This is a genomic window from Turicimonas sp. TL08, from assembly GCF_054660695.1.
The window spans coordinates 57,672-115,342 of record NZ_BAAGDP010000008.1; the positions used below are offsets into that span (position 1 = coordinate 57,672).

The 57,671-nt window shown below is 45.4% G+C and carries 49 protein-coding genes (2 of these 49 cut by a window edge); 23 read left to right on the top strand and 26 right to left on the bottom strand.

The genetic code is table 11. The features are described 5' to 3' along the window. Positions 1–1,280 carry the 5' portion of a sensor histidine kinase gene (locus ACYQ4O_RS05625; RefSeq protein WP_460175007.1) on the bottom strand. 523 nt of this gene lie to the left of the window's left edge, so 1,280 of the gene's 1,803 nt are visible here — the first part of the coding sequence; the start codon lies at positions 1,278–1,280; its stop codon lies beyond the left edge, outside the window. A gap of 176 nt (positions 1,281–1,456) precedes the next feature. On the opposite strand from ACYQ4O_RS05625, the gene ACYQ4O_RS05630 reads away from it, so the two are divergent. After that, positions 1,457–2,209, top strand: coding sequence for an enoyl-CoA hydratase-related protein (locus ACYQ4O_RS05630; protein WP_308514827.1), 753 nt, complete (start codon positions 1,457–1,459; stop codon positions 2,207–2,209). Between the two features lie 76 nt (positions 2,210–2,285). On the opposite strand, the gene ACYQ4O_RS05635 is transcribed toward ACYQ4O_RS05630, so the two are convergent. After that, the gene (locus tag ACYQ4O_RS05635; protein ID WP_308514829.1) at positions 2,286–2,777 is read right to left on the bottom strand and encodes an acyl-CoA thioesterase; all 492 of its coding nucleotides are present in this window, start codon (positions 2,775–2,777) and stop codon (positions 2,286–2,288) included. A gap of 101 nt (positions 2,778–2,878) precedes the next feature. Here ACYQ4O_RS05635 and ACYQ4O_RS05640 point away from each other — a divergent pair, with 101 nt between their 5' ends. The 10 genes from ACYQ4O_RS05640 (at position 2,879) to rapZ (ending at position 11,458) form a co-directional block, all read left to right on the top strand. Further along, entirely contained in the window at positions 2,879–3,607 is a 729-nt protein-coding gene (locus ACYQ4O_RS05640) for an amino acid ABC transporter ATP-binding protein (RefSeq protein WP_460175008.1), read from the top strand. 172 nt (positions 3,608–3,779) lie between these two features. Then, the gene (locus ACYQ4O_RS05645) at positions 3,780–4,763 is read left to right on the top strand and encodes a KpsF/GutQ family sugar-phosphate isomerase (protein WP_308514832.1); all 984 of its coding nucleotides are present in this window, start codon (positions 3,780–3,782) and stop codon (positions 4,761–4,763) included. Next, a complete protein-coding gene (locus ACYQ4O_RS05650; RefSeq protein WP_308514834.1) occupies positions 4,763–5,293 on the top strand; it encodes a KdsC family phosphatase in 531 nt (176 codons plus the stop codon). The genes ACYQ4O_RS05645 and ACYQ4O_RS05650 overlap by 1 nt, the downstream gene beginning before the upstream one ends. A 3-nt stretch (positions 5,294–5,296) precedes the next feature. Further along, positions 5,297–5,914, top strand: a complete 618-nt coding sequence (gene lptC / locus ACYQ4O_RS05655) for an LPS export ABC transporter periplasmic protein LptC (RefSeq protein ID WP_460175009.1) — start codon at positions 5,297–5,299, stop codon at positions 5,912–5,914. Positions 5,915–6,033: 119 nt separating this feature from the next. Next, positions 6,034–6,633 (top strand): lipopolysaccharide transport periplasmic protein LptA, encoded by a 600-nt coding sequence (gene lptA / locus ACYQ4O_RS05660; RefSeq protein ID WP_460175010.1) that lies wholly within the window; start codon positions 6,034–6,036, stop codon positions 6,631–6,633. Continuing rightward, entirely contained in the window at positions 6,630–7,400 is a 771-nt protein-coding gene (gene lptB, locus ACYQ4O_RS05665; protein WP_281523514.1) for an LPS export ABC transporter ATP-binding protein, read from the top strand. Before lptA ends, lptB begins: the two co-directional genes overlap by 4 nt. A gap of 3 nt (positions 7,401–7,403) precedes the next feature. Next, positions 7,404–8,768, top strand: a complete 1,365-nt coding sequence (gene rpoN / locus ACYQ4O_RS05670) for an RNA polymerase factor sigma-54 (protein WP_308514839.1) — start codon at positions 7,404–7,406, stop codon at positions 8,766–8,768. 35 nt (positions 8,769–8,803) lie between these two features. Beyond that, positions 8,804–9,277, top strand: coding sequence for a PTS sugar transporter subunit IIA (locus ACYQ4O_RS05675; protein ID WP_308514841.1), 474 nt, complete (start codon positions 8,804–8,806; stop codon positions 9,275–9,277). 15 nt (positions 9,278–9,292) lie between these two features. Continuing rightward, positions 9,293–10,225, top strand: a complete 933-nt coding sequence (gene hprK, locus ACYQ4O_RS05680) for an HPr(Ser) kinase/phosphatase (RefSeq protein WP_066594187.1) — start codon at positions 9,293–9,295, stop codon at positions 10,223–10,225. A gap of 369 nt (positions 10,226–10,594) precedes the next feature. Next, on the top strand, positions 10,595–11,458 hold the full coding sequence (gene rapZ, locus ACYQ4O_RS05685; protein WP_308514641.1) for an RNase adapter RapZ: 864 nt from the start codon (positions 10,595–10,597) through the stop codon (positions 11,456–11,458). Here rapZ and mutY read toward each other — a convergent pair. The 3 genes from mutY to ACYQ4O_RS05700 are packed head-to-tail and all read right to left on the bottom strand — an operon-like array spanning position 11,447 to position 14,594. Further along, positions 11,447–12,469, bottom strand: a complete 1,023-nt coding sequence (mutY, locus tag ACYQ4O_RS05690) for an A/G-specific adenine glycosylase (RefSeq protein ID WP_460175011.1) — start codon at positions 12,467–12,469, stop codon at positions 11,447–11,449. The genes rapZ and mutY overlap by 12 nt on opposite strands. Then, a complete protein-coding gene (mutM, locus tag ACYQ4O_RS05695; protein ID WP_460175012.1) occupies positions 12,469–13,290 on the bottom strand; it encodes a bifunctional DNA-formamidopyrimidine glycosylase/DNA-(apurinic or apyrimidinic site) lyase in 822 nt (273 codons plus the stop codon). The genes mutY and mutM overlap by 1 nt, the downstream gene beginning before the upstream one ends. 20 nt (positions 13,291–13,310) lie before the next feature. Continuing rightward, positions 13,311–14,594: a solute carrier family 23 protein gene (locus tag ACYQ4O_RS05700; protein ID WP_460175013.1), complete on the bottom strand. Its 1,284-nt coding sequence runs from the start codon at positions 14,592–14,594 to the stop codon at positions 13,311–13,313. Positions 14,595–14,793: 199 nt separating this feature from the next. Here ACYQ4O_RS05700 and ACYQ4O_RS05705 point away from each other — a divergent pair, with 199 nt between their 5' ends. After that, a complete protein-coding gene (locus tag ACYQ4O_RS05705; RefSeq protein WP_460175014.1) occupies positions 14,794–16,419 on the top strand; it encodes a peptide chain release factor 3 in 1,626 nt (541 codons plus the stop codon). Positions 16,420–16,521: 102 nt separating this feature from the next. Here ACYQ4O_RS05705 and ACYQ4O_RS05710 read toward each other — a convergent pair whose 3' ends face one another. The 10 genes from ACYQ4O_RS05710 to ACYQ4O_RS05755 form a co-directional block, all read right to left on the bottom strand. Further along, positions 16,522–17,529 carry an ABC transporter substrate-binding protein gene (locus ACYQ4O_RS05710; protein WP_460175015.1) on the bottom strand — a complete coding sequence of 336 codons (1,008 nt, stop codon included), beginning with the start codon at positions 17,527–17,529 and terminating at the stop codon, positions 16,522–16,524. Positions 17,530–17,574: 45 nt separating this feature from the next. Then, a complete protein-coding gene (gene hydF / locus ACYQ4O_RS05715) occupies positions 17,575–18,786 on the bottom strand; it encodes a [FeFe] hydrogenase H-cluster maturation GTPase HydF (protein WP_460175016.1) in 1,212 nt (403 codons plus the stop codon). Positions 18,787–18,874: 88 nt separating this feature from the next. After that, positions 18,875–19,564 carry a cytochrome b/b6 domain-containing protein gene (locus ACYQ4O_RS05720; RefSeq protein ID WP_066594201.1) on the bottom strand — a complete coding sequence of 230 codons (690 nt, stop codon included), beginning with the start codon at positions 19,562–19,564 and terminating at the stop codon, positions 18,875–18,877. Then, the gene (locus ACYQ4O_RS05725; protein ID WP_066594202.1) at positions 19,557–19,904 is read right to left on the bottom strand and encodes an iron hydrogenase small subunit; all 348 of its coding nucleotides are present in this window, start codon (positions 19,902–19,904) and stop codon (positions 19,557–19,559) included. The genes ACYQ4O_RS05720 and ACYQ4O_RS05725 overlap by 8 nt, the downstream gene beginning before the upstream one ends. A 12-nt stretch (positions 19,905–19,916) precedes the next feature. Continuing rightward, entirely contained in the window at positions 19,917–21,269 is a 1,353-nt protein-coding gene (locus ACYQ4O_RS05730) for a [Fe-Fe] hydrogenase large subunit C-terminal domain-containing protein (protein ID WP_066594204.1), read from the bottom strand. Between the two features lie 464 nt (positions 21,270–21,733). Then, a complete protein-coding gene (locus ACYQ4O_RS05735) occupies positions 21,734–23,077 on the bottom strand; it encodes a coproporphyrinogen III oxidase family protein (RefSeq protein ID WP_460175017.1) in 1,344 nt (447 codons plus the stop codon). A gap of 146 nt (positions 23,078–23,223) precedes the next feature. After that, a complete protein-coding gene (locus tag ACYQ4O_RS05740) occupies positions 23,224–25,056 on the bottom strand; it encodes an AMP-dependent synthetase/ligase (RefSeq protein ID WP_460175018.1) in 1,833 nt (610 codons plus the stop codon). A 236-nt stretch (positions 25,057–25,292) separates the two neighbouring features. Next, positions 25,293–25,772: a hypothetical protein gene (locus ACYQ4O_RS05745; protein WP_460175019.1), complete on the bottom strand. Its 480-nt coding sequence runs from the start codon at positions 25,770–25,772 to the stop codon at positions 25,293–25,295. A 96-nt stretch (positions 25,773–25,868) separates the two neighbouring features. Further along, the gene (locus ACYQ4O_RS05750) at positions 25,869–27,692 is read right to left on the bottom strand and encodes an ATP-binding cassette domain-containing protein (protein WP_460175020.1); all 1,824 of its coding nucleotides are present in this window, start codon (positions 27,690–27,692) and stop codon (positions 25,869–25,871) included. After that, positions 27,689–28,822 carry a penicillin-binding protein activator gene (locus tag ACYQ4O_RS05755; RefSeq protein WP_460175021.1) on the bottom strand — a complete coding sequence of 378 codons (1,134 nt, stop codon included), beginning with the start codon at positions 28,820–28,822 and terminating at the stop codon, positions 27,689–27,691. The genes ACYQ4O_RS05750 and ACYQ4O_RS05755 overlap by 4 nt, the downstream gene beginning before the upstream one ends. A gap of 1 nt (position 28,823) precedes the next feature. Here ACYQ4O_RS05755 and rsmI point away from each other — a divergent pair, with 1 nt between their 5' ends. The 3 genes from rsmI (at position 28,824) to ACYQ4O_RS05770 (ending at position 31,814) form a co-directional block, all read left to right on the top strand. Continuing rightward, positions 28,824–29,732 carry a 16S rRNA (cytidine(1402)-2'-O)-methyltransferase gene (rsmI, locus tag ACYQ4O_RS05760; protein ID WP_460175022.1) on the top strand — a complete coding sequence of 303 codons (909 nt, stop codon included), beginning with the start codon at positions 28,824–28,826 and terminating at the stop codon, positions 29,730–29,732. A 156-nt stretch (positions 29,733–29,888) separates the two neighbouring features. Then, positions 29,889–31,028 (top strand): polyphosphate kinase 2, encoded by a 1,140-nt coding sequence (gene ppk2, locus ACYQ4O_RS05765; RefSeq protein ID WP_423839278.1) that lies wholly within the window; start codon positions 29,889–29,891, stop codon positions 31,026–31,028. A gap of 168 nt (positions 31,029–31,196) precedes the next feature. Beyond that, on the top strand, positions 31,197–31,814 hold the full coding sequence (locus tag ACYQ4O_RS05770; RefSeq protein ID WP_460175023.1) for a response regulator transcription factor: 618 nt from the start codon (positions 31,197–31,199) through the stop codon (positions 31,812–31,814). A 35-nt stretch (positions 31,815–31,849) separates the two neighbouring features. Here ACYQ4O_RS05770 and ACYQ4O_RS05775 read toward each other — a convergent pair whose 3' ends face one another. Beyond that, the gene (locus ACYQ4O_RS05775; RefSeq protein ID WP_460175024.1) at positions 31,850–33,709 is read right to left on the bottom strand and encodes a sensor histidine kinase; all 1,860 of its coding nucleotides are present in this window, start codon (positions 33,707–33,709) and stop codon (positions 31,850–31,852) included. A gap of 242 nt (positions 33,710–33,951) precedes the next feature. Between ACYQ4O_RS05775 and ACYQ4O_RS05780 the strand changes: the two genes are divergently transcribed. The 7 genes from ACYQ4O_RS05780 to ACYQ4O_RS05810 all read left to right on the top strand — a co-directional run bounded on the left by ACYQ4O_RS05780 (position 33,952) and on the right by ACYQ4O_RS05810 (position 45,062). Further along, complete coding sequence (locus ACYQ4O_RS05780; RefSeq protein ID WP_302943955.1) at positions 33,952–34,971, top strand: amidohydrolase family protein; 1,020 nt, start codon at positions 33,952–33,954, stop codon at positions 34,969–34,971. A gap of 76 nt (positions 34,972–35,047) precedes the next feature. Beyond that, positions 35,048–36,442, top strand: coding sequence for an FAD-dependent oxidoreductase (locus ACYQ4O_RS05785; protein WP_460175025.1), 1,395 nt, complete (start codon positions 35,048–35,050; stop codon positions 36,440–36,442). A 207-nt stretch (positions 36,443–36,649) separates the two neighbouring features. After that, positions 36,650–37,804 (top strand): porin, encoded by a 1,155-nt coding sequence (locus ACYQ4O_RS05790; RefSeq protein ID WP_460175026.1) that lies wholly within the window; start codon positions 36,650–36,652, stop codon positions 37,802–37,804. Between the two features lie 1,412 nt (positions 37,805–39,216). Beyond that, positions 39,217–39,450: a hypothetical protein gene (locus ACYQ4O_RS05795; RefSeq protein WP_460175027.1), complete on the top strand. Its 234-nt coding sequence runs from the start codon at positions 39,217–39,219 to the stop codon at positions 39,448–39,450. A gap of 212 nt (positions 39,451–39,662) precedes the next feature. After that, complete coding sequence (locus ACYQ4O_RS05800; protein ID WP_460175028.1) at positions 39,663–44,105, top strand: autotransporter family protein; 4,443 nt, start codon at positions 39,663–39,665, stop codon at positions 44,103–44,105. Between the two features lie 200 nt (positions 44,106–44,305). Then, positions 44,306–44,575 (top strand): autotransporter outer membrane beta-barrel domain-containing protein, encoded by a 270-nt coding sequence (locus ACYQ4O_RS05805; protein ID WP_460175029.1) that lies wholly within the window; start codon positions 44,306–44,308, stop codon positions 44,573–44,575. Between the two features lie 217 nt (positions 44,576–44,792). Beyond that, positions 44,793–45,062 carry an AbrB/MazE/SpoVT family DNA-binding domain-containing protein gene (locus ACYQ4O_RS05810; RefSeq protein WP_460175030.1) on the top strand — a complete coding sequence of 90 codons (270 nt, stop codon included), beginning with the start codon at positions 44,793–44,795 and terminating at the stop codon, positions 45,060–45,062. 296 nt (positions 45,063–45,358) lie between these two features. Here the strand turns inward: ACYQ4O_RS05810 and nrfD are convergent, their stop codons facing one another. From nrfD to ACYQ4O_RS05845, 7 genes are all read right to left on the bottom strand, one after another. Beyond that, entirely contained in the window at positions 45,359–46,306 is a 948-nt protein-coding gene (gene nrfD / locus ACYQ4O_RS05815) for an NrfD/PsrC family molybdoenzyme membrane anchor subunit (RefSeq protein ID WP_460175031.1), read from the bottom strand. Further along, complete coding sequence (locus ACYQ4O_RS05820) at positions 46,307–47,098, bottom strand: 4Fe-4S dicluster domain-containing protein (RefSeq protein ID WP_460175032.1); 792 nt, start codon at positions 47,096–47,098, stop codon at positions 46,307–46,309. Positions 47,099–47,181: 83 nt separating this feature from the next. After that, complete coding sequence (locus tag ACYQ4O_RS05825; RefSeq protein ID WP_460175033.1) at positions 47,182–48,225, bottom strand: cytochrome c3 family protein; 1,044 nt, start codon at positions 48,223–48,225, stop codon at positions 47,182–47,184. Positions 48,226–48,281: 56 nt separating this feature from the next. After that, the gene (locus tag ACYQ4O_RS05830; protein ID WP_460175034.1) at positions 48,282–49,076 is read right to left on the bottom strand and encodes a hypothetical protein; all 795 of its coding nucleotides are present in this window, start codon (positions 49,074–49,076) and stop codon (positions 48,282–48,284) included. A gap of 9 nt (positions 49,077–49,085) precedes the next feature. Then, on the bottom strand, positions 49,086–51,206 hold the full coding sequence (locus tag ACYQ4O_RS05835) for an aldehyde ferredoxin oxidoreductase N-terminal domain-containing protein (RefSeq protein ID WP_066594246.1): 2,121 nt from the start codon (positions 51,204–51,206) through the stop codon (positions 49,086–49,088). A gap of 19 nt (positions 51,207–51,225) precedes the next feature. Then, a complete protein-coding gene (locus ACYQ4O_RS05840; RefSeq protein ID WP_308514331.1) occupies positions 51,226–51,930 on the bottom strand; it encodes a 4Fe-4S dicluster domain-containing protein in 705 nt (234 codons plus the stop codon). A 118-nt stretch (positions 51,931–52,048) separates the two neighbouring features. Further along, the gene (locus tag ACYQ4O_RS05845) at positions 52,049–52,204 is read right to left on the bottom strand and encodes a hypothetical protein (RefSeq protein WP_460175035.1); all 156 of its coding nucleotides are present in this window, start codon (positions 52,202–52,204) and stop codon (positions 52,049–52,051) included. 828 nt (positions 52,205–53,032) lie between these two features. On the opposite strand from ACYQ4O_RS05845, the gene ACYQ4O_RS05850 reads away from it, so the two are divergent. Continuing rightward, positions 53,033–54,208 carry a molybdopterin-binding protein gene (locus ACYQ4O_RS05850; RefSeq protein ID WP_460175036.1) on the top strand — a complete coding sequence of 392 codons (1,176 nt, stop codon included), beginning with the start codon at positions 53,033–53,035 and terminating at the stop codon, positions 54,206–54,208. A 184-nt stretch (positions 54,209–54,392) separates the two neighbouring features. On the opposite strand, the gene ACYQ4O_RS05855 is transcribed toward ACYQ4O_RS05850, so the two are convergent. The 3 genes from ACYQ4O_RS05855 to ACYQ4O_RS05865 all read right to left on the bottom strand — a co-directional run. Continuing rightward, a complete protein-coding gene (locus tag ACYQ4O_RS05855; protein ID WP_460175037.1) occupies positions 54,393–55,901 on the bottom strand; it encodes an FAD-dependent oxidoreductase in 1,509 nt (502 codons plus the stop codon). Positions 55,902–56,005: 104 nt separating this feature from the next. Beyond that, complete coding sequence (locus ACYQ4O_RS05860) at positions 56,006–56,629, bottom strand: response regulator transcription factor (RefSeq protein ID WP_460175038.1); 624 nt, start codon at positions 56,627–56,629, stop codon at positions 56,006–56,008. A 17-nt stretch (positions 56,630–56,646) separates the two neighbouring features. Continuing rightward, positions 56,647–57,671, bottom strand: the 3' portion of a protein-coding gene (locus ACYQ4O_RS05865; RefSeq protein ID WP_460175039.1) for a porin. Its footprint extends 109 nt past the window's final position; 1,025 of the gene's 1,134 nt are visible here — the last part of the coding sequence; its start codon lies beyond the right edge, outside the window; its stop codon occupies positions 56,647–56,649.

A 57,671-nucleotide genomic window follows, 5' to 3' on the forward strand; every position in this document is an offset into this window, starting at 1 on the left:
GCTATTCGTTTTGTGTTTTTCTCGATGTGTTGTATAGCCTCCGAGCTTACCTTATCCAGCCTTTCCTGTTTATTCATGTACATCTTCAGGCCACTTGTGAAATTACCGATTGCCAACAACGGCTGCTGGAGCTCATGAGCCAACATTCCTGACATTTGAGAAATTACGCCGAATTTTTCCATTTGAGCCAATTGTTTCCCTTTTTCCCTTGCATCTCTTTCAGCTCTGATTTTTTCTTTGAGGGCTGCTTTGAGCTGACGAGTTCTCCAAGCTACGGCAGAACGCAAGTAAATCTCATTGATAATTAAGATGAGAACGATGCCCGCAACAATCAAAATCACATTCTTAAAGCGCTGCCAAAGTGCTGGGAGCGACTGCTCCTTGAGATAAGAATAAGGCCCAATCTTGAGATCCTGATAAAGCTGGTTAACCTTAGAGAACTTCTGGCTGATGGTCCATTCGCTGTTATTAATGCTCGGCATGGAAAGAAGTGCCGAAGTCACTTCCCAAACAAGTTTCGGATCTGTATTTTCTTCCGTAGACAAAACGATTCCGGGGTACAGTTCCGTTGAGTGAGAACACTTCAGAGACTCCTTGCTTTTGGGTGAAATGATTTTGAAATCTTCCGTACTTACCAAACCTTCCTTCTCCAGCTTTTCTAGCAAGCATGCGGAAAAGACCCCGACATCGGCTTTTCCTGCCGCAAGAATTGCCAAAGAATCCGGAAACTGGAAATGAGAAAAAATAACTTTCGAGAAAAAATTATCCGGATCGAATCCCTCTTTGACAATCTCGTGAGTACCGATCAGCCATCCGTCGAATGAATTAGGCTGAGAAGCAACAGCTACCTTTCCTTTCAGAGATGAAATGTCTTTTAAATCGTCGCGAAATTTCCGTGCAACAAAAACGCTGCCGACGGATTCGGAAGGATTATCTGAGAACACGCTTTTTGAGGTAACCACGTGGTTGTAGCCTAAAACTTGATGAAGCTCTTGAAAGGTTCCTGCCGAAGAAAAAACAAAATCTGCTTTTGACTGTTCAACGGAAGCCACGGGTTTCAATGTATTAAGGTGAACTAAACTCCAGCGAATCTGAGGGAATTTTTGCTTAAGATATTCCACTGTCGGCAGGATCAGTTCCCGCTCCACTTCCGGATTAAAAGAGTCCAGCAAACCAATGGAGACAACTGCTCCCGGCTCTTTTTCTGCGTGTGCAGGCACAAAAGAAAGAGCAAGCAGCAACAAGATCGCTGGGATATATCGAATAATTCTTTTCATCATTATTCGAGATTACCACCAAGAAATATTTTTTGAATTGCTGATAACCCAACCAAAAATGAAGTTTCGCGTATATTTTCTTCTCGCAATTGCCGGCTGTTAAAGACCATAATGGTGAGTTTTCAGACTACATCCTTTAAAACACCTTCAGAATAAAAAGAATATTGTGGAGTTAAAAAATGCCTGTTGTTACTACAATTGAAGACAAGACCGCTCGACTCTCTATCCAGCGCCCGGCCAAAAGAAACACTCTCGATATCGAGATGTGCAATGAATTAAAAAAACAGCTCTTGGAATGCAACGAAGACAATGCCGTTCGATCGATTGTCATTTCAGGTGAAACGAATGTGTTCTGCGCCGGTCTAGACATTGATGAGATGCTCAACAAACCCCAAGAAATCCTAAAAGCCTTCCAGGAAGTGATCGATGCATTGGACTATGTCGAGAAACCGATACTAGCGGCTGTGACAGGTCCTGCCGTCGCTGAAGGCGTCGCGCTTCTTTATCACTGCGATTTAGTGTTCTGCGGCGAACACGCCTTATTTGCCCTGCCGAATATTGCTCTCGGTAAAACACCGCTATACGGCATCAGCCTTCTCTCAGTGAAGAGTGCGGGATACAAACTTGCAGCACAGAAGATTCTTCTGTCTGAACCTATCAGTCCTTCCGAGGCGATTGCAATGGGCATCATCAATCATGTCCTCGAAGACGACAAAGTTCTTCCTCAGACTTTCTTGGCAGCAACCCGCTTAGGCAATCTTCCTCCTAAAGCACTGAATGCTACAAAACGTCTTTTGAAAGCAGCGTACTTATCGGGAACAAAGGAACAAAAAGAGCTTGAACAGGAAACTTTTGACCAATTGGTTGACGGCGCAGAAATGAAAGAAGCCTTCAACGCATTTATGGAAAAAAGAAAACCAAATTTTGATTAAGCCGTAGAAGCAGGAAGAAATTAGGCCGTTTTCTCAATCGAGATTACGGCCTATTTGTTGAACTATTTTTTGCTCATTAATTCTTGTCAGGCACCTGCTGACGAACATGAGGAAGAACATCTCTGTTCGGAACCGCAGTATTTTCCTCGTCAGGCCTGTCAACCGGCTGCGGTCTGCCGTCCGGTCCGATAGCTACGTAGACCAGCTGAGCTTCGGTCACTTTCACAATCTTATGATTGTCTTTGTGAAGTCTTTCTGCAAAAACTTCTACGTCAACGGTGACGGAGGTTCGGCCTACTTTCAGGATTCTTCCGTAGAAAGAGACAACGTCACCGACCCATACCGGCTCTTTGAAAACGAAGTTGGTTACCGCAACGGTCGTGCATCTGCAGCGTGCTCTGCGGGCTGCAACGGAAGCTCCGGCCAAGTCAACCTGGCTCATAATCCAGCCGCCGAAAACGTCGCCATACTGATTGGTATCAGGCGGCATCGGCATCACTCTGAAAGTTACATCGCAATCAGGAAGTGACGGAACTTGATTGTCTTTTTTATTTGAATTGTCTGCCATAAGTCCTCCAAAATTTAGCTTTTGGATTTTAGCCTTCATTGATAGTCAAAATGTATACTTTAGACCTAGATTTAAATTAGATGGGAAATGCGACTATGCCTATGATCGAGATAAAAAATGTCAGCAAGTGGTACGGAGACTTTCAGGTTCTCCGCAATTGCTCCACATCGGTCGAAAAAGGCGAAGTTGTCGTTATCTGCGGGCCTTCCGGCTCCGGAAAATCCACTCTGATTAAGACCGTCAACGCCCTTGAGCCGTTCCAAAGCGGCAGCATTTTCGTAAATGGAGTCGATGTCGGTGCTCCTAGTGTTGATCTGCCTAAACTTCGATCTCACGTCGGCATGGTTTTCCAACATTTCGAACTCTTTCCCCATTTGACCATTTGCGACAACCTTACTCTTGCGCAAATGAAGGTTCTGAAAAGAACTCGTGATGAAGCCATTGAAAGAGGATTAAAACTGCTTGATCGGGTCGGTCTCGCCAAGCACGCCTATAAATTTCCAATGCAGCTGTCCGGTGGTCAGCAGCAGCGAGTCGCCATTGCTCGAGCTCTAGCAATGGATCCGATCTGCATGCTCTTTGACGAACCGACTTCCGCTCTCGACCCGGAAATGATTAACGAAGTGTTGGATGTTATGGTTGAACTGGCAAAAGAAGGCATGACCATGATGGTAGTCACCCATGAAATGGGTTTTGCACGTAAAGTTGCAGATAAAGTCGTTTTCATGGATGCGGGTGAAATTGTTGAAGAAGCTCCGAAAGAAGAATTCTTCTCTACTCCACGAAGCGAGAGGGCACAGGCTTTCTTAGCAAAAATTCTCAATCATTGATTGTCTTTTGACACGGCACCGGAACACAGTTTTGACAGGCTTTTTGTTTATGCGCAAGCGCAAAAAGCGAGCTTCAGTTTTCAAGTTTTTTTACCAAGTTAAGAGGCTCCTAAGGAGACTTCTTTTCCTCCCGACTATAATTCATCCTTAACCTATTTTTTGCGAAACAAAAATGAACGGAACCTCTTCAACAAAAGGGATCTTCGAACTCGGCAAAGCAGTTCTTCAAGCTGAAGCTCAAGCCATCTGCCATCTATCCGACACTCTCAATGAAAACTTCATTAAAGCTGTTCAAATCCTCTTAGCCTGTAAGGGGCGCGTCGTTGTCAGCGGGGTCGGCAAGAGCGGCCATATTGCCCGCAAGATTGCTGCGACTCTAGCCTCCACCGGTACACCGGCATTTTTTGTTCATGCCGCTGAAGCCGCCCACGGCGACTTGGGAATGATCACCAAAGAAGATGTTGTCATTGCTATTTCGTACTCAGGTTCGAGTTCGGAACTTTTGGCGATTGTTCCGACGATTGTTCGAGAGGGCACTCCAATCATCGCCATTACCGGTTCCGATTCAAATCCGTTAGCCAATCATGCCACGGTTAACCTGAATATTCATGTTGAACGTGAAGCCTGTCCTCTGAATTTAGCACCTACCTCCTCCACTACCGTAACCTTGGCTCTCGGGGATGCCTTAGCCGTTGCCTGCTTAGACGCTAAAGGCTTCGGACCGGAAGATTTTGCAAGATCTCATCCGGGCGGAGCTTTGGGACGCCGATTACTCACACACGTCAAGGATGTGATGAGAACGGGAGACGATCTTCCGGTAGTTAAAGACAGTGCCTCCGTCCTCGATGCGGTAAAAGAAATTACGCGCAAGAAGATTGGCATGACTGCCATCACCAATGATGCCAATGAAGTCGTCGGAATCTTCACTGAAGGCGACTTAAGAAGACTCATTGAAAAAGTCGGCGATATTCGTCCAATCTCTATCGCCTCAGTGATGACTAAACATCCGTCTACAACAACCGCAGATGCTTTGGCAATGGAAGCAGCCAAAGTCCTTGAAACAACCCTGCGCAACCAACTTCTGGTTGTAGATAAAGACAACAAGCTTATCGGCGCCCTCCATATTCACGATCTCATGACTGCAAAGGTGATCTAATGGAAATCCAAGAAATTGCTAAACAGGTAAAGCTAGTTATTCTTGATGTCGACGGCGTCTTGAGCGACGGCTGCATCAATATCAGCGGAGACGGAGAGCTTTTTAAATCTTTCTTTGTACGTGACGGATTGGGAATTAAATTTCTTCAAGACGCCGGCATTGCGGTGGCTATTTGTACCGGCCGCACTTCCGATATCGTCGAAGAAAGAGCAAGAGAGCTCGGCATCAAGCTCGTCATGCAGGGCGAGAAAGACAAACGGGTCGGGTTTACCAACATTTGCATCCAAGCCAATGTTGAACCGCAAAATGTTGCCTACATGGGCGACGATATTCCGGACCTTTGCTTGTTCCCGTTAGTCGGTTTAGCATGCGCTCCGTGTGATGCCGCTCCAATCGCGTTATCGAAAGCGACTTGGGTCTCCAAATATCCGGGCGGCAGAGGGGCAGTTCGCGAATTAGCCGAATTTATTCTAAACTCACAGGATAAGTTTGCTTCCGTTGTTCAAAAACGCTTTGGGATTGAAATCTAGTTAATGAGAGATCGTCTTACTTCCATCATCGCTGTCGCACTCCTGCTTACCTTGGTAGGCATGAGCTATTGGTATTCCGTTAAAGCAGAAATGGAAGGCCAAGGGCATCTCTCCGATCTAAATTCTCCGGACTTTATCGCTCACGATATTACGGTGACCAAATTTGATAAATCCGGGGGAGCTTCTTATAAAGTATTTGCTAAAAGAATAGATCACTATTCTGACGGCCATGCCACAGCTGAATTTCCCGAGTACTACTCCCTCAACCCAAACGAGCCTCAGGTAACGGCCCGTTCTGATTCCGGGGAAATGGTCTCCGGCGGAGAAACACTTCATTTCTATAACAATGTTGACATCCGTCAGCAGGCACACGGCGACAAGCCTGCGAGCCGATTAGAAACAAGCCAGCTTGACGCCTACCCGGATGAAGATGTTTACTCTTCTGACAAACCGGTCACTCTGACCAGAGGAAGCGACGTCTCCAGAGGCATCGGAATGGACTTTGACAATGTTGAACGTACTTTCAAACTGCGTTCCAGGGTTCAAAGTGAATTTATGCCCCGCTCTATTCAATCCGGTCTGAATAAGAACGAAACCCAAACTTCGGGAAACGCTCAGTAACTCTTGCCGGTTCATATCTGCAACAACAAATCGAGAGAAGTCTTTTCTACCAACTTTTCAAAAAGAAATTACAATAGACAAGATTTACGAGAATTGGACAACTATATAAAGCCACTAAAATGAACTTCCAGCGTATTAGTTTTGCCGTAGCCCTAACTCTAATGCTCCCGATGATATCTTTTGCAGAATCGGGAGACTCTGACAAACCCGTACAGATATTCTCTGACAAGTTCGATGGGGACGATGTTAAGCAAGTGGCTATCTACACAGGCAACGTGGCAGTTCACCAAGGCACTTTAGAGATTCATGGTGCTAAGCTTGTCTTGTCCGTTGACCCTCAAGGCTTCCGTCATGCTGTTATGACCCCGGAAAAAGGGAAGCTGGTCCGGTTTAAACAAAGACGCGATCAGCAGACGCCCGGGGTAGAAGAATGGATGCACGGAGAGGGAGATAAGCTTACTTATAACGAAAAATCTAATCAGTTGATTCTCACCAACAACGCCGAAGTCTTCAGAACAGAAAACGGAGTACTCAAAGATCGCAGCCGCGGTGTCCGCATTGTCTACAACATGACAAACTCCACCGCAGATATTACCGGCGACAAGTCCCGCGGTTCTGCCGGCCGTGTAAGCACGGTCATTACTCCGAGAGACTCTTCTGCCAGCCCAGCTCGCTCCAAAGGCGTTGAACTTGAACGTAACACGAGAATTACTCAATGACGGAAGAACGTAAAGATGACGACACCCGCAGTGTCCTAGAAGCTGTCAATTTAAAAAAGATTTACGGCAACCGTACTGTTGTTAAAGACGTCTCCATCAGCGTTAAGAGCGGTGAAGTCGTAGGACTTTTGGGCCCGAACGGCGCAGGCAAAACCACCACCTTTTACATGATTGTCGGTCTTGTCTCTACCAATGGCGGTTCTATCCTCTTAAACGGCAAGTCTATTCAGCATTTGCCGATTTATAAGAGATCCAGACTCGGGGTGACATATCTTCCTCAGGAAAACAGCGTATTCCGTTCACTAACTGTGGAAGAAAACATCCAGGCTATTTTGGAACTTCAAGTCAATCCGGACGGTTCCAAGCTGAGTTCTAAGGAAATTAAAGAAGAATTAGAAAAGCTTCTCAATGAACTTCAGATTGTTAACATCCGCAAGAGTATTGCTTCCACTGTTTCCGGAGGTGAAAGAAGAAGAACGGAAATTGCCCGTGCTTTGGCAGCTAGACCGCGCTTTATTCTGCTGGATGAACCTTTTGCCGGTGTCGACCCAATTGCCGTTATTGAAATTCAGAGAATCGTCCACTTCCTCAAAGAAAGAGGCATTGGCGTTCTTATCACTGACCATAACGTCCGTGAAACTTTGGGCATATGCGATCACGCTTACATTATCAGCGACGGCACCGTCTTAGCCTCCGGCAAACCTGAAGCCATTATCGAAAACGAACTTGTCCGTAAAGCTTACTTAGGCAAGAATTTCCGTATGTAAATCATGCAGATCGGTCTATCTTTAAAGCAGACTCAAAAACTTGCGCTAACTCCGCAGTTGCAGCAGGCTTTAAAGATTCTTCAGCTGCCTACGCAGGAACTTATCCAGGAGATTTCCACTCAGCTCCAAGAAAATCCTTTTCTTACGGCAGAAGAAAGTTCCTCCGAGGAACAAGAAGCAGAAAGGGAAGACAAAGGAGAACTGCTTTGGGAGTCCGGATTTCGAGCCGAGGTTGAAGAGGAAGATTGGGATTGGGAAGAGGCTCCTCAGTCTCTGACCTCCTATCTTCTGGAACAGCTGTCCTGCTTAAAAATCACTCTTGAGGAAAGTCTGAGAGTTCAATGGATTATCGGCGCCTTAGATTCCCGAGGACTGCTGACAGAAAGTATTGAAGGAATCAAAGACTCTTTTCCGGCAGAGAACAATTTTTCGCTCGAAGATTGGAAAAATTCTCTCCATCTTCTTCAGACCTTTGATCCTGCCGGTATAGGAGCAAAAGATTGCCTGGAAGTACTTTCTCTTCAAATCAACGGCCTTCTGCTTCGCAAAGAGATTGAAAAAAACACGGCTGATTTAGCTCTTCGCATCATTGAAAGCCATCTTGAACAGGTCGCAAAACGTCAGCTAGAGAAGCTAAAGAAGACCTTAGACTGCAATGAACAGGAGCTCGAAGAAGCTTTGTATGTTATTTCGCATCTTGACCCTCGGCCAACTTCTCGATTTTCTAACCCTGAGATCAATTTTGTTCTCCCCGAAATCAAAGTTGAAAAGGTCAAAGGGGAGTGGAAACCGAAACTAATTCGAAATGCTCCAAAAATTTCTCTGAACCGAATGTATGCAGATGCTTTTTCCAGCACGCAAACTGAAAGAGACACCAAAATTTGGCAAGGGCGTTTAGAAGAAGCCCGTCAATTTATTAAAAGCGTTGAGCAAAGACAAACCACATTGCTTAACGTTTCCGAACTCATTGTTAATCGGCAGAGAGATTTCTTTGAAACCGGCCCGGAAAAACTCAAACCTTTGGTGCTTCGAGAAATCGCCGATGAGTTAGGAATTCACGAATCAACCGTCTCCCGTATTACAACAGGGAAATATTTAATTTGTTCCCGCGGAACTTTTGAACTGAAATACTTTTTTTCTTCATCGCACTTTACCGCGGGAAAATCTGATGAAGAAGTTTCGGCTTCGGCTATTAAAGCTGAGCTGAAGAAGATAATTCTCGGGGAAAACCCACTAAAGCCCTTGTCTGATGCCAAACTTTCTCAGCTCCTAGAGCAGAAGGGGTTTACAGTGGCCCGCAGAACCGTTGCGAAATATAGAGAAGCACTCGGTTTGCCCCCTGCGTCGCTAAGAAAACGATGCCAATGAATTAGAATAAAGTTCGACCATATTGAGTCCGTAAAATGATTAAACTTTGTGCCCTTTTAAAACCCGAAAATATTCTTCTGGGTATATCTGCCTCAAGTAAAAAAAGAATTCTTGAGTTAGGAGCCCAGACTTTAAGCCTGCTCTACAACCTGGACAAAAAAGCAATTTTTGACGGTTTAAATGCACGTGAACGTTTAGGTTCCACTTATTTAGGTTATGGACTAGCGGTACCTCACTGCCGGATGAAAGACCTGGATCAGCCACGGGCTCTGTTTATTCGATTAAATGATCGTCTCGAAAACAGTCCCGAATCCGAACCAATCGAAGCCTTCTTTTTTCTGCTCGTTCCCGAAGAAGCAACGGACGAACATCTTCAGATCCTTGCTCAAATCTCAGAAATTTTCTCTGACGAAAAAGAAAGAGAGAAACTGAAGGAAGCATCCACCGTTGCTGAATTTGCGGAAGAAATCGATAAATGGTGTGCTCAGCATCCCGACCAAGAACAATAGGAGCGTAAGCAGGCTATGGCTACATATGAAGAACTAATCAAACTTTGCAGCAAAAAATTCAAGCTCCAATGGCTTTACGGTAAGAATCAAAACGGAAGAAACTTTCTTTCAGACGCCCAAAGCTCTCATTATCCTTCTTTGTATGTCGGGTTCCTTAACATCATCCACCCAGAGCGTCTTCACATTATCGGCGCGCCCGAGGTCGCCTTCCTACAAGGCCTTTCAGTTCCGGACAGACTAGGCATCGTTCAGCAATTCAGAAAAAACAATAGCCTCGGTTTTGTTATCTGTAAGGATTTAGAGCTCCCTGAAGACTTTGTACGAGCTGTCATTGAAGAAAACATTCCTTTCTTCACTTCTGATGCATGTGCAGAGGACACCTTAACGAATATCCGCCACAACATGGTTCGTTTGGCGGCTCCTTCGTGCTCTATGCATGGCGTGTTCATGGATGTGTTCGGGATAGGCGTTCTAATGACCGGACAGAGCGGCATCGGTAAAAGCGAATTGGGTTTGGAACTAGTCACTCGAGGCCACGGTCTCGTGGCAGATGATGTTGTGGACTTTATTCAAAGAGGACCCAATCAAATTGAAGGTTCTGCTCCTGCTCTGCTGGCCAACTTGTTAGAAGTTCGCGGAATCGGTCTTCTCGATGTCAAAACCATCTTCGGAGAAACCTCCGTCAGAAGAAAGATGAAGCTTGATCTGGTGGCTGAATTAAAACAGTTCGAGCAAGGTGAACTAATGGATCGTCTGCCGGAAACCGAGCTATATACAGAAATTCTTGGCCAGCAGGTGCGTACCATGATTATTCCGGTCGGCGGCGGCAGAAACTTAGCCGTCTTGGTTGAAGCGGCGGTAAGAAGCGCTATTCTTCAGAAACGGGGCATCAATACCATTCAAGAATTCTTCAATCGTCAGCGAGAGTTGATGGAAAAAGAAGATTAAGGTTGAGACACAGCACATAAATTTAGAGGGACCGTCCGAAAGGCGGTCCCCCTTTTTCTTGGGATTAGGTTATTGTTCTTTCCTAAATTGTTTTTCTTAGAGGATTGATTCACTCTTGAAATGAATTTCAACCACTTACAATTATTTAATCATTTGGAACTTTCTCTTAGCTATAAACCCTTATATTTTCTTTCCATCTCGTTGCTTCAATCCTCTTTCTTCTCGTTAATACCCAGATTTTTGGCAGTTTGACTGATCCGGGAAGAGTAAATTGGAGTAAGAAAGATATTGCAAATTCTCAGAACCTTCTCCTTTCACACTAATATATTCCTGGTTCTGTTTCGTACGGCGTTTTCATTCGGAGACTCTATGCAGCTTATCGTGGTTACCGGCTTATCAGGAAGCGGAAAATCCATTGCTCTTAATCAGCTCGAAGACAGCGGCTTTTATTGCATTGATAATCTTCCCGCACCCTTTTTAGAACAAGTCGTTACGCATCTTCAGGCCATCGGCCGAGACAGAATTGCCGTCGCCCTGGACTCCCGCAGCGATCTTTCCATGGAAGACCTACAGAAGTGCTTTACGACATTGGCCCAACGCGGCGTGGATATGAGAGCTTTATGTCTTACAGCATCTAATGATGCTTTGGTGCAGCGATATTCGGAGACACGCCGTCAGCATCCGCTTTCTCAAAAACCGGACTCCGCACCCGGTACTCTTGTTGAGGCAATTGAGAAAGAAAGAGAAATGCTCGATCCTTTCCTCCCCTTCTGTCACCTCATTGACACCACGGGACTGCTTCCGAACACTCTTCGCTACTGGGTAAGAAAGTTTGCAGACGCTAAAGAAGATTCTCTGATTCTGACTTTCGAATCTTTCGGATTTAAACGAGGAATCCCCTTAGCAAGCGATCTGGTTTTTGATGTCCGTTGTCTTCCGAATCCTTACTGGGAAGAAGAGCTCCGTCCCTACACAGGCAAAGATAAGCCAATCATTGAGTATTTGCAGAAGTTTCCGGACGTCGAAGAAATGGTCAACGATATTGATGCATTCGTCACTAAATGGCTGCCGAAATACCGCGCTCAGAACCGTCACTATCTCACGGTTTCTATCGGCTGCACCGGAGGCCAGCATCGCTCCGTATATATTGCAGAAACCTTAGCAAAAAGGTTTAAAGAAAGGTACGATGGGATTGTCCTGCGTCATCGAACTCTCGATGCACTAGGCAAGTAAGATTTTTCCAAAAACTTCTTCCAACAGCAGCTTCTTTACCGGAGAAGGAATGCCTATTTGCTCTATGTCTTCTCTGGTGAACCATCCGCCATGATCGCTTTCATTTAGTTCAGCGTCTAAAACATGAATGGGACTAGCCGTTAACTTGTAATGCGTAAACTCATGAAAGACTGCAGGCAGAGGAGTGCCTTTACAGGTCAAATCATCTCCTTCCGGAAGGCTCCACAGATGCTTCCAAACGCCTTTGCCGGTGCGTTTCTCCAACCATACGGCTTCTCCCCGTGTACAGACATACCAAAACTTATGGCGTTCAGGTTTGGCTTTTTTCTTGGCTTTAATAGGATATTCAGCAGGACATCCTTCTTTGCCTGCACGGCAGAACTCTGAGACAGGGCACAGCAAACACTTTGGAGTGGAGCGTGTGCAAATCATCGAACCTAAATCCATTAGTCCTTGGGAAAAAGCTCGTCCCTCTTCTTGCGGAAGATTATTTTCCGTTAAATCCCATAAGACTTTTTCAAATCCTGCCGTTCCGTAAACTTCGTTGATCTTAAAGAACCTTGCAAAAACTCTTTTGACATTACCATCGAGCATTGGAACTGGCTTATCGGTAACTGCACTGATAATGGCACCGGCAGTGCTTCTTCCAATACCGGGAAGTTCCAGAAGTGTATTAAGTTCAAGAGGAAAGCGGCCGGAGAATTTTTCCACAACAGCTTTTGCACAAGCATGCAGATTGCGCGCTCTACTGTAATAGCCCAAACCAGCCCAGTTGGCCATGACCTCATCCTCGCTTGCAGAAGCAAGATGTTCAACCGTAGGAAACCTTTCTACGAACTTTTGAAAATAAGGAATGACCGCTGTTACCTGAGTCTGCTGAAGCATAATTTCTGCAAGCCAGCGTTGGTAAGGGTCATACGTCTTCTGCCAAGGCAAAGAATTTCTGCCTTCTTGCTTTTGCCAAGATATTAAGGCTTTGCAAGGAAATTTAATACAGTCAGAGCTATTCATTAATGCTGGCAATGAGGACAGTAAAAAGTAGAACGGCCGTCAATCTGAACTTTTTTAATTAAAGTTCCGCATTTCTTACAGGGCTGCCCCTCGCGTCCATAGACGTTATTATTCAGCGTGTAATAGCCGCTCTGCCCTTCCGCTGAAACGAAGTCTCTCAGGGTTGAACCCCCCAATTCGATGGAAGATTGAAGAACTTCTTTGACTGCGTCCGTTAATGCTGAAACTCTTTTTTTAGAGATTCGGTTCGATTTTGTTTTAGGATGAATACCCGCCAAGAATAAAGATTCGGAACAATAAATATTCCCCACCCCTACTACAATGTCTCCTCTTATAAGGGAGGTCTTAATAGGCAGAGACGTCTGTCTCAGAGCTTCATAAAAGAAGTTGGAATTAAATTCTTCACTTAGAGGTTCGACTCCTAGTCTCTGAAGTTCCGGCATAGCAAAAGCCGACTCTTTATCGGGGAAATAAGCCACGAACCCAAATCTTCGAGGATCGTGATAACGCATTATCATGTCCCCGAAAATTAAATCGAGGTGCTCATGCTTTTGAACCTCAACATCTGCTTGCAGGTAGACTCGCATAGAACCGGACATCCCTAGATGAGTCACCAGAGCTGAACGGTCAAAAAGCCAGATGAGATATTTTCCCCGGCGCTTAATATCATGAAGCGTCTGGTTGAAAAGAAGCTCTTCTAGGTCTGCTCTGAGAGGCTTCCGAAAGCGCGTTTCTCTGACAACGGCTCCGGTACATTTTTTATTTTTTAACTTTCTCAGTAAACCCAAACGGGTAACTTCAACCTCTGGCAACTCTGGCATTTGACCGCTCTAAGTATCGATTAGTAGTTCTCTTTGAGGGCAAAGAGAAGGTTAAGACCGATAGCCGCTAACGTAGCGGTACCGATACCGCCTAAGTTGAAACCGGCAATAGTCAAGGAAAAATCTCCGGTGCCCACAATCAAAGTAATTGCTACGACAATCAAGTTACGGGTGGTGGATAAATCAACCTTGCTTTCAACCCAGATTCTGGCTCCGGCAGCAGCGATAAAGCCGAATACGACCACTGAAACTGCTCCCAGCAAAGGTCCCGGAATACTTTGAATTACAGCTCCGAATTTAGGAGAGAAGCCCAGAAGAATGGCAAAGCAAGCAGCAACCGGGAAAATAAGAGTGGAATACACTCTTGTAGCTGCCATCACACCGATGTTTTCACCGTAAGTTGTCACACCGGGACCGCCGGCAAAACCGGCCAAAATGGTAGCAATACCGTCACCGAAGAATGCACGGCCGATATAGGGGTCCAAATTGCGGTGAGTCATTACGTTGACGGCTTTAATATGACCAAGGTTTTCTGCTACCAGGATGACAACGACCGGAACGATAAGAACAATTGCGTCAATGTCAAAGACAGGAGCCGTGAATTCCGGAACGCCCAGCCATGCGGCATTCTGGATGGCAGAGAAGTCAATCGGCTTTCCGAATCCAAGAACATTGGTCAGCATCCAATAAACGACATAGGAGATAAGAATTCCGACGATCATAAGAAGCTTCTGGAGGAATCCCCTCAGATAGACAGCTGCAAAACCAATAATTAACAAAGCGGCTGTTGCATACCAATGTTCGAAAGAGGTGGTACCCATTCCTTTAACGGCAACAGGGGCCAAGTTCAGACCAATGACCATCACTACAGCACCCGTGACAACAGGCGGCATAAGCTTTTCAATCCATTTGACGCCTGTCTTCATGACAATAAGGCCAGTAAGAGCATAGACCACACCGCATGCCACCACGCCGCTCATCGCTATTCCAATATTCGGATTAGGTCCCGAGCCCGAATATCCCGTCGCCGCAATCACGACGCCGATAAAAGCGAAGCTGGAGCCGAGGTAACTGGGCACCTGTCCGCCGACAATGAAGAAGAAAACCAGGGTACCAATACCGCTCATTAAGACGGCAATATTTGGATTTAAGCCCATAAGCAGCGGAGCCAACACGGTTGAACCGAACATAATGACTACGTGCTGAAGTCCCATAGCAATTGTTTGAGACAGAGGGAGGCGTTCGTCAGGCGCGATTACACCTTCTTGCTTTAGTTTCCAAGCGGGGAAATAGTTTTTTAGCATGATGGAAGTTAGAGAATGGCAATAATGGAGCTAATTCTAGTAGTTTTGACTTTTTATTTCCTTCGTTTTTAGAGGATTCTTTCTTCTATAAACAAACTTGTTTTTCTTTTTGAAACTTGTTGTTAGCAACAAATCCGTCTGAAGCAGGCGCTTGTTCTAAAATGCTTATCTTTGTAATTTCTTTACATACAGGAACGAAATGGCTCAAACGAGTCCTCAATTAAGAAAAGAGGTAGAGACTAGACGCACGTTTGCGATCATCTCTCACCCTGACGCCGGTAAAACCACATTAACTGAGAAGCTGCTTCTTTTTGGCGGGGCTATTCAGATGGCCGGAGCCGTTAAAGGCAGGAAAGCCGCTAAGCACGCCACCAGTGACTGGATGGAAGTTGAAAAGCAGCGCGGCATTTCCGTTACCAGCTCAGTTATGCAGTTCCAATATCAGGATCATGTGATTAATTTGTTGGACACCCCGGGCCACGAGGACTTTTCCGAAGATACCTACCGCGTTCTCACGGCAGTGGACTGCGCAGTGATGGTTATTGATGCTGCAAAAGGTGTTGAAGCCCAGACCATCAAACTGCTGGAAGTATGCCGTCTTAGAAAGACTCCGATTATTACTTTCATCAACAAGCTTGACCGTGAAGTCAAAGACCCAATCGAACTTTTAGGCGAAATTGAAAGCGTCTTAAAAATTGATTGTGCGCCAATCACTTGGCCGATTGGAATGGGTAAAACTTTCCGCGGCGTTTTCTCCCTTTTAGGCAACAAGCTTAACCGCTTTACTCCCGGTGGAGAGAAACTTACCAAAGATGTCGAAGTCATCGAAGGACTCGACAATCCACGCTTGGACGAGCTGTTCCCTCTTGAAATGCCTTATGTCAGAGAAAGTGTGGAACTTATTGAAGGTGCTAGCGAGCCTTTCTCTCTTGAGAAATTCTTGAGCGGCGAGCAGACTCCTGTTTTCTTCGGTTCCGGTGTCAATAATTTCGGTGTGGAAGACGTACTGCAAGCCCTTGTAAACTGGGCTCCGATTCCGCAACCTAGAGATGGCGGTTCCCGAGAAGTTGAACCGGCCGAGTCTAAATTCACGGGGTTCGTATTCAAGATCCAAGCAAATATGGATCCGAAGCACCGCGACAGAATTGCTTTCTTCCGAGTCTGCTCCGGCTGCTATGAACCCGGAATGAAGGTTTACCATGTTCGTGACGGTAAAGACATGAAGATTCCGAATGCTCTGACATTTATGGCCAATGACAGAGTTAAGATGGAAAAAGCCGTTGCAGGCGATATTATCGGTATTTACAACCATGGACAGCTTCACATCGGCGATACACTCACCGAAGGTGAGAGACTTGGATTTACCGGAATTCCATACTTTGCTCCGGAACTTTTCAGAGCTGCACGTTCAAAAGATCCATTCAAAGCTAAACAGCTACACAAAGGACTCAAAGAACTTGGTGAGGAAGGTGCCATTCAGGTGTTCGAAGACGAACTTGGCAACCTTTATCTTGGCGCTGTCGGCCCTCTGCAATTCGAAATTGTGGCTCAGCGTTTGGCAACCGAATACAAGGTTGACGCTATTTATGAAAATACACCGGTTTCCACAGCTCGCTGGCTGACCTATCCGGACGAAAAAACAAAGAAAGAGTTTGAGACTGAGCAAACTCTTCGTCTGGCTAAGGATGCTGACGGCAACCCAGTCTACCTGGCAACCAGCATTTATAACCTTCAGACCACACAAAAACACTGGCCTGAAGTTGGTTTCCACACCACTCGAGAACACGGTCAGAAGCTAAAACACAGCGACACTGACATTCTCTAGCGTGAAATGAGAAAGAGCGTTCGTAAAACAACCTATCGAACGCTCTTTTTTCTTCTCCACACCTAAACCTCTGTGCCTCAAACTAGCAGGATTTCTCAAGAATTATTTTGTAGGCAAGACTTGATTTATCCATTCGTCTGTTAACTCTTTTCTTTTTTCGCCCTTCCAACTTAAGGGAACGTCCAGCGCCTTGATGTTTTTAAGATTTAAAACAGGATCCGTAATCACGGCATCCGTCCTCGTTGGAACGTACTTAATGTTATTTTTCAAAATAAAGTCAGCAAACTTAGGACTTGAGGCCCACTCAATAAACTTCTTCGCTTCCTCCGGATGTTTTGCGCCCCTTACCAGTCCTACGGCCTCTATACCAAAAGTTACGCCTTCCTTCGGATAAGTAATTTCAACTCGATGACCCAACTGTTTGATATCAAGAGCGTCAGGGAGATAGACGATAGCAACCGCCGCTAAGTCTTGTCCAACTCTAAGAGCAGGCCAAGCTCCGCTTTTGGTGTACATCTGAACATTCTTATGGAGCTTCTTCTGATATTCAATACCGCCCTCTTTACCGAAAGCCCCGCGAATAGAAAATAGGCGTTCGGTTGCCGTACCGGATGTTCTGGCATCAGCAAGAATAAGCGAGTTTTTATATTTCGGATCTAGCAAATCCATCCAAGATTGAGGTGCCTTCAAACCGTTTCTCTTTAAGAAATCAGAATTAGAAATAAAGGCCAGAGGCATGATGCCGATGCCAATCCAGGCGTGGTCAGGATCAATAAACTGAGACGGAATTGCCGATGCGTTTTTTGGCAAGAAGGGCTCTACGAGATTTTCTTTTTTGGCCGCCTCATAAATATCGGCAGGTCCTCCCAGGATTGCATCCACCTGAGGATTATTTTTCTCGGCTTGAACTCTGGCAAGAACTTCTCCGGCCGAAAGACGCAAGTAGTTTACCTTAATGCCTGTATCTTTTGAGAATTGAGCTAAAACCTCACTTGCATATTTATCCGGCATAGTGGCATACAGATTCAGTTCCGCAGCTAATACCGAGGATGCGAGACAAAGAGAAAACATGCTTGCGGCAAATCCCGAAAGCTTCCTTGGAATTTTCATATTGTGGACTCCGTGTTCACATAGAGAAAGTTATATATACGGATTCTACCTATGAAATGGTGACAAAACGCGTCCTAAAATACCGTGTAAATATGCGATCGCCACCCCGTAATTCACCATTGGTACGGAATATTCCTTACTAACTTTTTGTCTGTAGAGCATTGCTCTGCGGTTTATCATGCAGGCACCGCAGTGGATAACCAACTTATATCCGCTTAGGTCTGACGGGAAAGAGTCTCCCGTATACCATTCGATATCTAAGTCTCCCCCGACCTTTTGTTTCAGCCAACGCGGAATCTTTACGCGGCCGATATCATCGGCCTGGCATTGATGAGTACAGGCTTCGGCAATCAACACCTTATCGCCCGGTCTCAAACTCTCGATTGCCTCTGCACCACGCACCAATTCATCCAAATTTCCTTTTTGACGGGCCATGAGAATGGAAAAAGAAGTCAAACGAATAGAATCAGGAACGATTGCATTAACCTCTTTGAAGACTTGACTGTCTGTGACTACTAAAGCAGGAGGTGTTTTCAGATTGTCCAACTGTTTTTGGATTTCATCAACCTTGGCAACCATCGCTACTACTCCGGCATCCAGACAATCTCTTATAGCTTGAACCTGAGGAAGAATCAAACGACCTTTAGGAGCCGCAGTATCAATCGGCACACAGAACAAAACAACATCCCCGGGGTTGACTAAGTCTCTCAAGAACGGGATATCTTCAAACGCTCTCGGTGCAACTTTAATGAGTTCTTCTCTTAGCTCATTGAAACCCTCTCCTGTTTTTGCACTGATGGGAAATACAGGAAGGCCGATTTCCTCCGAAATCCGATTAATTTGTTGGAGGTCTGGAGCCTTTTCATCGACTTTATTGACGGCAAAAATAACTTGAGTTCCAAGCTCTTTAAAATCCTTCAACAAGGAGCGCTCAAAATCAGAAACGGGTTGTCCTGCCTCTAAAAGGATTACTGCCACATCGGTTTTTGACATGACTTCCTTAGTCTTGCCGATTCTCAGTTTCCCAAGGTCTCCTACGTCATCGATACCTGCAGTATCGATAATCATCACAGGCCCCAAAGGAAGGATTTCCATAGCCTTGTAAACCGGGTCTGTAGTCGTTCCGGCTATATTGCTCACCAAAGCGATATCTTGTTTTGTCAGACGATTGATGAAACTGGATTTTCCTGCATTTCTTTTGCCGAAGATTCCAATAAAAATTCGGTTTCCCTTCGGGGTTTGATTAAGGCCGGCCATAGACACTCCTTGATTTTGAATACCTGTAATTGTCTATGAAAAAAGGAGCCGAAGCTCCCTTTTTCATTGTTAATCTCGTATGTTCAGATTACTTTTCAACAACCTTAACAACGTCTCTCTTCAACCATGTTGGAGAATGGTGTTCAGCGGCTTCATAAGAAATGTCGCCGGGGCCGACTCTCCAAATGCCCTTGAAGTGTTCCATAGAAAGAAGGGCTAATGGGATGTGAGCGCAAGTAACCATTGCTGTCACAACGATGCTGCCCCAAACGTGGGTAATGAACAACCAGTAGAAGAGTGTCTTACCGAGTAAAGGAGCACCTGCCCAAAGCAACCAGCCGGTAACGATCAAGTAAGCGATGGCTGCGATGAAAATGAGATAGCTCATCTTCTGACCGCCGTTGTATCTGCCCTGAGGAGGAACTTCTTCCGGGCCGAACGGGATCTTGAAGAAACGGCGTGGATAGCCACCGAAGTTTCTGAACCACATAATTGTGTTCTTGTCCCATTCCATGAGGTTCTTCATGGTAACGGCGAAACGATCAGGGGCAAACAAGATGTAGCCGACAAAGTTAAGAGTGAAAAGAGCACCGAGCCAAATATGCCAAACCATCAAAAGGTTAGCTGTTTCGTCGGAGATAGCACCCATCATATTGCCGAAATAAACGATAACGCCTGTAAAGAAGAGTGCGTACCAGCAAATAGCGTTGATGGAGTGGAAAACCTTGTCGGAAGTATGGAAGCGCAGAATACGAGCACCGCTTGCAGCATTAGACATGTTTGGTCTCCTTCATAGCTAACTGAGAACGTGGGAAGTAGTGTGTATGGTTCAACTCATACATTTCACCTTCAACTGGTTTGCCCTTCATGTCTTCATAGACTTTCCAGCAAACATCGTTTTCGTGAGAAGATGTGAGTTTAACTTTCTGCAATCGCTTGTCGTCTGCATACAAGCCTTCTTGACGATCAAGAATGACTTTATTGCGGCCTGTGACAATCTTAGTGATAACGGCACCGGCAGCAGCTACTACAACAGCGCAAAGGCCTACTACCTTCAAGAAGCCGCGTCTGCCCAACAGTGCATCTGTATCTCTTTCTGTATATTGATATTTACTCATTTTTCCAACCTTTTAGAGTTTGACTGGAAGCGGAAGTGTCGGTGCGAGCCATGCGGAGCCGGAGCCTTGGAGAGGCTGACCGCCGCCGTTGACGCAACCGCCAGGACAGTTCATAACTTCAATGAAGTGCCAACGATCTTTATCTTCGTTGATGATCTTCATCACTTTCTTAAGATCTTGGAGTGCACCGTTAACAACAGCAACGCGAAGTTCGAAGATCTCTCCATTCTTAGCCTTCAAAGGAATTGGAATAGTGGCTTCAACGAGTGAAGAATCGTAACCACGAACACTGATGATGTCCGGGTTAGTCAATTCTTTACCGGAAAGAATGAAGTAAGCTGTACGAAGAGCAGCTTCCATAACACCGCCGGATGCACCGAAGATAGTACCGGCACCCGTGTATTTTTCCATCTGCTTAACTTCGTGAGTTGTCGGCATTGTCAATGGATTGATGCCTTTGCGACGGAGAACTTCAGCGATATCACGGGTGGTCAAGCTGTAGTCGATGTCCGGGAAAGCAGGAGTATCTTTTGGAATTTCGCCGTGAGCGACATTCCACTTCCATGCGTCAACGAATTCAGGACGGCTGGCTTCGTAAATCTTAGCTGTGCAAGGAGTGATAGAAACCAAGACCATATCTCTCGGATCTTTCTTCCAAATATGCTTAGCACCCCAGCTCTTAGCCAAAGCACCGCCCATTTGAATCGGGCTCTTTGTTGTAGAGACGTGAGGAATAGCGCTGGCGAAATTGATTTCCATATTTCTGACCCAGCCAGGGCAGCAGCTTGTGAAGTGAGGAAGCGGATGGTGAGCCATCATATCAACTTCCGGACCTCTTTCTCCCAGAGCCCAGTATCTTACTTTCTTGATGAACTCTGTACCTTCTTCAAGAATTGTTTGGTCAGCAGTTTGGTTAACGTCATAGTTAACGAAGCCGGCCTTTTCAAGGGCGTTAAGCATCTGATCTGTGCAGAGATCGCCCGGTTGGCCTCCGAATTCTTCCGCTAAAGCGACGCGAACTGCAGGAGAGGGATGTGCAACAACGAACTTCTTCGGATCATCCAAAGCTTTGATCACATCATCAACGAAGCTCATTTGCTCGATAGCGCCGAACGGGCAGGCTACTAAGCATTGTCCGCAGCTTACACAAGCATTATCACGAATCTTATGAATGGAACCAAGACCACCGTCGATAGCATCGACCGGGCAGAATTTTCTGCAGGTATCGCAACCTACACAGGTTTCTGAATTGATCTTGATGATTCCTCTTAATTCACCTTTGCGGAAATTCCCCTGATAGTCGGGACCATCTTCTCCACGGCAACCCTGAGGCGGCCGGAAAGTGACTACTTCCATAGTTGTCATTGTTTGCTCCATAGGCTTGAAATGGGTGAGAAGAAAATAGCCGACATCGCTGGGATGTTATGTTAAAAGTTTTCCCTAGTAGGTTACAGTCGGCAACATCTCAGACAGGATTGTAAAAAAAGATTCGTTTTGAAACAACGGAACTAAAACGAATATCCTAAGGGTATACGCCTAATTTCCCACCCCTTTTTAGGAAATATTCGTGAAATCCCGCCTGAGTTTTGGCTTAGGTGGGTAATCTCAAATGTTACATAACCTTTTTCTCAGATAGAAAAAAGTTGCGAGATTTCTGCCAGAAGTTTTGGTGCTTTCTGTGCTTCTGAAAAATCTTTCTATTATGAAAGCTCATTCATGACCTTACTGTTGCACCATGTAAAAGGCCGACTTTTGTGCACAAAAGCGCGTCGTCGGCCAATAAAAACTTAGATTAAAGATCGACTTCTTTTTCGACAAAGAAATGCCGATTACGTATCTTCTTCTTTCAGCGGCTTTCTCAATTCTGCACGGACATTATCCATTGCCGTGTAGAAGTCTTTCATCATTACCAGACCGAGGAGTTTACCTCTGTCAGTGATAATGAATTGATCCTTGTCTTCCGGATTTTCTTTTATAGCGCCTGCAAGCTTAAGGGCCAGTACCTCCTTCATTAAAGCCGTATCTAAACGGACGTTATGAACTTCTCGGAAGTATTTTCTGGAGAGACGCCCTGCAAACAAACCCAATAAGAGGCGATATTGAAGGATTTCGTGTTTAGAAAAAGTTCTCTTACGCTCTACTCCGTCTCGACCGGAACCGATACGCTCGTTGTATCTTCTCAAAGAGAATGTATTAACGTACAAGGAATCACCTAAGAAGCTGAATGCGCCTGAACCAATTCCTAAGTACTCATCGTTGTCGATAACGTACTCGTCAAAACCTTCGTTATTGGCCTTACCAAAAGCCCAAGATGAAAGCTGGTTGTAGTGAGGAGCAACCGTATCCAAAATGATTCGGTATTGCTGAGCCATCACTTCCGGAGGAGAAGCTAAAGAATCTTTGACGCTGCGTTTGGTTTGGCTTGTGACCATCAAAGGATAAGTCGTAATCTGTCTGGGAGACAGAGCTACTACTTTTTCCATATCGGAGCGAACGATCTCATCCGTTTGACCGCGGAAGCCGAAAATCATATCTACGTTGCAGATAGGGAAAATTTCTTTGGCTTTCAGAATGTTCTCATAAACCTCTTCTCCTGTTCCGAACTTATCCCTTTCAATCATCTTTAGGATATTGTCATCGAAGCTCTGTACCCCTACAGACATACGATCGACAAGCCCTTTGAGATGAATGATATCCGGATTGGCCATAACCTGAGGATCGGTTTCACAAGAGACTTCGCCCATTGACGGGAAAAGCTTGCGGGCCAACTCAATAGTCTTGATCAGTTCGTCCATCAGAATAGTGGTGGTGCCACCTCCGACATACATGGACGTAAAGTTGTAGCCCAAGTCATGAACCATCTGCATTTCTTTGCGAAGGTTCACAAAGTACTCACGTGCTTTGTATTCTTTGAATAAGAACCGGTGGAAAGTACAGTAAGTGCACAACGTATTGCAGAACGGAACATGTGCATAAAGCATGTACTTGTGTCCGGGCTGCGGTTTCGGAAACTCCTTCAGAATGCAAGGATCCAAAACCAAATTTTTGTCCAATTGGTACTGCATTACTTTTTCCGTACCATAGATCATCCATTGCGGTGCCATGGCCTCGGGATGTAATTTCTTTTCACTGCCTTTGTAGGCAGATTTAATTGTGTCAGTTGATGCTTTCATAAATAACTTTTAGATTTTGGACAAAATTATACTTTTTCCGTATCGCCCACAGAATTTCAACAAAAAGATTAGCTCTTCCGAAAAAAAGAGCGCAAAGGCTGCCTTAATCGAGCTCCCAAAATCACGAAATTTCCTCTGCTTTACGATTAACGGCGTGCACCTTTATACATGCTTTCAATAACTGTTCCGTATTTGGCCATCATGTTCTTGCGCTTAAGCTTCAATGTTGGTGTCAGCAACTCCTTATCGATTGTCCATGGTTCTAAAGTGAGTGCGATATTCTTCGGAACAGCGTATGCCGGAAAAGCCTTACATAGCTTCTTAACCTGTTTAAGGATGTATCCCTTAACTTCATGAGACTGAAGCGATTCATTGTTTGTAGGATCTACGCCGAGCTTTTCGGCTAACTCTACCCACTTATCCTTGTCTAAAGACAGAAGTGTTGCAATGTAAGGGCGTCCGTCTCCGACTGCAAAACATTGGCTAATCAAAGGATCACATTCAATGGCGCTTTCAATGTCAACCGGAGAAATCTTCTCTCCCGTCGAAGTAACAAGAATCTCTTTGATTCGGCCCTTGATCTTCAGCCTTCCTTCGGAATCAAATTCTCCTTGGTCACCGGTATGAAGCCAACCGTCTTCGGTTAATGCTATTTTGGTGTCTTTTGCGCGATTCCAATAACCTTGCATCACAAGGTCGCCCTTCACAAGAATTTCGTCTTTTTCGCCGATCTTGACCTGAACATCTTTGAGAAGTCTTCCCACTGTATTCGGATCATTATCTTCGACTTTATTACCGCAGATAATTGGACTGGTTTCAGTCATTCCATAACCTTGAATAACCGGTAGACCAAGACCGCAAAATACCTTAGCTACCTTTTCATTGAGGGAGGCGCCGCCGCTGATAGCAACTTTTAATTGTCCGCCGAATTGATCCTGTAATGTCTTTGAAATTTTCTTCTGGAATACTTTGCCCAAGTTTTTATCAAAGATGGCGGAGAAACCTCCTTCGTATGGAATCTTGTTCTTTCTGCAGAAATCTCTCCAGCCGACATTAACACCCCAGCTGAATAATTTCTGAGCGATGGGGCCTTTCTTCTTCAAAGCCTCTTGAAGTTTGCCGTAAATCCTTTCGTAGACTCTTGGAACCGAAATCAAAACATCCGGTTTAGCAATCTTGAAGTCATCTGCCAAATATTGAAGAGAACGATTGAAAATAATGGTGCTTCCAGTCGCTAGAGCCAGGTAATAACCGGCTGTCCTTTCAAACATGTGAGATAACGGAAGGAAGGACAAAAATTTTGCGCCGATTTCCGGTCTGACATGAGCAAGAGTAGAACGAACGTTGCTGGTAATATTTTTATGGGAGAGCATTACTCCTTTTGGCTTTCCGGTAGTGCCGGAGGTATAAACAATGCAGGCCAAATCGTGCTCCGTAGGCGCCGGAGGCAGAATCTCTTTCCCTGTTACGCTGCTAAGCCAATCTTTCAAGCTTTGAGCAATAGCGGCCGTTGAAAGATTGTCTTCCTGCGTAATAATAACTTTCTTTAATTTACTTAAATCGAAGCCCGCTTTTTGGATTTGCTCCCACTTCTCCAATCTGTTGGTGATTAAGAAAGAAGCCTCGCTATCTTGCAGGATGTAAGCACTCGATGCCGGAGTATCGATGGCATGAAGAGGAACAGGAATCAGTCCGTTAGCCATAGCGGCTTGGTCAAAGCAAACTGCATCCACTCCATTGGGCAGAAGCATAGCTACTCTGGATCCCGAGTTAATTTGGCTGGCTGCAAAAGCTCGCTGCCATTCTTTAACTTTATTCGCGACTTCTTGATAAGTATAAGAAATCCATTTTTTTGTGGATTTATCAAACTCACGGAGAGCCTCGTCTTGCGGTCCTTTTTCTACTCGATTTTGAAAAAAATCACATAATGTATGTAACGAATCTAACGCACGGGCACGTTCTTCTTTAGTGTCTGTCAAGACCTTCTCCTACACTTCTCCTATTTTCTCTCGTAGCTTAAGAGAAATTTTGCTTTTACAACGGGCGAAATTTTAAGGGTATTTACTTATATTTTCGTTATGTCGAAATAAAGATAAGAATCCGTATCTCTCCAATCCCAATCCTCCGGAAGCATTAAAACTTCGGCCATGAAAAATGACCGCTTTACCAAAAGACAGAGCGGTCATATTTTTCGACAATCAATATTACACTGGTTTTACGGCACGGTTGTTGCCTGCCATCCTGACGGACATTCCGTCACATAAGGGTAGAAGTTCTTAGATGCTTGGCACCAATACATAACATTACCTGAGCCGACTGACGGAGTGACGGCAACCGGAGGAGCCACTACTACGGGAGGTGCGACTACTGCAGGAGGCGAGACAACTACCGGAGCAGAAGGCACAATATAGTTAGGAGGCACATAAGTCGGTGTAGGCGGCACATAAACCGTTGTCGGAGGGGGCGTACTGACGGAATTGGCAATCGCACCTGCGACTCCAAGTCCTAACCCTATCGCCAGAGCACCTCCTAAAACATCGGCACCCCAATGATGTCTTGGTGGTCTGGGTCCAGGACCGGGTCTGAAACCGGGTCCTCCGGGAGGAGGTCCGGGCGGTCTTGCTAAACCGTCTGTACAGAGCGTAAAGGCGCAGCAAGCAACAAATGCAAGCTGAACTGCTGTTTTAGTTTTCATCCTTGCACCCCTGACAAGTTAAATAATTACTTCCAATTGTGCACTTGTTTGAAAGACTTGAACAGCCTTAGCGTCCAAATTAAACAATCTTTACGATTAATTTTTAGAGAAAGAGGCCTTCTTCTGATCCAGCTCTTCCCATCGAGCGTATTTCTTTTCCAACAGATCCGAGATTTCCGCCATTCTCTTATTGGTATTGGCAAAAAACTCAGGCGTTTTCTTTTCCGAGCTCTCCCCGCTCATCGATGCTATTAGTTGTTCTTGTTCCGCTTCCAGACTTTCAATTTCGGACGGAAGCTTCTCCAACTCCATATTCTCCTTATAGGAGAGTTTTGTAGGCTTACCTTTTTCCCTTACTTGAGCAGGTTTGGATGCCGGCTTCTTTTCCTCAGCACATTTCTCTAGTACTTCCCGATGACGAAGCCATTCTTCATAACCTCCGACATAAGAAGTCCAGACTCCTTTACTGTCAGGAGCAATTACAAAGGAGGCGACATTGTCCATGAAGGTCTGGTCATGAGACACAAGAATAATTGTTCCTTGATAATTGCTCAAAGTATCTTCGAGCATTTCTAAGGATTCAATATCCAGGTCGTTGGTCGGCTCGTCCATGACCAGCAAATTTGCCGGTTTTGCAAAGAGCTTAGCTAAGAGCAAACGATTCTTTTCCCCGCCGGACAAACTTGAAACTTTGACATTGGCACGATGAGGAGGGAACAAAAAGTCGCCGAGGTAACCGATAACATGCTTCCTTTGGCCGTTGACTTCAACCCAATCAGAACCCGGAGATACAGTCTCAACCAAAGTTTTCTCCGGATTAAGCTCAGCGCGAAGTTGATCAAAATAAGCCACTTCCAAGTTTGTTCCCAGACGGACCTTACCGCTTGTCGGCTCAAGCTTGCCAAGAATGACCTTAATTAAAGAGCTCTTACCAACACCGTTCGGACCAATCAATCCGAGCTTATCTCCCCTCATTAAACGGAGATTCAGATTTTTAATAAGAGTTCTTTCTCCGAAACTCAGGCAAACATCTTCGAGTTCGGCCACCATCTTTCCGCTTTTTTCACCTGCATCTAAAGCAAGCTTGGCGGTACCTATGCGATCCCTTCTGGCTTCGCGTTCCCGACGAATCTGCTCCAGTCTCCGTACTCGACCTTCATTTCTGGTTCTGCGGGCTTCGATACCCTTGCGAATCCAGACCTCTTCCTGAGCCCAAAACTTATCAAACTGGCTGCGGGCCTTTTCTTCAGCCTCAAGCTCTTCATTTTTTCTTTTTTCGTAAGCTTCGAAGTTGCCCGGATAAGTTCTCAGGTCTCCGCGATCGAGCTCAAGGATTTGCTGAGCAACTTTATTCAAAAACGAGCGGTCGTGAGTAATAGTCACGAGTGTGCGGTTCTTTCGAAAATTACTAAGAATAAGCTCTTCAAGTTTGAAAATTGCATCAATATCCAGGTGGTTGGTAGGTTCGTCCAACAAAAGAAGCTGCGGTTCCAGTGCAAAAGCCAGAGCTAAGGCTCCTTTTTTCTTCTCGCCTCCGGAAATACTTTCAGGAGACGCATCTGCATTCAGTCCAAACAAATGGATATATTCATTGAGCTTTGAAATGACCTCCCAACGGTGCACTTCATCACCTATCTCATCAATCTTTCCTCTCTTGAGCAGAGCATCGTAGACGGTGGCCGCTTCCGGATAAACCGGGTCTTGCTCGACGTAAATAGCTCTTAAACCCTTAGCAACGTTTCTCTTGCCCGCATCTAATTTTTCGACTCCGGCCAGAACCTTCAGCAAAGAACTTTTCCCGGTTCCGTTGCGGCCGATAAGTCCAAAGCGCTGGCCTTCCTCAATAGTCAAATTAACCTTGTCGAGCAGAGGAGCGTCTCCCCACGCGAGATGAGCATCTTGTAAAGTTTGAAGAATCATAGGCCGGCCTCTTCCGCGCTTTCTTCAAAGGCTACATCATCAGCCAAGTCGCGCTTTGGAGTAACAACCGTTTTGTCCAGAGTCCTTTTTGCGCTGCTGCTGGTCTTCTTATCGAAATGAATCTTTCCGCTCAGGCCATCTTCAAGATCGATTTGATCTTGCCACTCAAGCCAACTCTTTCCGAGAGCCCAAGCATCCACACCAACTGCAAAAAGATGTCGGTCGTCGCTGTTGAGCTTAAGAAGGATTGGTCTGTACTTCAAATAATTTTGATGACTCAGCTGAGTAATCGCCGGTATTTCCAATGTCACCATACCGGTTAAATCATTAGCTTGTGTCTGAGAGGTCATCACGTCATTGGTTCGATACGGATTAGTGTAGCTGGTGCCGAATACCGGCAGCTCAGGAGGAAGATACGGCCGGATGAGGCTAGCCTGCTGAGGATTCATAGCGAAAAAAGCTCCTCTAAAGCTTTTTCCTCTCATCTCAGTCCTCAAATAAGAAATTTGTTCCGTACTTACATGGCGTATTTCCCCAACAGAGCCATTTTTACTTAACTCCTGCACAATAGCTCTTGCAACTCTCTCGTCATAGCTATTGGGAGTAGCCAACACTACGAAATCTCCTATTGGGTTCTTAGCTGTATTTTCAAGAGCCACTTTAACTAATTGCTCAACTTCGCTTTCGATAGCTACGTCGATGCTCATAAAAAGCTCAGGCTGAACGGCAGAATCAGTTTTGTTGATGGCCACAACCGGAAGCGGAAGATAAGGGAGGCTTGCGATTTTATCTACTGAAGTCTTTAAAACCGGTCCAATCATCAGCATTGCTTTCGTATCAGCCGCATGATTAAGAACCTCCAGGACATTGCCTGATTCGCTTATTTCATATTTGACAAGCTCATAGCGGTCCTCGTCTTCTTTGAATGCTGCTTCCACTCCGTGGATTAAAGGAGCAGTAGCGGCCGCAAGGCTGCTGTTTTGAGGAGGCACCATCAACCCGACCTTTATTTTCCCCGTCGGTTCTGAGGTTGAAACTGCCGCTTCTTGAGCGTTAACCAAGTTCTGACCCATTAATGAGAGTAGGCTTAATGTAACGAAACAAACTTTGTTCAAAAGTGTAGAGGACACAATGGACTCCGTACCCAACCAATTCGAAAACAATATTTTATTTACTGAGACACGATTAGCAAGTCAAGATTTTCCGGCTCCTGCACTTTATGTCATCGGCCTTCCGATCGGCAACTTTGCTGATATCACGCTGCGTGCCCTTTGGACCTTAAGCTTGTGCGACAAAGTCGCTGCCGAAGATACAAGAGAGACTAGTAAACTGCTTCAAAAGTTTAGTCTATCTAAAGAATTATTCGCCGTTCATCAGCATAATGAGCAGAATGGGGCTTCTAAAATCCTTGGCTTCCTTGAGGAAGGCCTGAGGATTGCGCTAGTAACCGACGCTGGAACTCCCGCCATTTCTGATCCCGGGTGCAAGGTCGTCGATACAGTTCAAAAGGCAGGATTTCCGGTGATTCCTATTCCCGGCTCCAGTGCGGTAGTGACCGCCTTATCGGCTGCCGGCATGGCTCCAGAAGGTTTTATTTTCCACGGGTTCTTAGACAGCGGTTCTAAAGAAAGATTAAAGACAATAAAAGAGCTTGTTGACACGGGAAGAACCTTTGTCCTCTATGAAGCCCCTCACCGAATGGAGAAATTAGCTAAGGAATTGGCTCAAACGGTTCCTCCGGAAAGAAAGATTGTCGTTGCAAGAGAGCTTACAAAGAAATTTGAGGAAATTAAAAGTTTCACCTCTGAAACCATCGTGGAATGGTTTGCCTCAAAAAAACCGGCAGGGGAATTTGTGGTAATCATCAATGCGGATACCTCTAAGAAGGAGCAGTCTCTGGATGAGAGCACGCTAAAATGGCTTAAACGCCTCTCCTCCTTGCTTCCGACAGGCGAGCTGAGTGCGATGGCTCACGACATCACAGGCATCCCAAAAAAACAAATCTATGATGTCCTTCTGCAACTTAAAAAGCAGGATTAACAATTACTAAAGAGCATTGCAGTTGACGGGAGAATTTAGTTTTATTATTTTCACGGGTCCAAATTTTCAATTAAGGAGATGAACTTGTCTTCGAACGATAAAAATAAAGCCAAGGCTAACGAAGCTGAAGTCCTCAATAAAGAAACAACTGCAGAAATGGAGAAGATTGCGGCCGAAGGTCCTTCCGAAAGTGAAAAAATCGGAACAACTATCGAAAGCATTTCATCCTCTCCGGTAACTTCCGAAACCGAGGCAGAAGAGTATGTCACAGAGCAGACTTTCTCTGCTGCAACAGAACATGAGCTGCAAGCTTTAATTGCCATTCTGGACGGAGAATCACCGACAGATCGCAAATCCATTTTGAAAGCTCTCGTCCGCAGAGAAAAACTCAAAGAAGCTCCGGCCAACTTAAAAGATAAAAAAGACGCTTCTGAAGATGAATTAAACGAAGATTGGAGAAAAGGCGGCTATCCTTACAAGAACCGTATGAGCCGCAAGCTCTACGAAAAAGAAAAGTATCTTTTGCAGGTTGAGCTGCTCAAACTCCAGTCTTGGGTTAAAGAAACCGGTCAAAAACTCGTCATTCTTTTTGAAGGACGCGACGCAGCCGGCAAAGGCGGCACCATCCGCCGTTTCATGGAGCACTTGAATCCCCGCGGCGCCCGTGTGGTTGCTCTTGAAAAACCGACTGACCGTGAACTCGGCCAATGGTATTTCCAACGCTATATTCCGCATCTTCCGACCAAAGGCGAAATCGTTCTCTTTGACCGTTCTTGGTACAACCGTGCCGGCGTCGAAAGAGTCATGGGTTTCTGCACTAACGAGCAGTACATTGAATTCATGCAGGAGTGCCCGGAATTTGAAAGATTCCTTACCCGTAGCGGCATCTATCTGATTAAGTTCTGGTTCTCAGTGAGCCGCAAAGAACAGCGCCGCCGTTTCAAAGAACGTCAAGTCCATCCTTTAAAGAGATGGAAACTCTCTCCGGTTGATATGGCTTCTTTGGATAAATGGGATGACTACACCCGCGCTAAAGAAGATATGTTCTTAAGCACCGATACCGTTGCAGCGCCATGGACCGTCATTAAGAGCGACGACAAGAAGAGAGCCCGTTTAAACGCGATGAGATATGTGCTTCACTCCTTACCGTATACCGGCAAGGATGCAGCCGCCATCGGCCCGATCGATCCTTTAATCTTAGGCCGTGCCAACACTATTTATGAAAAAGGCGAGCACAGCGACATTCTCCTGCAACTGAGCAGCAACATCGGAAGCGTCAGCAAAAAAGGCAAATAAGCTTTGTTGATACGCAGAGAGGTCTCACTTAAGAGGCCTCTTTTCGTTTCCTACCCTCGCATCCTTACTATCAACCTCAGGTTTACGATACTCAGTATCGCGAATATTATCTCTTCATCTTAGAATTATTTAACACGTCTTAGATCCAACACCTCAGGAGTAACCGCCATGACTCAGCCGGATGTTCACGAAATTATGGTTGTCCGAATTGTTGATGACGATGAAGAGCTTCTGACTTCTTTCCGATTCTTGCTCGAAGGAGAAGGCTGGTTCGTACGCACATACAACAGTGCGGAAAGTTTTCTAGAGAAGGACAACTTTAATGTTCCAGGCTGCGCCATTGTTGATATCCGAATGAACGGCATGAACGGATTGGAGCTGCAAGATACGTTAAATGCCCGAGGAATCAAACTTCCTTTGATTTTTCTGAGCGGCCATGGAACCGTCGAAAACGTAGTAGACACGCTCCAAAGCGGTGCCGTCACATTTTTATCAAAACCGGCATCTTTAGACAAACTTCGAGAAGCAATCAGCAAAGCAATGGAGTGTGCTTCTGAAATTAATGAGCAAAAAAGCGATATTCGCAATTGGCACAGCCTTACAGGAAAAGAAAAAGAAGTAGCCAAGCTCGTCAGCCAAGGACTTCTCAACAAGCAAATTGCCGGAGAATTAGGAATTGCTGAGCGAACCGTTCAAACTCACCGCACCATGGTGTACCGCAAGCTCGATGCTAAAAACAATATTGAGGTCTACAAGATTCTCAATCGGCTGAATCTCATCGAATAACTGAAGATTAACTTTCTAAGCTTTCATCCAAAAAGTCAACCTTTCTCTTGTGATTTCTCTACCGACCTGCCGAGTTGGATCACAATGGATAAGCCGCACGGTTCACCGGCTTCTATTCTGACTGAGCCTCTATGTCTTTCGGCTATAGCGCGGATAATGGATAAGCCGAGGCCAAGCCCATCTTTTTTTGATGTCTGAAGCGGATGCCGTAAGTTCTCAATCTGCTCTTGAGTCAATCCGTGACCATTATCAGTGAAGGTCACTTTGACTACACCTTCAGAATTCTTTTCTGCTGAAATTTTTATCTCGGGATTCGACTGAGACTCCATCGCCTGAAGCGAATTTTTTAGGATATTTAAAAAGCAAATAGAAAGCTCGAACTCATCTCCGTCGATTTTTAAATCCGGAGAAATCGTTTTGATCAATTTAACCTTGGGATGCTTTAGCTGAAAGTCTCCTACCACCTTATTTAACAGAGCCGATACGTTAGTCGGCACTCGCTTCAACGGCCTATTCTTCGAAAAGCTCTGTACATGTTCAATGATATCTATCGCCTTCAAGACGCTGCCTTCAATCTTCTGCATCACAAAAATCAGCGTTTCCTGTGGAATCGGCGCAGATCCATGTTTTTGACGCGATAAAAGACTCTGCGCATAGTTCTCAATAGCGGTTAAAGGCTGTTTCAGTTCGTGAGCCACCATTGAAGACATAATTGAAACGATGCTTGCTCGTTCCCAAGCTTCAACTTTGCGTTCCATTGCCCACTGTTTTTTTAGACTTTCTTTGACTAAGGATGTCTGTTTTTCAACCTCACGGACGACTAACCTGTCATGAACAAAGAGCGCAAGCAATAACAAGAGGACGATTAAAGCCGGGTAACGAGCTTTCCAAATTACATCTGTCCAACTCTCCGGCTCGAAATAGTCAATAAGATCATCATGAGATCTTTTCAAAAGTGCGTAGACGTCTCTTAAGGACGCCGGATCCGTCCATTCTCCAAAGGTACTCAAAGAACGATCGTTCTTCAAGGTTGCGATCACTTTCCGATTTAATTCTTTAGGAACGCCAGAGGCTGCCATAAGACTCCACGCCGGATACAGTTCCGATGTAGATGAGCATTGAGTTTCGGAGAATGTTCTTGGCTCTAAAGGCCTAAGGAGCGCACGTAATTTCTCAGGAAGTCTTTCGTAATGGCATCCCTGCAGAATGGCTGCGGAAAGCTCTCCTTTAGTCAGAGCCTGAATCATCTCTATATCGTTATCGAACGATTGAATTCTCTTGAAGAAGTCTTGCGGTGAATATCCGAGAGCGGTAACCTCACCTACCGCGGTCTTCCATCCGGCCATACTAGAGGAAGAGAGACGTCCGATTCTTTTACCCGCCAACATGTCAAGCTTCCGGATATCACTATCTTTATTAACCACAATCAAACTACCCGACAGCTTTCCTGCATCGCTGCTGACATTATTCTTGAAAGAAAGCAGATGGTCATACTGCAGATACCGTTCAAGAACCGACGCCATATCACTATTAGTAAAGACAAAATCCGGCGGATTGCGTTTAATGGCTTTCTCGAGCTCAGAACGGCTAAAGCTGAGAACCTCCCAAGGACGCGTACCTAATGCACTAACCAAGCGATTAACAGATTCCGGAATATAAAACTGTGAGTTGCCGGCTTCAGCCTTCTCTAAGTAAATCTCAACCGGCAGTTCTTCTTGTTTCTTTCCTCCTTCGAGTCCTCTTGACGCCGCTTCCGATGCATAAGCAAATTGCACTATACAAACAGAAAAAACAAAGCAGACGGCAACTCCCAAAAGAGGAATCTTTTTAGAAAGCCAAAGCAACGCAGCTTTCTTTTTACTCAGACTGCCGACAACATTGTCAAGAAATTTCAAACAACGGTTCATACGGGATGGATAAGGACAAAAGCCAAGTGTATGAGCCTCTTATAGAGCCAAATCCTTTGAAACGGAAGCTCTTTTAGTAAAAACCCTCTGACGTATTTACGCTGCCTAAGCTCACGATGTGCAGTTTCAGGCTCCTTTTTAAACTTTCTCTCAAGTTTTGAGAAACGCTTCTTGGATTCAGCAAAAAGAAAACGCTCTCTCGCATTCAGCAATATTCTTAGGAGACTCAAATGAAACGTCGTACATTCTTTGCATCAACAGTTGCCGCAGCTTTCGGAACCGCTTCCGCTCTTGCCCAAACACCAACACCAAAGTTCCAATTTCCTGAAAACGTTGACGAAAACGCCATTAATCCTCCTCCGGGACAGGTTCCTTATCGTTCCAACATTCCGGTTTTCGATTTCCGCATTCGTCCTCCTTACAAAGGCTATATGAACCTCGGCATCATCAAGGCCTGGAGAAACATCCCGACCGGGCCTCGCCAGATGAGACCAACAGGCTTTGAAAGACGTCATGTCGAAAGCATTGCGAAAGCTGACGTCAACCTGATGGTTAAAGAAATGGAAGAAGCCAACGTTATCGGCGGTGTTTTGATGGGACGCGAGACTCTCAATCCAGTGTACGGCGGCGTACCTAACGAAGATTTGCATGAACTGTGCGAGAAATTCCCCGGCAAATTCGTTGCTTTCGCCGGTATTTGCCCGCACGATCCGAAAGCTCTTGAAAAAATGGAATATGCCATTAAGACATTAGGCATGAAAGGCGTCTCCTTAGATCCGGGCTGGTGCGATCCGGCTATTCAAGCTTACGACAAGAAGATTTATCCAATCGTTGATTTAGCTGCTCAGCTGAACGTTCCGGTTGCTTATGCGATGAGTGCTTACACCGGACCAGATTTGACCTATACGGATCCTTCCAAGATGATGCCTCTGATGCAGCAATACAAGAACGTTAATTTCGTTTTATGTCACGGCGCATGGCCTCATGTTCAGGAAGTACTTGGGTTGGCGGCCGTATGTCCGAATCTCTATATCGTTCCGGATGCTTATTTCTATGTCCGCAACATGCCATTTGCCGAGGAATTCGTAAAAGCAGCTAACTCTTATATGAAGTACCGCATGCTCTTCGGTACAGGCTATCCAATCCGCGGATTCGAACAATGCGTTGAAAACTGGAGCAACCGCGGTTTGACTCCGGAATCTTTACGACTCAGCTTGTTTGAAAACGCCAAGTATCTGCTCAATCTCTAATTTTCGCTGAACTCCTTGGGGGCCGGAGCGAGACCTACCGCTCCGGCCGCAACCCTACACTTACAGAGAATTCATCATGACAAACTTAAAGAAATTAACAGTTTCCGTTCTCTTGGCAACAGTTCCTCTCTTCGGAGCCTCTGCAGCTGATATTGAAAAAATAAACACAGACGTCGTGGTGGTTGGTGGCGGCGGTACGGGGCTTTCAGCTGCTGCTTCTGCCCATCAGCACGGTGCCAAAGTTATCCTTCTTGAAAAATTAGCCTTTGTCGGCGGGAGCTCTGCTTTATCCGGCGGAGCGTTGGCCGCCGGAGAGTCAAATCCTCAAAAAAGAGCCGAGACAAAAGATGTCTCCAACGAAGGATTTGCCAAAATCTGGCTTACCGATCAAGACCGTTCATTTCCCGGCGGGGATGAATCAATGCCTAATATTGATCGCATAAATAAACTGACAAAAGAATTCAACACCACCGTCAATTGGATGGAAAAGGATATTGGTCATAAATTCGCAGTTCCTCGTCCTTTCGGCTACGGAGGTCCGAATTACGCCCATGCCCCGGCAGAAGCTCCGATCCCCGCCTCAGGCCGCGGTTCCTCTCATGCCGGCGGAAGATTTGTCGTTAAGGCATTTAAGAATTATTTAGACCGGGAAGGCGTGCCAATCATGACCGGCACTAGAGCTCAAGAACTTATTACTGACGATAAGGGAAATGTTATCGGTCTCAAGGCTCTTAAAGGCAAACAACCGATCGAAATTCGTGCGAAAGCCGTGGTTCTTGGGACCGGCGGTTTTGCCAGAAACAAGGACCTCTTAGAAAAGTTTGTTCCTTCTTATGCACCTTACACCAACGTTTCTAACGCCACACCCGGTGCGACCGGCGACGGCATTCTTATGGCTCAAAAGATTGGGGCTGCCGGCTTCAAAGACGGCTGGGTCATGGGAATTAGTCCCGTTTCCACAAAACGTGAGTTAAATGACACATTAAAGACTAAAAACGTCTTCAAAGATGATGTTTTCGTCAATCAGGACGGCAAACGTTTCGTAAAGGAAGATTTACCGTACATTGTTGATCCTATTGCTGCTCAGAAAGCTGCTTGGGCTATTCTAGACAGTAAAGATCCAGCCAAAAATGAACTTCTTTCTAAATTCAATGACCCGGCAATAGTAGTTCATGCAGATACATGGGAAGACTTGGCAAAAGCAATGGGAGTTCCTCCGCAATCTCTTAAGGCAACCATGGAACAGTACAACCAGGCTTGCACGAATAAAAAAGACTCTCTCTTAAACAAAGAGCCGGAATTCTTGGTTCCCGTTGACAAGGCTCCTTACTACGCCGTTCGTGTTATTCCGTCGACAATGGGCACTATCGGCGGCCTTCAAACCAACGACAAGTTCCAAGTTTTAAGAGCTGACGGCTCGGTTATCAAAGGACTCTACGCCGGCGGCGAAACCGCGAACCGTCCTTTCTAGCGCAGAGTGTACACATCCGGGACAGGACTAGGCCTAGCCTACACCTCAGGCCGTATCGCAGGTGAAAATGCAGCCAAAGAAAAATAAGCACTTCCTATAGTCCAATCAAAACCCGTCCTAAAGTTCACTCATTGAATCTGAGGCGGGTTTTCTTTTATTCAAAGTTTTTCCAGATCCTCTAAACACTGCTTTATCAAAGGATGAACCATGTCCTCCAAAATTTATATCCTTATCTCGGCTTTATTACCGATGTTGCTTTCCTCGGCCAATGCTCAAGATAAAAGTCAAATCACACTGTTTGGAGTGGTCGACGACGGCTTGGTCCATACATATCAAAAAAAGAGCCTCAACGGTAAAAAGACGGTGCAAAACAGAACTGAGCTGCGTTCCGGAATTTATCGCGGCGCCCGATGGGGTGTAAGAGGTGTTGAGGACTTAGGAAACGGTTACTCCGTTGGATTTGTCTTGGACGCCGGATTTAAGGATGATAACGGACAACAAACGATGGGACGCCTATTCGGACGCGAATCCAGTTTGAATGTCAAAGGACCTTTCGGTGAACTTTACTTCGGACGCATTGGAGCCATTACTAGCGGCGCCGGTCCAATGGCAATAGCCGCGTGGTATTCGCCGTTCGGCACATCCTGCGGCCAATTTGCCGTGACTTCCTACAACTACATGTTCAATTTCCAGCGTGTAGACAACTCAGTGTCATACCGTTCTCCTGCGTTTCAAAATACCAGACTTCTTTTACAGTATTCACGCGATGTTGACGGACTGGAAGACCTCGATCCCAACACAGCAGGAATCCAGCATGGCGAAGAAGGTAAAAGTTCCACCGGCCAATACTATGCAATTGGATTCCAATACAAAAATAAAAAGGTTGATTTCAACCTCGGGACAGACCATCTGACATATTCGAAAAATGCAGCCGGTGTAAAACCTAAAGGAGCTTACACGGTAACTTTCGGCGGATCCGTTAAGTACTCCAAATTAAAAATTTACTCCGGAGCGCAAGTTTTTTGGCATGCAAACAGCAAATGGATAACCACCTACAACCTTCTTTGGAATCAACAAGCGTACTTGAACGGTTATGCTGTTTTGGGAGGCATTGAATATGTCATCGGGGGCGGCCAAGCCATGGCCGCCGTTGGATATAGCAAAACCCGTTCAGCGACACTTGATCAAGGACGGCGCGGTCATATGACAGGAACTTCTCTCGGATATGCTTATCCTCTCAGCAAAAGAACTAATCTTTACTTCCTATTCAACGCCAATTATGCAAGACAAAGTTCCGGAAGCTCTCCGGCAATTAAGACAACTACCTTTGAAGAAGCAATCGGTCTGACACATTTCTTCTAGAACCAAGATTAGAGAGAATCTAGTCGGGAAGGTTCGGTCTACACAACATCAGAGTCTCCACAGATTACGGGGAGGCTCTATTTTTTTGACTGTTATAAGAAGAAAGCAGCCTTGGTACCCCTCCAATAAGCAGCGAAAGACTCATAAAAATTGAGCCTGAAACCGTAAGATTTCAAGCTCCGACCAACATAGAAAAGCTGAGATAAATTAAAAATTATTTGGCCTAATTACTACAAATACAACAACCTGTTCAAAGTGCAGCCATCCCTTTTATTGAGCGTCCCTACCTACTTATACGATGTTCGTTTCTGCCTCAGATGTAATTTTTTCTTCCCTTGAAAACTTGTTTCTCATGAGGGCTTCAGCATTTGCAATTAGTTCCTATGGATTCAAACTGCCTCGTCTTTCCAGATCTCCAAGAAGCAGAAACTAATTGGCTTTCTAGCCCTCCAACCTAAAAACCACTAACGGACGGTTTTTAACAACTTAGTGGGTCATAAAATCTGTCGGTTATGGGAGCTTCAGAGTTGCCGCTTGACAGTGCTCCACCTAATCGATAATGAGTTAGTAAACGTGTAGTAAGCAGCCGACAAACCGATTGGTCAATCCTTTGCCGTGCAGAAAATAATTTCGTAGTTAAATCCTTCTCTGCGAAGAATGGAAATGCGAACTCAGAAGCCGCACGAAAATATCTAGCCATGGCCTTTTGGCAATAGCTGAAATAAGAACAAATGAAACTATTTGGAAGTATCTGCGAGCTGTTGAAGTCAGATCGAGACAGATTCAGTCGTAAAAATCTTTTTGCGATAAAAATTAATCCGAAATTTTTTCGGACTCCACTACCCCAACAGGGGGGGTAAGTAGATAATTTTGATGAAATTTTTTTCATACCGTCGTATCCCTCGTTTCGAGAAGTCTATTACAACTCTCTCTATATGTGCTTCTTTTCCATCTCGGTTTTTCCCTTACCCATCCAAACAAAATTCTTAGAAACTAAACAAAGAATATGCAATAACCCATTGATAATTAAAATTTTTATGCATCTAGGCCTTGTCTATCATTAATCTATGAACAACACCTGTTGCAAAAAATACACAAATAAGAAAAATTACCGGAAAGTACCAGAAAAATCTTTGGAGTTCTTTCTCTTCTTAAAGGCCTCTCCATTGACAACAGACCAAAACCTTGGCTCTTTCCTTCTTGCATCGCCCTATCGAAAGCCAGAGAGGAAAGGAGCCCATAAAAACACAGAACTAAGCACCAAATGAATAATTAGCGCATCTTTAAGAAATCCAAAAAGCAGAGGTAAAGCCATTTGATGATAAACTTTACTCTGAGATAAAATGAAAAAATAATTAAAAGATATACAGAGAAAAGCTGAAACCACGTGATAAAAGGAACCTATATCACCCATGAAGAAGCTTTCTGTTTGTTTATCTTATTCACAGAGAACCGCATCTCTTCTCCATCGGCTTGACAACAGTGCACAACGCCTGATGCCGATGCATCTCTTGACATCCAAAGCCGTGGAACGTTGCAGGAAGACCAGCAAAAGACTCTTCTTTTATGCATTCCTGTCTAAAGGAAATGAAGGGCTGGCTTCTCCAGGTTGCCGCGTCGATTTTCAAGGTAATTCTTTGATTTAGAAGTTGACTCCAAACAAGAATTTTTCAACCAGTTTTTTGTGATTTTTCTCCATTTCTTTCGATCTCCAGAAAGTTCAACCGCTCTTAATAAGAACTCGGGACGGGGGAAGGAACAGCGCCGAAAACTAAACAATTTTTCATGCAATAAGAAGACGCAGAGCTTCATTTGAAAACATAACAAAAGAATAGAAAAGCTGAGGCACGAGGAAAAAATGAAAACATCACAGACTTTCTCAGCCCAAAGAAAACTAAGTTTGATCACCCTAGCTTGCAGCGCCTGTTTAGGGGGGGGGTATATAGCTGCAGAACCTCTCACACAAGACTACACTTCCAATCAGAGTATAACTGCTCAATCTGAAAGTTCATCAATCGGAACAGAATATTTATTCGGATTTGGGCCGGCAAATTCAACTTGTGCTCAACTATCGGAATCCTCTCTAGAGGTTTCTTCACTTACCGCCCTTCTCAACTCGCCAAGCGGGAATATTATTGGTGATGGCACTCCGGTCAAGGTCAATGCACAGACTCCGAACATTACCTCCTCTACTAAAGTCGTTGGTGCGAAGGAGTGGACCACCCAAGATCCTCCTACTTCTAACTTCACGATAGATTCCTCTCAAGTGGATGTTTCGGAAGTGACACTGGATGAAGTCATTGGAGGCTTCCACACAAGAGTGTTGCCAGCTAATGAAAAAGAAGTTCTTCTTGTTTTAGGTACAGCTGATACGACAGTAAACAACACAGAGGCGGACTATATTGTTGGAGGAAGTAAAGCTTCCAACGCTAACCTAGTTGCTTTTAACTCAGGCACGCTTAAAACTACCATCCAAGAAGGAACCCTCGTTAAGAAAGCGTTTATAGGCGGAAATTACATTAAGGCCACAGGGCATCCTGGAGGTGGTCCCGCTTCCTCATCATCTACCTCTGATTCCATCACAAACATTATCGACTCAGGTAGTTTTAACGGAAAGTTTATTGGAGGAAGCTACGCCGAAAACTACGGTAATAATGACAAGCCTCTAACCGTTGCCGACAACAAAATTTCTACCGAAATTTCGAACGGTGATTTTACTAATGTGGAAACAATTTATGGAGGAAGTGTTGCTGACGGAAAAGATACATCTGCTTCTGCCGGATTTGTCGAATTGGTTCTTACCGGAGGCAACTTAAATTTCTACGATGCAAAAGGAGACTCTGTCCGCAAGTCCATATATGCCGGTAGCGCGGCTTTAAACGGGGGCAACGCACAGGCAGAACAAACAAAGCTAGTAATCGATGGAAGTTCGAAGAACTTTGTTGGTAACAAAAACGCTAACGACGCTTCAGCCGTTAACGGAAACCAAATGGTCTATTTGAATGCATTTGGAGGAGGACTGAATTCTACCGTTGCAGTAAGTTCTTCAGTTTTAATTAGAGACGTGTTTGCTGGCTTTATAGATACACAAAACGAGATGAAAAAATCTCAGTTCTACGCTGGCTCACACATTAAGTCCCAAGGTAACTACCGCGATGGAGATACTCGAATTGAAGTCCACGACTCTATTCTTCAAGCAGACGTTTTGGGAGCCGGCTTTATTTATGAAACTGACAACACTCAATTCGAATCAGGAAATGCTGTTTCCATCGTAAAAAATTCGGCTCTTAATGGATGGACTTCCAAGACCAATAGATACAGCGGACGCATTTTCGGAGCCGGAAGAATGGAAGCTACCACCAATTCGACCATGCTAGTAGCTTCGTCAAATGTTTTAGTCAACAATGTTGCTGGAAAAGATATTGAGAATCTGGATGGTTCAGTTACTCACAACCCCGCGCCTCAAGTATTTGGGGCAATGCAATCCTTTAGAAATAGGAACTCTCTTTCCTATGTCGGAGTTACTAATGTTCGTATTGAAGGAGAAAATACCTCTCTTGCGGAAGCTTTTGGAGGAGGAATTATCGGCGGGACTGTAAAACGTGACCAGAACAGCACGCTAGCTGTAGGAAACAGCTTTATAGAAGTGGATGGAGGGAATATAGAAGGTTTTCTAGTTGGAGGAAATAACTCTAACTGGTTCGGAAGCAGTGTCGTAGGCAAACTAGATGAATCAGGAGCCTTTGAACTAAATGGACATCATTTCTCGGAAGGAAGTTCCACGGCTGTTTTAAAAAACGGGGGAAATGCAAAAAGCCTTCTCGTTATTGGCGGTAGTCTGACAGATTATGGCTACTACACTGCTGAACAAGGGAAACGAGAGTCTTACGTTCTTGGCACATCTAGTGCCGTTATTTCCGGAGGTGAGGCTTATGTTGCAGTAGGCGGCGGATATTCTACTTTCTATATGGAAAAGCCAATCGCTGGAGAAGTTAACGATGATGCACCTGTCAGCAATGTTAAAGGAGAAACTCGAGTTGTCATCTCCGGAGGCAAGATCTCTGAAGCTGTCATTGGCGGTGGCTTTGCGGAGACTTCCAAAGCAGAAATGGCATCGAAAGCTTTGGTCGATGGAGATTCCTACGTCTTGGTCACAGGAGGTTCGATTAAGGATGTAATCGGAGGCGGACTCGCTTCCGGCCCGACTGCTGTAGCTGACGTTTCTGGAGACAGCAACATCGTTATTGCAGGCGGTTCCATCTCAGGGAATATTTATGCCGGGGGCGTAGTTCTGGACGGAACAGAAGCCGCTTCTGCAAAAGTTCAAGGCAACGCAAAAGTAACTTTTCTTTCGGATATCGGATTCAAGGGCCATATCGATGGAAGCAATGTAGAAAAAAATTCGACCCTTGCTTTTGGTGATGAAGAAAATAGATTTAATGGCAAATTTGCCGGATCATTCTCTGAATTTAATGAGCTGAGTGTCTCTGCTGGCTCTAAAGTAGAACTCGATGAGCTAAACATCAAGGACGCAGGAAAACAAGGTGTGTTAAAACTGACGGGCAAGGGAGAAATTTACTCAGAAAGCCTAAGTCTTACTGATGGTTCACGCCTAGAAGTTCTTAAAGGAACTCTTGTTGCTTCTTCAGCAGAATTAAGAGGTGGCATGCTTTATCTCGATCCTAATTGGGACGAGGCACCGAGCCTTGTAGCGATTGAAAATCCTTCAGAAATTAATTCTAAGATTGTGGTAGGACAGAACTCTGCTTTAACTCTCGGAAGCCAGGATCCTCAGATGGCGCTAACAGCTATTGAACGCGGAGGTCATTCTTTAAGTTCCAACGATATTAAAGCTGCCGCTTACATTGCGAAACCCGTGACCGTGACTAATTCTCTGCTAATTGATGGAACTGCAGAAAATAACGCTGCAACTATCCAACCGGAAAATGGAGTGGTAGTAAAGAAAAACAGCGCATTAATTATCGACGGTTCTAATGACAAGCCGATGGTCAACGGACAAAAGGCTATGACATTTAAAACAGAAGCCGGTTCCACGGTTCTTGTTAATAATGCGCAAACTGGCAAGAATATTCACTTAGCTGCTGGCTTTGATGGCATGTCTATTGACGAAGGAACTGTCATCAAGGCATCCAATCGAGTTATTGATCTCAAGAAGATTTCCTTAGATGAGAACGGAGAGTTTGTTGTTGCCACCGAAGCAAACTTGAACCCAATCTCGAATGTTTTAATTCCAAACACAGTTCTTGCAGTAGCTGAAGGCAAAAAAGGACTTGGTGCTGAGCGTGTTAATGGGATTCTAAATTCACTGAACAATCTTAGCGATCAGGAAGCCGAAAAAGCACTTAACTCAATTGCCTTAATGGGAGTTGGTTCAGGAGCTCAGACTGCTGCTCTGACAACTTCGGATTTTATTCAAGATTCTCTGAATCTCCATGGCTCAACCCTCGCCGCTTATTCGCACCAACCTTCCGGAGCTGATCTCTGGATAGATGTAAACGGGATGTTCAGCAAAGCAAACCGTTACAAGGCAGGAACTGAAACCTTTGGATATAAGAGCGACTTAGGCGGCGTGACCTTAGGAGGCGACTATTCATTTGAAAACGGTTATACCCTAGGCCTGGCAGGAAGTTTTGGCAAAGGCTCTGTCAGAGGTCAGGGTGCGGCCTCCGGAATAAAGAACGATATTTCCTATTATGGTCTCAATCTCTACGGTGTCGTGCCAGCCCAATACGCAAACTTTGTTGGTACTCTTGGCTTTCTTCAAACCAAAAATGAAATCAAACAGAACGGGTACAAAGGAAAACCGGACGTCACCTCATTCAGTTTAAGTCTTCTTGCAGAAAAACCTCTGGCGTTAAATGAAGCGGTGACGCTCACACCTCATGTGGGCGTACGTTACACCCATTTGAAACTCAACAGTTTCAATGCAGGAGGAATGACTTACAAGGCGGATAACGTCAATCTTGTTTCTGTTCCCATTGGTGCAGCATTAAATGCGAACTTAAGTACACAAGGAGGCGTCAAGGTAAAACCCTTCATGGACGTTACTGTTGCTCCAACTTTCGGGGATAGAAAAGTTAAAAACAAGGTCGGTCTGCAAGAAACCGGTACTCTCGATTCTTTTGATGTCCGAATTGCTAGTAACGCAATGTTCCGCGGAAAACTTGGAATCGAAGCCTCGAAGGGCAAGCATGCCTTAGGAGTCAACTACGGAGTTGGAGCAGGAAACATGGGACGCGTAGATCAAACAGTCCAAGTTAAATATCGTTTCCAGTTCTGATTTTTCATAAACCTCTAAACGAAGCTTGATCCCAGGATCTATCGTTGCAGTAGATGAGACTCAAAAGAGCCTTGTCTACTGCAGATTTCTTACTAAGGCTCCTATCCGTTTTATTGATATTTTGATTGAGCTACCACGATAGAAATTTTGCACCCATTTTTATAGAGATCCCTTCCAATTTCTGAGAATGATATAAGCTATTGTGCATTCAGCGATTTACTCCTTATATCGATGTCCAAATTTTGCCGACATTTGGAAGCCAAAAGGCAACGAACAAGTTTGCCGTAAAAGGAGGTTCCGTCACGGATGCTTTCGATTCCAAAGTTGCCAACAATGCTATGTACTCAGCTAAGTTAGGAGCTGAAGTGGCCCGAGGAAATCATAGTTTTGGACTGAACTATGAATTAGGCTCGGGCGATTATGGCAGAGTAGATCAAGTCCTTCAGGCAAAATACAGATATAGCTTTTAGACAATAAGCATCCGAGAATAACAGGAGTGCAGCTGTTTAGTGCCCCTGTTATTGAATGCCTTCCAGCTCGAATCTTCTTGACAAAGATACAAAAAATCACCTTCCCCCTCCTGTTTTTCCAGCAAACAGAGAGTGTCCCTCTTCGCTGCTTTTCTTAAAATGACCATAGTTCTTAACTTGAGTTATCCTTTTGGATAACCTATTAAGGAAATTAGTCATGCGAACAACAACGACAGTGAGAAAATCCGGGGGATCTGCAATTACGACCCTTCCTCCTTTCATAAGTAATTTTTTGAAAGTAGAAATTGGAGACGAACTTTCCTGGGAAATTAGGGCTGGTGAGGTCATCCTTACAGCATCAAAGACAAGAAGAAAGAGAACAAAGTTGAATGACTTGTTAGACAAATTTGAAGCAACCCAAAACACACAAAGCCTGGAAGACGAACAATGGCTTAACTCCGCTCCTCAGGGAAGAGAACTAGTGTGAAAATTTCTGCTGAGAAGATCTTCGTACGATCCTCCTCTTTGTGAACAAACAAGACCCCTACCGCTACTACCAAAGCCGTAGCTTGTTATCGGAGAAGGTTCCGATCGGTTCCTGCTGACAACGGCCTTACTGCACCGTTCATTTTGCAGGCTAATCGAGGGCATCGTGTACTTAATGCATTTACAGTTCCCAAAACATCGACATTTTGGAGCCAAAAATCAAACTCTCCGCCTGTTTTTCCAGCAAACGGAGAGTTTTTCTTTATTTTCAGAACCTTTAAGTTCTGGTTTTTGCCTCTATACCAATGTATTCATCTGTCCTGCGTAAAGAATAAACAAACGCAGGCACATCATTCCGCCGATAGCGCAAAGACCGGCAAAATAGAATGACATCTTGGATTCCGGTTTTGATCCGGCCACAATGGAAGCCAGTAAGGGCACTCCAAAGCCGACACACACTGCACCGACCCAGAATACAACAGCCCAGACTCCCTCAGTAAAGGCGCTGAAAGCCAACTTGGCAGATTCATTGCCGCTAAGAAGAGCAATCGCAATCATGAACAAGCAGAAAGCTTCTGTTGCCATGACTGGCCACTCCGCCTGATGCATTGCGTGCATGTCAGGATCAGTCTCTTTGGCTCCGAAGAACCATGCCGCCAAAATCTTCGTCGCAGCCATCCCGGCGGAAATACCGGAGGCAACGAACAAGGCGGGCAGCACGGCTGTATTGATAAGAGGAAAGCGAATAAGTGCGGAAATCAGGAAACCTGTATAGGCGCAGATCGCAAGGGCTAAAACCATAACAATAGCGTTAATCCAAGTTTTCCAAGCTTCCAGCTTTTCGCACACTGGCTTGATCCAGCCCAACAGCGGCCAGGTGCTGAATGTATCTGCAAAGCACATAACAAACAACACCGCAACCAGAGGTATGTAGAAGAGCAGGAGCATGACGCCGATACTCATAACGCTTGTAGGGTTGTAATAGACCAAAATTCTCCAGAAGTACAGAGGATTTGTCAGGTCAAGGACCAAACAAAGCATTCCTAAAAGAATGGTAGCCAAACCAATGATGCTGGCTGACTTCAGGATCGGAGTGACGTCGCTCTTATGCTTAAAGAAGTTAAGCATCAAAGCAACTGCCACGGCTCCCCCGGAAATGCCTGCTAGGAACAGATAAACCGCGATTGGCCAAGGCCAAGCAATCCCCTCGGATAAACCGGTCGTAAAAGTAATAGTACCGTCCATTTAGATGCTCTCCTTTGTAACGGGGATGTATCTCACGCTTGGGTTTGTTCCGAGATGAGGTTTCACACGGACAGTGTCCTTGACGTTAAGGAGCTTGCTGACATAAGAATTCGGATCATTAACGTCACCGAATGCCAGAGCGCCGTAACGGCATTTAGAAACACAGGCCGGATCTTCACCGTTAGCCAATTTAGTTTGAAGACAGAAGTCACAGTTCTCAGCGACTTTCGTCGTCGGGTTAATGAAGCGGACGTTGTAGGGGCAAGCCGCAATACAGTATTTGCAGCCCACACATCTGTCCGGATCCATCGTGACGATATTCGTGACTTCATCCCTATGTGCCGCCTGTGTCGGACAAACACGCACGCAAGGTGCATCCAGACACTGCTGGCAAGAAACGCGGACGTAAACGCGTTCACAATCACACGGCTCAATCTTTCCGCAATACGGACAGGCCGTTCCGGGAACTCTCGTATTTTGTCTTTCAAGAACCATACGATGAACACCCGGAGGCAGTTTATTAACTTCGCTACACGCTTCTACACATTCACCGCACCCAACGCACTTGTTCTGGTTGAACACCAAAACATAATGAGGATTGGAAGCTGCGGTTTTTTGTGCAGAGCCGGCTGCAGGTTGTCCCTTCGTCTTATCAGCCTCAGCAGCCTTTTGAGATTTATCTCCGGACTGCTGAGGTGTTTCTGATTTTGGAGAACAACCGGCAAGCGTGAGAACGAACAGAGAACCGGCGCCAGCGCCTCTCAAAATTGTTCTTCTGTTTAAAGTACTCACAATGTATCTCCTTGGCGGTCTTAACCGCTTAATCTTCATAAGGGAGAGTTGGTTCGGAAATATATTCCGAACCGTCCTTAACCTTACTTGGCTACGACTTTGGTGTAACCGCCCTTGTCGATGATTTGCTGTGCCTTGGCAATGTAAGCTTTGGCAGTCTGAACGCGGTCAAGCAGATAATTCTGTGCATGAACGCCCCAAGATCCGTCTTTCTGAATCATTGCTGCAATATCATCAGCCTTGTCCAGCAGCAAACGTGCTTCGGTCTGATCAGCCGGACTTAAGCGGGTAACTTCAAGAAGTTTTCTGATGCGCGGAATGGCGCCTGCAACTTCTTCGTAACCTTCTTTGATCGGAGTCTGCCACTTCATCACTTCGCCGTAGACTTCTTTCTGATCTTGGTAAACGAGACCCTGATCAAGTTTAGAAGTGGCTTCGTTGTGGCATCCCTTCCCTTCGAAGACCGTGTAGTCGGCAGGAGAATTTCTTGCGCAGCTCCACATCAAATCCACAAAGGCGTTGCCGTCTTCATTCTTAGCAAGAACGTAGGCCTTGACTTTGCCTTTTGGTGTGTCGACTTCTTCCTGAACCATTGTGGAAGCGGCCGGATCAACATTGATCTTGTATGTATGCAGGCGTTTGAGAGCCTTTGGACCAGCAGCCTTTTGATCGGTTGAATAGTCATCGGCAGAGGCCATATTCGGCATATGACATGCAATGCAGTCAATCTTGTCATGAGTGTCGGTATGAGCAAAGACCTCGGCTTGAACGGTATGGCAGTCTTGGCAACTCTGACGGATCGTCGGCTTAGAAACAACGGCCATCCAAGCAACGCCTTGTTTGCCCTTCGGATCGTGACAAGAAACACAGCTGACGCCTTTCTGAGAGTGCACTGTCATGAAGTGCTGATCGGCTTTTTCTTGATAAGCCTGCTGAGTCAGCAATGTCTTTTCTTTCTTAGTCAGTTTAGGCTGTGCATCTTTAGCAATTCCTAAGGACTGCATGAATTCCGGTTTTTCAGGAATATTAATCTGTTCAACTTTGTAGCCGCCTTCCTGGGCAAATACGGCAGAAACTCCAAACGCTGCCAAACAAGAAAGAGCTATAGTGGTTAATTTCGTAAGCATGGTATTTTCGCACCTATGTTGCGGAGCTTGAAATCTCAAGGCTCCGGCATTCTTTACTAGAGCATTTCTGCTTCGCCCTGATCCATTTCCTCGGCCAAGAAGTCCGCGTAGGCATCTTCCAAGTAATCGGAAGAATAGAGATACAGAGAGCCGGCTGATGTTTCGGCAACTCGAATATCTTTTGCCTTCGGGTCCTTAGCGACCTTATCCAAAACATCTTGGATAACTTTCGGGTCGAGGTTGAACGGAGCAAACTCAAAGGAAAAAATTCCAACCGGCCTCGGATACAGCTGTGAGCTTTCACGAACCGTATTCAATATCAGCTGATAAGGATTGTTCTGAGCAGACATGAGTCTTGCGAAAGAACTAGAAAGAAGCGGCAGGAAATGTACGTACCGTTTTCCGTCCCAGCTTTCGAATTCCTCAATGTTGTTCGGACCTTTCAGAGCTTCAGCGTATACCTCGTCGAAATATTCCGGAGTGACTTCTCTAAGTTCTGCGGGTTCGCCCTCTTGTTTTTCCAGATCTCTTACGCTCAGCTCTCCGTTAAACAGAGAATGAAGCATTCTTCTTCTGGAAATCAGTCTGCGGCGTTCCTTTCCTTCCGGACTGTCGTCAGCAGAATTGCGCAGTTCTTTTTCCTTATAAGGAATAGCGTCAATTTCAGTCTTCGCTTCCTCTTCGGTCAGCATTTTCTGATTCGGAGCCCGTTCGAGGAATTCTGCCCGGAGCTCTTCAACAGTGACAAGTTGAACCTTGGAACTGTGTTCTGTGACTAAATCAACAAGAAATACGATGTCAGATTTGAACTGGCTGGTATTTGTTGAGAGTTTGTTTTCAGGACAATTCATACTATTGCTCTACTTTCCAGGCATTAAACCTTCTTTTTGCATGACAGGGACAACGAAGTCGAGCTGCATTTCTTTGTAGGCCTTTTCAGTCGGGGCACCGGTCTTCGGATCCCAGCCAACCATTTCGAAGAAAATATCAAAGCTCTTTTCGATATCGTCTTTATCCATTCTGATCGTGCCTTTCGTAAATGCAGGACGATTCTTCGGATCTGTGAAAATCCAATTCGGATAGAAGTCGTGTTTCTTACGCATATTCAGCTCATTCATCTGACGCATTGTGTAAGCGCGATGAAGAGTAAATGCTCTGAAACCGGCGTTGTCTAACTGTTGAGCAGTGTCCTTTCTGCCTGTTAAAGCACGATAGACCTTGCCTTCCATATCATCGTCTCCGATGTAGTTGTCAGACTTATTCGGAGAAACAACCCACGGAGCCATCCAAGAGCAAAGACCCAACATATCGTGAAGTTCTTTTCTGCAGATGACCCAGCGGAGGCGGCGCATCTTGGCTTCGTTTGTCGGAGTGTAGTCGCCGATCTCATCGACGGCATCACCGCTTCCCCAGAAGCGTTCGGCAATTGTCTTCTTGACGCCGATTGGCAAGCCGCTTCTTGTGAAGTTAACGGTACCGTGGCTCATCGGGTCGCGGTTGTACAAGCAGTTCAAAACAGTTCCGACCTGTCCGTCGTCTTCGTTGGCATGATGTTTCGGATGGCTCAAAGCCCAATAGTTCGTAGACTTATCATTTCTCCAATCATCTTCGGGGATGCCGAAGTGATCAAGCATGTAAGCGGTACTTTCTCCGAGCCACTTGCCCATTTCACCTTGTCTGTAAGCGATGCGAGTAAAGAGATCCATTAAGAAAGAGGCGTCGCAGTCTTCAATCTTCTGCCATGGGATGGAGTTGTATTCCTTCTCCGGGAGCACCTTCTTCCAACGTCCTTCTACGTACATCTTCTTGAAGTCGCGGTGAAGCTGACCGTAGTTGCACCAAACACCAAGGTCATCCATGACCTGAATACCTACCATAGAAGCTTGGCGGGCAGCCGGCAAATCGCGTTTAGCGGCAATCTTCGGGAAGATCACGCGGCCGAAATACAGAGACATGCAGGTCTGTTCGGTCATCTTATTGATGTGATAGCGAGCAGCAGCTTCATCATCTTCAACGATAGCGTAGCAGCGGAGCGGGCAGCCGTAGCAGCCGTTATTTCTAACCTTAATCTTCAAACCCTGCGGTTTGCCAAGGAAGAACTGGCTGGCGCACCAACGATAAGAAATGCGGTTAGGACTGCGCATATCTTCGGAAAGAATAATAGGCGGATTAGCTTTCTGCCAGACATTACCCGGCATACCGTTCCAACGGCTTCCCGGTGCATAGAACTCAAACAGCGGATTAGGAGCAGACGGAACCACGTGCTGGTTCAAAGAACCGAACAGTTCGATATTTCTTTCGTTGATCTTCTGCCACTCTTGCTTATCGGCGTGAATGTGAATCGGCTGGTCGCCGTTAACTACTACACCTTTGAGCTTCTTAGAACCGAAAATACTGCCGATGCCACCGCCGGAGTGCTGGCGTGCGCTGATAAGTACAGACATCGGAACGAGGTTTTCACCGGCCGGTCCGATAACGGCTACAGAGGCCGTCGGCTTCGTCTGATTGGCGAGCATCTGTTGTGCGCGGCGTGTGCCTTGGCCCCAAATGCCTTTAGCGTCTCTAATTTCAACTTCGTCGTTGTCGATATAGAGATATACAGGTTTGTCAGATTTTCCTTCAATGATAATGAAGTCATATCCGGCCAACTTCAACTTAGCTGCCAAATCACCACCGATGTGGGCGCTGGCGATCATCGGAATCGGGTAGATAGTCGGATAGATGGTAGTGATAGAAGTACGGCTGGAGCAAAGAGCACCTGATCCGGAGAATGGTCCGGGAGCGATAACCAATTTGTTAGCTTCGTCTAAAGGCTGTGTCTTCGGAGGAACTTCATCCCAAAATACGCGGTAACCGATAGCTGTTCCGCCGATTTCATCTTTGAAACGCGGAAATGTCGGCTCCTTAGTAATCTGGCCGGTTGTTAAATTAACGCGGAGGCCCTGACCGGTATAGCCATATCTTTTTTGTGTGTTGTCCATTTCAGTTCCTTTCAGTTAATTAACCGTGGCAAACAGAACACTGTTTGGCGTTTTCTTCCGGCAGATAACCGTGAACAGGACGCTTGCCTGGTTCGCCGGAACGATCTTTCCAAGGCAGATAAACGAGAGCGGCGGCCGGACAGGCTTTTACGCACTTCGGATCACCGTCGCACAAGAAGCACTTGCTGGCTTTTTCTGCTTCGCGGTCAAAAGTCATCATGTCCCAAGGACAGGCTTTCTGACATAAACCGCAGCCGATGCACTGGTCTTCGACAACGAATCTTGCACCGGTTTCCGGATTAACTTGAATGGCGCCTTGAGGACAGGCATTTGCGCAAGGAACCGGGTGAGCACACTGGCGGCAGGTATCCTGAACGACAGTGGAGTTACCCCAAACGCCCTGTAGAGGACGGTATCCGGAGTTACCGGGACCGTACCAAATATTGCGGCCGATCTTAATTCTGGCTAAAACGGGGTCGTTTTTGCCGTCGTTATATTCGGTACAGGCCATTTCACAGCGCTGGCAATCAACACAGAGAGAGGGATCACCAACGATTAAACCTTCCGGTGCCTGCAAAATGATGTAAGGACGTGTTCCGGTTTGGGCTCGTACTTGGTTCATCGCAGCCAATGTAGCAGTCACGGATGCGACCTCGAGGAAACCGCGTCGGGTAATGTCTTGGGGTAAATTGACCTTGGACATCAAGTCTTTTAGATCAAACATAATTATTTTTCTCCTGGTGGAGGGACGAAAAACCGTAGTAATCCGTCATAGGGAGGGCTTCTAAAACTCGAGCTTGCGCCGCTTTTTAGAAACTTACTGGCTTTAAGAGTGGCAAAGATTATTTGCTTTGGAGGGACCAGCCGTTGCTGCCGACAGGCTTAATCGTCCATCTTGTGCGTAAGGAAGGGGTAATAAAGGAGAAAACAACAGAACAATCACGCTCGGGGGCGAAGCTTTTAATTTCCGAATTGTGATTAGTTCTTATGGAACTCATTTTATTTCTCCGCAACAATTAACTGTTGCCGTCTTGGGAAGTACTGCTGAAAACCTTTACATTTGTATGAAACGTAACAGCATGTTAGGGATTTTAACAAATAGAAATAAATAGTGAAGAGGTTTTAAGCTCCTTTTAACAATTTTCCCGACTAAAAAATTAATTAAATTTATATAATTTATCGAGTATGTTTGCATATTAATTAAAATATTTGTATTAATTTCAGTTAGTTATTAGATTGTCTGTTTTTTAAATTATTTTTCATGTAACTCGAAAACTTGTGAGTTGTAATTTTGCAAATATCATCCGTTTGGATTAGCTCTATACACAATATTGAAAATTCGATTCCAATACGAGTTATCTTTTCGATGCTCCAAAGCTCACCTTCCGCCTCACGGATATAGAAAGGAATATCAACGACGTCAGGGGATATAAATGAACAACAGAGAAAATTCACATTTCCCGTGAAACTCGTATTTGTTAGTTTTGTCGGTTCTGTATTAACTTTTCAACTTACGTCAGCAAGCACTCTGTGCCTGCGTACAAAAACAACAATCTGAGAGGAAGGTCAAAGAAAACGGCTCTAGTCGTCATACTTTCTCCTGGGGAACTATTCTTTTTTTTACCTGAGGTCATTTTCTGCCAGGAAACTGCTCGAGTAGTTTGATATAGATCAAACTTCTGTCATTTTTGAAATCCATAGGCGACCAGAAAAACAACAAGAGGCCAAGAACTTCGAGCTATAACAGCTCATATTTGCTGATTTCTTCACAGATTTTCCTTTCTCTCGGCCTAAAATAACGACTTTAGGTTTATTGCGTCCAAGTCATGAACGGAAATTTTGTACTCTATCCTTTCAGCCGTCCGCCGTTGCCATTTGAAAAAGTCAAAATCACTTCTCCTTTGGCAAATAGTTTTGGTCTTGAACTGGCGGAAGACGTTATCAGCCAAGAAAATATTCCACCCTATGATGTGGCAACAAGAGACGGCTGGGCTATTGCCACCGAGGATAAGCACTATCCTCTTAAATCTCCGGCAATCGTTAACGGCGAAGGACCGAAATACTTGGAAGTCAATTCATACCGCTGGATCAACACCGGAGGATATTTACCTGAGAGAGCCGACGCCGTTGTTTCTAACAAAGAGCCGTCTGATCCTGAATTCGGTCTTGACACATATCCACTTGAAAATGTCTTGCCGAAAGGTAGTGAGTGGCAAAGAGGCGAGTTAATTCTCAAAGCCGGGACGGTGCTGGCTGCTGCGCAGCAGGCCCTTTTGTTTGAAGCGGGGATTCAAGAAGTAACCGTATACAAACGCCCTTCCGTTGCGATTTTAGCCACGGGACACGAAATTGTTGAAGCAGGTTCGGAGTCAATAGTCAAAAGAGGACGGCATTCGAGCAATGCCACTTATCTCTCTAATCTGCTGAATGGTCTGGGACTCACTGACACTGCCGTATTTTTTGCAAAAGACTCGGCTGTAGAACTTAGCTCGAGGCTCATTTCGTTAGGTCAGTATTTTGACTTTATCATCACCGTCGGCGGCACAGGTCAAGGCAAGAGCGATTTGCTTCGCAAAGCAATCAAAATGTCCGGCGGTTCTCTGATCAAGGACGGCACCCGGTTATCCAGTTCCCTTCCGTTTGTATACGGAAAGATGAACAAATCAATTCTTATCGGCCTACCTGGCAATCCGCTCGGCTTTATTTGTCTAGCTCAGCGATTTGTCCTTCCTCAGATTTGGTCTTCTTTCATGACAGCACCTTTTCCGGTGAAGAAAGTAGAAGCGATCATGGGCTTTAATTTCCAAGGAAAAGCCGGAGATATCTGTGTACAGCTTGCTCCTTTGGGTGATCATCTTATTGCCCTTCCGCTGCAGAAAGGAAGCGGTCGTTCTGCATCATTCAGAGATGCACAAGCCATTATTAAGAATCCAAAAGGGCATCACTTAGAAGCAAACCAGCAAGTAGAAGCTGAACTCTTCTTCAACGGCCTTCACTTTTAGACTTCGGTTGTCAACGCAGATAAGAAGAAAAATAGAGCGCCGGGGATGAACCTACAGATTTTGACCAAAGAGAGATAGGACTCGTTTGGCTGTAAACAGCCTGAGCAGTGCAGCTCACTTCAATAACGAAAGGACGGCAGTTTCAATAGATCTGACCGTCCTTGTGCTGAATTAGATTAAGAAATTAACTTCTGGCTTTTTCTTTAGCGACATTTTCGCCCGCGATCCTGCCGAAGACGAAGCAGTCAAGAAGAGCATTACCGCCGACTCGGTTGGTTCCATGGATACCGCCGGTAATTTCGCCGGCTGCATATAAGCGAGGAATCGGAGTTCCGGTGCAGTCCAGAACTTGAGCCTTGGTGTTGGTGTTCAATCCCCCCATCGTATGGTGAACGGTCATGCCTGTGTAGCAAGCCCAGAAAGGTCCTTTTTCAATCTTTCTTGTGAGATTGCGGGGTGCCTTATGGAAGTCAGGATCTTCCTTGTTTTTGATAATAACGTTGTTATATCTGTCTACGGTCTTCTGCAAACCTTCAGGATCGACGCCCATCTTCACAGCCAGTTCTTTAATAGTCGGAGCTGTCCATGCTTCATTGATTTCAATACCTCTTTGAACTGCATCATGTACGGCGCTGTTGTATGACTCATACTGATTATTGTCAACTACAGTGTAACCATAGCGTTCCGGTGTACCTAATACTGCATCACGGATATGATCACGTCGAGCACCTTCATCAACGATACGATTGCCTCGTTTATCTACATAGATAGAACCGTCCACATTGGTATTCAAGATGATCTTCATCTTCTTACCGGCCGGTGCTCCCGGAGTGGACTGGATGAAGTCCATACCAATCAAATATCCGCCGATTCGATTTGCAGCCATCATTACATCACCGGTATGGCCGGGAAGATTGTCAGTGCCGAGTCCAGCAGTTCTTGGATCATGCAGTTCTCTCAAATACTGATTGCCGGAGAATCCGCCGCTGGCTAAAACTACGCCTTTCTTGGCCTCAATATTTAAGACTTGTCCTTTGCTGTTTTGAACTTTTACGCCTAGGACATCGCCGCTCCATGGCTGTTCGCGGTAAATCTCAACGACGGAGAAACCGGTCTTAAACGGAACGTTTTCTTTCTTCAAGGCTTTTGACAAGACTCCCGTATAACCGATGCCTTTCGGAACTGCAGGAGAGTGAGCGCGAGGATAGAGACCGCCGAACATTTGATGAACTGTCGGCTTGAATTCCATTCCTAAGCCTTCGAGCCATGTGATTACGCTATAGGCATTATCACAAAGGACTTTGACACGAGCAGGATCGCCTCTGAAATCGCCTGCAGCTAAGGTTTGAGCGGCATGTTTTTCAGGAGAATCTTCAATATTTTGCTTCGGTTGACGAACTGGATCTGCGGCATTAATTTGGCCTTGAGCTGCCATAGTATTACCGCCGGCAAAAAGCAATTTTTCAATAATTACTACTTTTGCTCCGTTTTGTGCAGCCAACAAAGCAGCCGCCATACCAGCTCCGCCACCGCCAACTACAACAACATCATAAGATTCGTCCCATTGTTGAGGAACGTACGGATTTGCAGGATTTGCAGGATTTGAGGTCTGGGCAAGAACAGCTCCCGAACCAAAAGCCAGAACACCGGCACCGGCTGTCTTGAAAAGATTTCTTCTGCTAATGTTAGACATAATTAACTCCTTGAAGATTTTGAGAAAAAACTTCCCCTGAGAGGACCTTTTCAGTCCCCTGTGAATTAAATTAACTATTTAAGAAACTATTGAGAAATAAAGCGTTACGCCTCTATATGCGACATAAACTCTCTTAGTTGTATTAGGTCTCTGACACCGACTTTGTTGTAGGCATTGAAGCGATGAGTTTCTACGGTTCTCTCACTCAATCCTAACCTTTGAGCAATCTGGTAGTTCATCAATCCGGCATTAACCAACTTCAATACTTCCTTTTCTCGTTGAGTTAAAGCGTCGTAGAACTCCTGATACCTGACCATTCGATAATCCTTATGCCGTTCTTCATTATCAGTCTTTACGGCTCTTTCAACGGCTTCAAGCAAAACTTCAGCTGACACAGGCTTTTTCAGAATATCAACGGCGCCTTTTCTAAAAGCGGTAATAGCCATGTCTACATCCGCATGAGCTGTAAGGAAGATGATGGGCTGAGAATAACCTTCATGCGCCAGCATTTCCTGAAACTCCAAACCATTCACCAAAGGCATCTGATAATCCAAAATAATGCACCCGGGAACTTCGGGATCGTCCTTTTTCAAAAACGAAGCGGTGTCAGAATAAAAAGTGACAAGCCAGCCTTCAGTCTTGAGGATGAAACGGATTGCGTCTGCGAATCCTTCGTCATCATCAACAATACGAACGATTGAATTTTCCTGAAGTTTGCGGTCGATCACTTTTTTCTCCCAAAAGACTAAAAGTTATGACACACACCGAACGCTGTTGTTAAACGAGTCGCCTTGCTTTCAGCATTCTTGAACATTCCTGTTCCTCTGGCATAGCTGCCTACTGCATAGAGCGAGGTTCGCTTGGACAATGGATAGAGGTACTTTAGCGAAGCGACCCAACGATCGCCGTCTCTGTCGGCATCTGTCTTCATGCTTTCACCCTGCCATTTTCCCATATTCCATTTGAAGGCGCCAAAGAGTTTTCCTCCGCCTACAGGATAGCTGCCGCCGATGACGAAAGAGTCAGATCTAAAGCCTTTCCTGCTTTCTTTGACCTTAGCAGTATTTCCAAATCCCAAATCTTTGGCATAAAAGGCATTAGGACCGCCGCTCAGGTTTCGAGAATTCCAAACATGCTGATATCCGAAGTTTAGGCGGAACTGTCCGAACATCTTATATGCTGTCAAGAATAAGTTATAAGTCGGCTCGGAATCCGCGCCATTATTGGCTCCGGCCTTTCTGTAATCGATCACGGTAAAAACAGTTCCTACGCTAAAGTCAGCTTGCTTGTATTGGGCTGATAGACCATAGTAATGGTTGTTTTTACTCCAAGCATCCTCATCAGAGGAGATGCCGTTTGAGTATTGCGCCGTCAAAGTAACTGCATTGGTTGGCTTTACTTGGTAAGTGACAGAATTATTAAGCATTCCGGAATTAACCAAGGAACCGATAAGAGCCGCATCTAAGAAGTTGCTTGCCATTGGATTGGCGCCCATCTTTGGGAACTGTCCAAAGTATCCTGTGGTTCCCATTAGAGAGCCCGAGCGGCCGAAACCCAGTTCGCCCCATTTTCCACCGACGATCAGTAAAGAGTCTCTATCGAAAAGCACACCGGCGGTTTGAGGAGCTCCGTTATTTACTTTGATGCCTTGTTCCAAGATGAACTTAACATAATTTCCATTTCCGAGCTCTTCTTTTCCTGTCAGGCCCCAACGACTGGCAGCATTTCCTCCCGAGACGGCTTGAACACTAGTCTGCTGACCTTTGCCTT

Bases quoted from the DNA above. Each gene is read 5' to 3' on its own strand.
- ACYQ4O_RS05630 (WP_308514827.1), top strand. From the start codon at position 1,457: ATGCCTGTTGTTACTACAATTGAAGACAAGACCGCTCGACTCTCTATC.
- ACYQ4O_RS05635 (WP_308514829.1), bottom strand. From the start codon at position 2,777: ATGGCAGACAATTCAAATAAAAAAGACAATCAAGTTCCGTCACTTCCT.
- ACYQ4O_RS05640 (WP_460175008.1), top strand. From the start codon at position 2,879: ATGATCGAGATAAAAAATGTCAGCAAGTGGTACGGAGACTTTCAGGTT.
- ACYQ4O_RS05645 (WP_308514832.1), top strand. From the start codon at position 3,780: ATGAACGGAACCTCTTCAACAAAAGGGATCTTCGAACTCGGCAAAGCA.
- ACYQ4O_RS05650 (WP_308514834.1), top strand. From the start codon at position 4,763: ATGGAAATCCAAGAAATTGCTAAACAGGTAAAGCTAGTTATTCTTGAT.
- lptC (WP_460175009.1), top strand. From the start codon at position 5,297: ATGAGAGATCGTCTTACTTCCATCATCGCTGTCGCACTCCTGCTTACC.
- lptA (WP_460175010.1), top strand. From the start codon at position 6,034: ATGAACTTCCAGCGTATTAGTTTTGCCGTAGCCCTAACTCTAATGCTC.
- lptB (WP_281523514.1), top strand. From the start codon at position 6,630: ATGACGGAAGAACGTAAAGATGACGACACCCGCAGTGTCCTAGAAGCT.
- rpoN (WP_308514839.1), top strand. From the start codon at position 7,404: ATGCAGATCGGTCTATCTTTAAAGCAGACTCAAAAACTTGCGCTAACT.
- ACYQ4O_RS05675 (WP_308514841.1), top strand. From the start codon at position 8,804: ATGATTAAACTTTGTGCCCTTTTAAAACCCGAAAATATTCTTCTGGGT.
- hprK (WP_066594187.1), top strand. From the start codon at position 9,293: ATGGCTACATATGAAGAACTAATCAAACTTTGCAGCAAAAAATTCAAG.
- rapZ (WP_308514641.1), top strand. From the start codon at position 10,595: ATGCAGCTTATCGTGGTTACCGGCTTATCAGGAAGCGGAAAATCCATT.
- mutY (WP_460175011.1), bottom strand. From the start codon at position 12,469: ATGAATAGCTCTGACTGTATTAAATTTCCTTGCAAAGCCTTAATATCT.
- mutM (WP_460175012.1), bottom strand. From the start codon at position 13,290: ATGCCAGAGTTGCCAGAGGTTGAAGTTACCCGTTTGGGTTTACTGAGA.
- ACYQ4O_RS05700 (WP_460175013.1), bottom strand. From the start codon at position 14,594: ATGCTAAAAAACTATTTCCCCGCTTGGAAACTAAAGCAAGAAGGTGTA.
- ACYQ4O_RS05705 (WP_460175014.1), top strand. From the start codon at position 14,794: ATGGCTCAAACGAGTCCTCAATTAAGAAAAGAGGTAGAGACTAGACGC.
- ACYQ4O_RS05710 (WP_460175015.1), bottom strand. From the start codon at position 17,529: ATGAAAATTCCAAGGAAGCTTTCGGGATTTGCCGCAAGCATGTTTTCT.
- hydF (WP_460175016.1), bottom strand. From the start codon at position 18,786: ATGGCCGGCCTTAATCAAACCCCGAAGGGAAACCGAATTTTTATTGGA.
- ACYQ4O_RS05720 (WP_066594201.1), bottom strand. From the start codon at position 19,564: ATGTCTAATGCTGCAAGCGGTGCTCGTATTCTGCGCTTCCATACTTCC.
- ACYQ4O_RS05725 (WP_066594202.1), bottom strand. From the start codon at position 19,904: ATGAGTAAATATCAATATACAGAAAGAGATACAGATGCACTGTTGGGC.
- ACYQ4O_RS05730 (WP_066594204.1), bottom strand. From the start codon at position 21,269: ATGACAACTATGGAAGTAGTCACTTTCCGGCCGCCTCAGGGTTGCCGT.
- ACYQ4O_RS05735 (WP_460175017.1), bottom strand. From the start codon at position 23,077: ATGAAAGCATCAACTGACACAATTAAATCTGCCTACAAAGGCAGTGAA.
- ACYQ4O_RS05745 (WP_460175019.1), bottom strand. From the start codon at position 25,772: ATGAAAACTAAAACAGCAGTTCAGCTTGCATTTGTTGCTTGCTGCGCC.
- ACYQ4O_RS05750 (WP_460175020.1), bottom strand. From the start codon at position 27,692: ATGATTCTTCAAACTTTACAAGATGCTCATCTCGCGTGGGGAGACGCT.
- rsmI (WP_460175022.1), top strand. From the start codon at position 28,824: ATGGACTCCGTACCCAACCAATTCGAAAACAATATTTTATTTACTGAG.
- ppk2 (WP_423839278.1), top strand. From the start codon at position 29,889: ATGGAGAAGATTGCGGCCGAAGGTCCTTCCGAAAGTGAAAAAATCGGA.
- ACYQ4O_RS05770 (WP_460175023.1), top strand. From the start codon at position 31,197: ATGACTCAGCCGGATGTTCACGAAATTATGGTTGTCCGAATTGTTGAT.
- ACYQ4O_RS05780 (WP_302943955.1), top strand. From the start codon at position 33,952: ATGAAACGTCGTACATTCTTTGCATCAACAGTTGCCGCAGCTTTCGGA.
- ACYQ4O_RS05785 (WP_460175025.1), top strand. From the start codon at position 35,048: ATGACAAACTTAAAGAAATTAACAGTTTCCGTTCTCTTGGCAACAGTT.
- ACYQ4O_RS05790 (WP_460175026.1), top strand. From the start codon at position 36,650: ATGTCCTCCAAAATTTATATCCTTATCTCGGCTTTATTACCGATGTTG.
- ACYQ4O_RS05795 (WP_460175027.1), top strand. From the start codon at position 39,217: ATGAAGAAGCTTTCTGTTTGTTTATCTTATTCACAGAGAACCGCATCT.
- ACYQ4O_RS05800 (WP_460175028.1), top strand. From the start codon at position 39,663: ATGAAAACATCACAGACTTTCTCAGCCCAAAGAAAACTAAGTTTGATC.
- ACYQ4O_RS05810 (WP_460175030.1), top strand. From the start codon at position 44,793: ATGCGAACAACAACGACAGTGAGAAAATCCGGGGGATCTGCAATTACG.
- nrfD (WP_460175031.1), bottom strand. From the start codon at position 46,306: ATGGACGGTACTATTACTTTTACGACCGGTTTATCCGAGGGGATTGCT.
- ACYQ4O_RS05825 (WP_460175033.1), bottom strand. From the start codon at position 48,225: ATGCTTACGAAATTAACCACTATAGCTCTTTCTTGTTTGGCAGCGTTT.
- ACYQ4O_RS05830 (WP_460175034.1), bottom strand. From the start codon at position 49,076: ATGAATTGTCCTGAAAACAAACTCTCAACAAATACCAGCCAGTTCAAA.
- ACYQ4O_RS05835 (WP_066594246.1), bottom strand. From the start codon at position 51,206: ATGGACAACACACAAAAAAGATATGGCTATACCGGTCAGGGCCTCCGC.
- ACYQ4O_RS05840 (WP_308514331.1), bottom strand. From the start codon at position 51,930: ATGTTTGATCTAAAAGACTTGATGTCCAAGGTCAATTTACCCCAAGAC.
- ACYQ4O_RS05845 (WP_460175035.1), bottom strand. From the start codon at position 52,204: ATGAGTTCCATAAGAACTAATCACAATTCGGAAATTAAAAGCTTCGCC.
- ACYQ4O_RS05850 (WP_460175036.1), top strand. From the start codon at position 53,033: ATGAACGGAAATTTTGTACTCTATCCTTTCAGCCGTCCGCCGTTGCCA.
- ACYQ4O_RS05855 (WP_460175037.1), bottom strand. From the start codon at position 55,901: ATGTCTAACATTAGCAGAAGAAATCTTTTCAAGACAGCCGGTGCCGGT.